Source organism: Bacillus sp. FSL E2-8887, from assembly GCF_038007205.1.
GTDB lineage: Bacteria > Bacillota > Bacilli > Bacillales > Bacillaceae_G > Bacillus_A > Bacillus_A mycoides.
This window is the reverse complement of record NZ_JBBOWS010000001.1, coordinates 3,855,183-3,910,714: the sequence shown is the minus strand read 5'-3', so window position 1 is coordinate 3,910,714 and position 55,532 is coordinate 3,855,183. Positions and strand designations below refer to the sequence as shown.

Genomic DNA, 55,532 nt, shown 5'->3' with positions numbered 1-55,532 from the left:
GGGGATTTATCCCGCATTAACGGGCAGTAAAACTCCCAACTCAAAACTCGGCTGGAACAAAGAAGTTAGTTGGGAGATCAACTGCCCATAAACGCCCGATTGGTGAGGGCTAATAATCAGTGGGGGATGAAAAACCCCCACACTGATTAAAGTTTCACTTTATATAAAATGGCACATAATATTGAGGGGGAAGAAATGATGGTAAGAGAACAGTTTCAATGTGATTTAAAAACGTTACAGCAAAAGGTGATCGAGCTTGGTGAGTTAGCAAGTGGAGCTTTATTGATTGCTATGGAAGGTCTTCACAACAGGGATGTAGAGAAAGCGTTAGAAGTCATTGATGGGGATTATCGCATGGATAATTTAGAAGAGGAAATAAATGACCTTGCGCTTATGCTTATTACAAAGCAGCAGCCTGTAGCAAGTGATTTAAGAAGAATTTTCATTTCAATTAAAACAGCGACAGATTTAGAACGTATTGCAGACCATGCTGTTAATATTGCGAAATCAACAATTCGTCTTGGTGAAAAAGAAGTGGTTGTTAGTTTACATAATATTGAGGAAATGTTTGAGATTGCTCATAAGATGTTAAATTTAGCATTAGAAGCATATGAGCAAGAAAATTTAACTTTTGCTAAACAAATTGCTGAAATGGATGATTCCGTTGATGAAATTTATGGGAAGGCGATTCGTGAATTTATTTCATCTATCCCTGGACAACCAGAAGCGATTACACAAATTACACAACTATCCTTTGTTGCAAGATATATTGAGCGTGTAGCAGACCATGTTACAAATATTGCCGAGAATGTATTTTATGTAGTAAAAGGAAAGCATTATTTATTGAATGAGTAGGGGGAAAAGTAGGTGATGAGAAATCACCTGCTTTTTTTAGTCAAAACATGACAAAAAAAGCTCATTGTTTCCTTTAGTCTATGATGATAAGATGTATCATAATTAATGGAAAAATAAGTACATATATGTTAGTTACGTCTTATTAATTATTTTACCAAGTTAATGGTAAGCGCTTTCTTTTTTGGTGGGAGTTAAAAGGTACATTTATTTATAAAGTGAGGCTTTAATTAGTGGGGCTGTCTCTCGCTGATTGTTAGATCGTACCAAACCGGACTTTTACTGCAGTTAATGTGGGGTAAATGATATACGGAGTTCTTGAACATTATATAAGTGGAGGCTGAAGTATATGAAGGGGGTTATTTTAGCTGGAGGAAAAGGGAGACGCCTTAGACCATTAACATGTAATACTCCAAAACCGATGTTACCATTGTTAGAAAAACCAGTTCTTGAATATAATATTGAATTATTACGTCAGCATGGTATTCGTGAAATTGCAATTACAGTTCAATATATGAGTACCGCTATTAAGCAATACTTTGGTGATGGTAGTAAGTGGGGAGTTAACTTGTATTATTTTGAAGATTCTCCTCCGCTTGGAACAGCAGGGAGTATTAAGCAAGCGGAAAGTTTTTTAGATGAAACATTTGTTGTGATTAGTGGGGATGCACTAACTGACTTTCAATTATCAGAAGGAATTGCATTTCATGAACAGAAGAAGAGAATGGTAACGATGTTTGTGAAAGAAGTAGAAAACCCACTCTCATTTGGCTTAGTTGTAATGAATAAAGAACAAGAAATTATACGATATATAGAAAAGCCGAGCTGGAATGAGGTAGTTTCTAATATTGTGAATACAGGTATTTATATAATGGAGCCAGAAATCTTTTCTTACATACCATCCATGGAATTTTCGGATTTCAGTCATGATGTGTTTCCTTTATTGGCAAATAAAAATGCTTTATTTGCATATTTATCAGAAGACTATTGGCTAGATATTGGTACATTTGATCAATATCGGCAAGCTCAATTCGATTTATTGACGAAAAAATTGAAGGTGCCTATTCCATATACAGAAGTATTACCGATGGTGTGGATGGGAGAAGGTGTAACGATAGGAAAAGGGACGAAAATTCATGGCCCTTCTTTTATTGGAGAAGGAGCAATGATTGGTGCAGGGGCTGTAATTGAACCGTACTCTATTATCGGGAAAAATAGTATCGTTTCAAGTTATTCTCATCTTCAAAAAAGCATCATTTTTGCAAACTCTCATATAGGAAAAAATTGTGAGTTGTTAGAAACAACAATAGGAGATCATACAATGGTCGAAGATGATGTTACACTTTTTCAAAAAAGTATTGTAGCGGATCATTGTCATATAGGGAAAAGTACAGTAATTAAGCAAAAAGGAAAAATATGGCCATATAAGGAGATAGATAGTCATTCGATAGTAGGTTCTGCCGGTGTTAAAGAGAGTGAAAAGAGTGCAGGATGGTTACAAAAAAGCCGGATTGTAGGAAGGGGTAATGTTGAAATTACTCCTCAATTTATTGTGAAAGTTGCAATGGCTTATGGATCTCTTTTTGCCAAAGGGGAGAGTATATTGATTGGAAGTCAGGAAAATATAGAAACAACTTCCTTTAAAAATTTATTCCTCCATGCCATTCATGGCAGCGGGATTCATACGATGGAATGTAAAGAAATGAATGAGTCGCTTTTTCAGTATGCCATTCATAATTTGCAATGTGCAGGTGGAGTTTTCGTTCAAGTGGAAAGCGAAAGAGGGATTGTTATACAACTGTATGGCAAGGAGGGCTCGTTTTTAACGTATAAGCAGCAAAAAGCGATAGAACAAGTATATATGTCTGAGTCTTTTTATTACGCTTCTGAGAAAGAAATGGGGCGAAATAAGCTAGTTCACGTTTCTGTAAATAATTATGTAGAAGCTGTGTTAGAGCGTATTGATATTGAAACGATACAAAAACAGAAGTTTCATCTTCTTATTAATAAGAGAAATGATATGTTACAACATTTACTTATGATCTTTCTACAAAGGCTTGGATGCACAGTTACATGGATTTACGCGAGTGAACAAAAAGATCATGTGAAAGCTCTGATGAAATCGAGTAAAGCAAATATGGCGCTTATGTTTTCTGAACACGGAAATCGCTTCGAATTATATGACACTCACAGTAATATTTACCAAGGAACTGATTTTGAAGAAGTAGATATTCCAGATTTATTACTCGAATCAGCAGATAATGTTTACCCAATGTCTTTGAAATTAGGGGAATGTTATCTCCTCTTTTATATGCATAACGAAAAAAACTCTTTTCAATTAAGATGGAAACGAGATATTTTATATCGAATTGGAAAATTATTCGAATTAATAGCGTTGCAAGGAAAAGCATTACTTAGCATAGCAGAGCAATCACCGCCACTGTATCTACTTTATGATGAAGTTGTATGTTCATGGAAGGAAAAAGGGAAAGTAATGAGGAAATTATTGGCCGATATGGAAAGAAAAGAAGAAGGTATATTTGAAGGGATACAGTTCAAATATACCGAAAAAGAGTGGTCTTATATCGTTTCTGATACAAAACAACCGAAATTTTTAGTGTATTCGCATGCTAGAAACCCAGTAATAGCAAGGGAAAACATGAAAAATCTTATAGAAAAAATTAGACAATATCAAAAGGTGTAGAATTTTTATTTTAAAAGTGGTATTATAGTATAGTCTGATTTAAGTTATTAGTACTGGAGGGAAATAAGAATGCGTGTGAATATTACTCTAGCATGTACAGAATGCGGAGATCGTAACTATATCTCAAAGAAAAACAAACGTAACAACGCTGAGCGTATCGAGCTTAAAAAGTATTGCAAGCGTGACAAGAAGTCTACGTTACACCGTGAAACAAAGTAAGCAGTAGGAATATTTTCCTACTGTTTCTTTTTTTATTCGGTTCCTCTGTTAAAAGTGATACACTATCATCGTAGAGCAAAGTGTCACTGTGAGGGGGAAAATGTGTGAGAGAAGAGAAACTACGTTTACGTAAACAAATAATAGAACACATGAATTCTTTATCAGAAGAACGGTATACAACTTTATCAGAGCAAATTGCAGCTTCGTTGTATGCGCAAAAAGAGTGGGTTGAAGCTAAAACAATTGGAATCACCCTCTCAATGGAAAATGAAGTGAATACATATCCTATTATCGAAAAAGCTTGGGAAGAAGGAAAGAAAATTGTTGTTCCGAAGTGTAATAAAGGGACAAGAACGATGTCTTTTCGACAAATTAGTAATTTAAATCAATTAGAAACAGTATATATGAATTTACGTGAACCGATTCCAGCGCTTACGGAAGAAGTGAATGCGTGTGAAATTGATCTTCTTATCGTGCCGGGAGTAGCTTATACACGCCGAGGAGAACGGATTGGATATGGCGGTGGCTACTATGATCGTTATCTCGTGCACTATAAAGGGAAAACGCTATCATTAGCTTATGATTTTCAAATTGTAAAACATATTCCGGTAGAGCCATTTGATAAAAATGTAGAAAAAATTATTACAGAAAAAGGAACAATGGTTATAAATGGGCTTGTATAGACAAATAAAAATTGACGAGACTTTTTCTTCTTGATTATAATAAAATATGTGAACGTTTTCTTATTATAATTTTTTATAGTAAGTGAGCATAAAGGGTGATGAAATGATATCCATTTATGATATTCAGCAATTGCTAAAGAAATTTGGCACGATTATTTATACGGGTGATCGAATCGCTGATTTACAATTAATGCAAGATGAATTGCGTGAATTAAATCAATCACAGCTAATCGATCCACAAGACTATCAAACAGCTTTATTTTTGTTGAAGCAAGAAATTCAAAAAGAGCTAAATAAGAATTAGATAAAGGTAGGTAAGTAACATGGAAGAGAAATGGTTAGTTGGTGTTGACCTTGGTGGTACAACGATTAAATTAGCATTTATTAATGTGTATGGTGAAATTTTACATAAGTGGGAAATCCCTACGAATACAAATGAACAAGGAAAACATATTACACTTGATGTAGCGAAAGCTATTGATAAAAAGTTAGAAGAATTAGGTGAATTAAAAAGCAAGCTAATTGGTATTGGTATGGGAGCTCCTGGTCCTGTACATGTGGCATCTGGAATGATTTATGAAGCGGTTAATTTAGGATGGAAAAACTATCCGTTAAAAGACTTGCTAGAAGTAGAAACAGGATTACCTGTTGTTATTGATAATGATGCAAACTTAGCGGCGCTTGGTGAAATGTGGAAAGGTGCTGGCGAAGGAGCAAAAGATTTAATTTGTATGACACTTGGCACTGGTGTTGGTGGTGGTGTTATCGCCAATGGTGAGATTGTACATGGTATAAGCGGTGCTGCTGGTGAGATTGGACATATTACAGTTGTTACAGAGAACGCTTTTCCATGTAATTGCGGGAAGTCAGGTTGTTTAGAAACGGTAGCCTCTGCAACAGGTATTGTACGTGTTGCTATGCAACAAATACAAGAGACAGATAAAGAAAGTGTTTTACGTTCTATGTTAGCAGAAGAAGGGCTTATTACATCAAAAGATGTGTTTGAAGCGCTTGGACAAGGTGATGAACTAGCAGGTGAAGTAGTGGAAAAAGTAGCTTCTTATTTAGGATTAGCTGTAGCGAACCTTGCTAGTACGTTGAACCCAGAGAAAATCGTAATTGGTGGTGGCGTATCTAAAGCTGGAGACGCACTATTAGAGCCAATTCAACGTTATTTCGAGCAATATGCTTTCTCTCGTGCTGTAAAGAGCACAAAGTTAGCAATTGCAATACTTGGTAATGATGCAGGTGTAATTGGAGGAGCGTGGCTTGTAAAAAAGCACAAATACGAGGCGAAGATGATATAAGTTGTGAATAATGAAAAGAGGAAGGGGCCCCCTTCCTCTTTTTATGCAAGATCTTGTTGGAGAATAAAAATGTAAATGGATTAAGCTGGTGGGTACCCATTATATAGAACAGTCATGATTGTAAACCATCCGAAAACAAGTACGGTTGCAATAGCGAAGCCACCCGCGAATAAGTTTTTTTCGCGAAGTGTTCTAAGCGTAGCAAATACAGCTAACAGAGTGACTAGCGTAAAAATAATAACAAGGCCCATACAATATCCTCCTCTGTCTACTCATTCCTTAGAATGAGTTTTTAGAATATTTACTCTTTTATATTGTACATGTTTTAAAAATGATTGTCGAGATAACACGCCTTCTTTTCCTAAGAGAAAGAAATGTTGTATCATTAAAAGTAAATTAAATAACTGGAGGAGATTTTCATATGAAATGGATACAAATGCCTTTAGGCCCATTACAAACAAATGCTTATATTTTAACGAATGATCAAAATGAGTGTATTATTTTTGATCCTGGTCATGAAGGAGAGAAACTTGTTACATATTTACAGGAAGCACAGTTAAAGCCACTTGCGGTTTTATTAACACATGCTCATTTCGATCATATTGGTGCTGTTGATGCCGTGAGAGACGCTTTTCATATTCCGGTATACGTACATAAAGAAGAAGCGAATTGGTTAGGCGATGCAACTGTGAATGGCTCGCAAATTTTTATGATGAACCGCAGTATTACAGCAAAACCAGCAGATCATATTATCGACGAAGAGGGTACATTAACGATCAGTTCTTTTAGTTTTGAAATTTTTGAGACACCAGGACATTCTCCAGGAAGTATCTCTTATTATAGTAAAGCAGCGAATGCTGTATTTTCTGGAGATGTATTGTTCCAAATGAGTATTGGAAGAACGGATTTACCTGGTGGAAGTTTTGCTGAATTAATTGGAAGTATTGAAGAGAAATTATTTGTATTACCAGATGAAACAGCGGTGCTATGTGGACACGGTCCAGAAACAAGCATTGGTTTTGAAAAAGAAAATAATCCATTTTTACAATAAGGAGTCATTATGGGGATGGAGCTCAATTTAAGAGAATGGATGGGAAAAGAAAAGGATCATTCGATTTCATATAGTACGTATATGAACCTCGTATTATATGCAGAGGAACATGGGTATTATATGAGAGAACGTGAAAAAATTGGAAGACAGGGAGATTTTTTTACGAGTAGCAATGTATCTTCTGTATTTGCGAAGACTTTTGCTAAGTTTTTTATTCGGCTTGTTGAAAAGGGAGAAATTTTTCCAAATATTTGTGAGATTGGTGGGGGAACAGGAAAGTTTGCCTATGATGTTTTACAAGAATGGAAACAATTATCTCCGGAAACCTTTATCAATTTAAACTATTCAATTATTGAAGTGAGCCCTTTTCATAGAAGGCTACAACAGGAGAGGCTTTGCTTATTTGATAATGTGTCGTATTATACATCTTATATTGAAATGGGAGAGTCTTTCGAAGGAATTATTTTTTCGAATGAATTATTTGATGCGTTTCCTGTTGAGATAGTTGAGAAAAGAAATGGAATTTTGTATGAAGTACGTATCACGTATACAGATGAGGGAAACCTTACAGAAGTATTTAGACCGATAGAGAAAAGAGTCGGTCGTTACTTATTGAAATATAACATTCATATTGCTGAGGGACAGCGCTTTGAAGTGCCTATTGCAATGGAAGAGTATATAGAAGAGATTGCGAAATGGTTTAAGAAAGGTATATGTATTACAGTTGATTATGGATATACAAAAGAAGAATGGATGCATCCTGCACATCGTGAAGGAAGTTTAAGAGGATATTATAAGCACAAGCTAATTCGTAATCCTCTTGCATATCCAGGAGAAATGGACCTTACTACGCATGTTCATTGGGATGAGTTGAAGATGAATTTTGAGCTACAAGGAATTAATACGATATGGCATAGGAAGCAATCAGAGTTTTTGTTAGCGGCAGGAATATTAGATCAGCTTGCTAGCCATCAAGATACCAACCCTTTTTCTGAAACTCAAAAACTAAATAGAGCTATTCGCTCTATGATTTTGAACGGAGGATTAGGTAATGCTTTCGATGTTGTTATACACACAAAAGATATGAAGAATTTACTTTTGAATCAATATTTAACAATATGAAAAAAACAAGACACAGTATTTTCTGTGTCTTGTTTTTTAATACGACTTTTAATTATGTAGCATTATATATTTTCTCTCATGATATATATTTATATTAAAGATATGAGATGAAAAATATAGAATACACTCTTTTTCTCTGTCTATAGGTCCCTAACCTAATAATACGCGAACGAGTTGAATGATTGTTTCGTTTTCTACTTTGTAGTAAATTTCCAATCCTTTTCTTTCACTAGAAACGATTTTAGCACTTTTTAACTTTGCTAAATGCTGTGAAATTGTAGATTGTGGCATGTTTAAGCCTGTGTACATTGTAGAAACGTTGCTTGGGCCACGTTCAATTAATCCCTTTACAATACATAAGCGAACAGGATGAGCAAGCACTTTCAATAATTCCGCATTGCTTTCATATAGTTCTATTTCTTTTTGAAAGGTTTCTAACATGTTCTTTTCCACCTCCGTGTGAGCTGTTATACCATACTATACATACCAAAAAATCAAAGAAAAGAAAACAGTTGTTGCAGAAAAAAAGTCCTAAAGTAAAGAAATTGTAAGAAAAGAGACCCTGATGTAAATAAAATAGATAAATTTGCACAGTTTTGTAAAATGACATTTTTGAGTGAAAATTTTGATGCGTTTCAAAAATTGAAAGATATAGATATATTCGTAACACAATTTTATCATGATTTTCTTATTCTTTCAAATGAATATACAAAATTTTTAAAATAATATGACAAAGGAATTATAATGTTATATATAGAATATATAACAGGTTAAAAGAAAAGAAGCTGATTATGATCAGCTTCTTTATGATGATAATGAAATGTTTGGATGTAACTGATACATCTTAGAATAATCAAGTCATCAGTCATTTATTCTAGAGTTCATCTTTTTAAACAACTATTTTATTTCTTGAAGAGTTTTATTATTCGTACACAGCTTCGTTTCTTCCCTTTATGCATTTACAGGTTCTTCTACATAAGAAAGGGCATTTTCAAAATCGGATATTAAATCGTCAACATTTTCAAGGCCAACGGATAAACGAAGTAATGAATTAGAAATACCTCTTTCATCACGAGCTTCTTGCGACAATGCTGCATGTGACATTTTAGCTGGGTAGGAAAGAATCGATTCGACAGCTCCTAAACTAACTGCGAAGACAGGTAATTTTACTTTTGATAAAAATTGGCGGAGTGCGTCTTCTGATTGTAAAGTGAAAGATAGGACAGCTCCGGCTGATGTAGCTTGAGATTGTTGAATGTCAAATCCAAGATGTGTTTGTAAGCCAGGATAATAGACATTTTGAACTTTAGTGTGCTCTTGTAAAAAATGTGCGATTTTGTTGGCACCTGCAGCTGAATGTTCGAGACGTACATGCAATGTTTTAATGCCGCGAAGCACGAGAGAACAATCTTGCGGTCCTAAAATAGCACCAAAAGCGTTTTGTAGAAAGCCGAGCTTTTGAGCGAGTTCTTCATCTTTTACGACAGCTAATCCGGCGGTGACATCGCTATGACCAGCAATAAACTTTGTAGCGCTATGAAGAACGACATCAGCGCCAAGATCAAGCGGTTTTTGAAATAGTGGTGTCAAAAATGTATTATCAACAAAAGTAAGAGCACCAATAGATTTTGCAAGATTAGAAACAGCACGAATATCTGTCACTTTTAAAAGTGGGTTAGAAGGTGTTTCTACATAAAAGAGCTTCGTATTTGGTTTAATGTTTTCTTTTACTTCTTCCACATTGGTCATATCAACAAATGTATGTGAAACACCATAACGGGAGAGAACTTCAGTAACAATTCGATAAGTACCTCCATATACATCTTCTGAAATAAGAACATGGTCACCTTGTGAAAGAAGGAGAAATGCAGTAGAAATGGCTGCAATGCCTGATGCAAAGGCAAATCCTTTTGTCCCGCCTTCTAATAAAGCAATGATATCTTCAAGAGCTTCACGTGTTGGATTTCCAGATCTACTATAGTCATACTTTCCGAAAGCATCTACATCAAACTGATGGAATGTTGATGTGTTATAGATGGGAACGTTAACAGCTCCTGTGTGTGTGTCATGCTTGTATTGATTATGCAGTAAAAGCGTATCTATGGAATAACTCATATTCTTACACCTTCTTTTACAAGTTTAATTGCTTGCTTTAAGTCTTGAATTAAGTCGTTGCTATTTTCGATGCCGACTGAAAAACGGAGAAGACGATTACAAACACCACGTGCTGTTCGAACATCTTCTGGAATGTCGGCATGAGTTTGCGTTGCTGGATAAGTCATTAAACTTTCGACACCGCCAAGACTTTCAGCAAATGTAATTAAGGATAAAGATTGTAAGAAAGGATTAATCCAAGTTTCATCTTGAAGGCGAAATGAAATCATACCACCTCTTCCTGGATAAAATACATCTGTCACACCATCTTCATCATTTAAATAAGCAACAATTGCATGAGCGTTTTCTTCATGCTGTTTCATGCGAAGTGCTAAAGTCTTCATGCCTCGAATTAATAGCCATGAATCAAACGGGCTTAAGACAGCACCAGAGGCATTATGATAATGAGCAAGCTCCTCGCAAAGAGATTTCCCTTTCGCAACGACAAGTCCGCTTAGTACATCGTTATGACCGCCTAAATATTTAGTTGCGCTATGAAGGACGATGTTTGCACCTTCTGTTAATGGTTGCTGTATATAAGGTGTATAGAACGTGTTATCTACAATAAGAAGTAGTCCGTGCCTTTTCGCTACACTTGCTACACTTACGATATCAGTTACTTGCATTAATGGATTAGTCGGTGTTTCTATGAAAATAGCCTTCGTTTGAGATGTGATTGCTTGCTCAATTTGTTTAATAGATTGTGTATCTACGTATCTACATCGAATATTCCACTTGTCTTCATGTTCGGAAAATAGACGATATGTTCCCCCGTATAAGTCTTCAGATACGATAAGCTCATCTCCGGAACGGAATAGTGAAAGGACAAGGAGAACAGCCGCCATTCCTGAACTACAGGCATACCCTTGCTCACCGCTTTCTAAGTCTGCAATTGCCTGTTCTAAAAGGCCACGAGTCGGATTTCCAGTTCTTGAATAGTCAAATCCAGTAGATTTACCAATTCCTTCGTGACGATAAGCAGTTGAGAAATAAACAGGTGGATTAACCGTTCCTGTTGTAGCTTCGCTACGGTTCCCGATTTGTGCTAGTTTTGTTTCGATTGTTGACATGTGAAAATTCCCCCTTTTTAAAGTGAACGACTAAGTGAAAATAAAAAAAGCCTTCTAAGAAGAAGGCTTTCGGATTGAATAGAGTCTTCTTCTCATCTGTCAAATCTTTCACAATTTGCTGGAATTAGCACCTTATTAACGAATGAATGTTAATGGTTGCTGAGGCGTCAAAGGGCCAGTCCCTCTACCTCTCTAGATAAGAATGTTCGTATGAAATTTTATTATGGTTTTAACTTTACAACAAAAGATAATTGAATTGCAACTTTATTTTAAATAATTTTTATTTTTCCGCAAGTGTCATTGACTTTTATTTTAGTGCGTGCTAAATTTATAAAAAATTAACAAACATTGTTAAAAGGGGAACGTATTTCCTTTTAGCTACATAAATAAAATAATAAAGACAAACTCTTATTGAGAGCGGTGGAGGGAAAGGCCCTGTGAAACCCGGCAACCTTCAAACTAAATGTTTGAAACGGTGCTAAAACCTGCAAAACGTGTGTTTTGCATAATAAGAGGAGGAACAATTATGTCCCCCTCTTCAAAGTGAAGAGGGGGTTTTTATATTGATAGAAATGAGGGAGATTCGTGAAATTACTAGATTTATTATCAAAAGGAATTGTAATAGGTGATGGTGCGGTTGGAACGTTATTACATTCGCATGGTTTACAAAGTAGTTTTGAAGAATTGAATTTGTCTGATCCGGACTTAATTATATCGATTCATAAACAATATGTAGCTGCTGGAGCGGATGTTATTCAAACGAATACGTATGGTGCGAATGAAGCGAAACTCCGCATGTATGGTCTAGAAAATCAAGTTGTCCAAATTAATAAAGCGGCAGTGAATATTGCGAAAGCATCAGTAACAGATCGGAATGCAATTTTAGGGACAATTGGAGGTATGAAACATATTGGTGCTGTTACAACGACTGATATAGAGCGAGAATTTATGTTACTTGAGCAGGCAGGTGCTTTACTAGAAGAACAGGTTGATGGATTACTATTAGAAACTTTTTATGATGAATTTGAATTATTGCATGCGGTTAAAGTATTGCGTAAACAAACGAATATTCCGATTGTTGCTCAGTTAGCGTTACATGAGGCAGGTACGACTCAAAATGGGAATGATGTCAATGAAATATTAAAACTGCTTTTAGATTACGGTGCCAATGTTGTTGGGTTGAACTGTCAACTAGGCCCGCTTCACATGACGGAAGCTTTCAAAATGATATCGATTCCTCAAAATGGCTATTTATCAGCATATCCGAATGCAGGTCTCCCGAATTATGTGGAAGGGCGTTACGTATATGAGGGAAGTCCAGCGTATTTTGAAGAAATGACACCGAAATTTATTGAACAAGGTATTCGTTTATTAGGTGGTTGTTGTGGTACTACCCCGGAACATATTGAAGGAATGAAACGTGCTATTGCAAATGTTGCACCTGTAATAGCAAAGGAGACGATTCAAAGGCCTAAAGTGGTCCATACACATGAGAAGCGTTCGAGAGCTCATGTTACTCTAGCAGAAAAGGCAAAGAAACAAACGACAGTTGTAGTGGAATTAGATCCACCGAAAACGTTAGACACGCAGCGTTTTTTTGAAGGGGCAAGAGCACTGAAAAGGGCTGGAGCGGATGCTATTACTCTAGCAGATAATTCATTAGCATCTCCTCGTGTTTCGAATATGGCTATGGGTGCATTATTAACGAAGCATGATATTCCAGTATTGACGCATTTAACGTGTAGAGACCATAACGTCATTGGACTACAGTCTCACTTACTTGGATTATCAGCATTAGGTATGGAGGAAGTGCTAGCTTTAACTGGTGATCCAGCGCGCGTTGGTGATTTCCCAGGTGCAACTTCTGTATATGATTTGTCATCGATAGAGCTCATTAAAATGATTAAAGAGATGAACGACGGACGCTCTATTTTAGGGAAATCAATTGGTCCGGCAACAAGATTTTCTATTGGAGGTGCATTCAATCCTCATGTAAGGCATTTAAAAGCAGCGGTCAAGCGAATGGAACGAAAAATTGATGCTGGTGCTGAATATTTCTTAACGCAGCCGATATATGATGTTGCTTTAATAGAAGAAGTATATGAAGCGACAAAGCATTTGGAACAACCTATCTTTATTGGAATTATGCCGTTAGTAAGTAAGCGGAACGCAGATTTTCTTCATTTTGAAGTGCCGGGTATTACTCTCCCTGAAGAGATAAGACAAAGAATGGATGGACATGAAACGAAAGAGGCAGCCATAGAGGAAGGGATTCGTATTTCACAAGAGTTGATCGATGCGGCGATGAAATACTTTAACGGTATTTATCTTATTACACCGTTTTTAAAATATGAAATTACAGAACATCTCGTGAAATATGTGAGAGAAAAGCAAGAAGTGAAAGAAGGTATTAATTGATGAAACGAATAGAAGAGAGATTACAACATGAAATTTTAATATTAGATGGTGCAATGGGAACGATGATCCAGCAAGAAGACTTAACAGCGGAAGATTTTGGAGGAGAAGAATACGAAGGTTGTAATGAATATTTAGTAAAAACAAGACCGGATGTTATTTTAAATATTCATAAAGTCTACATTGAAGCTGGAGCAGATATTATTGAAACGAATACGTTTGGTGCAACAAATATTGTATTAAGTGATTATGCATTGTCTCATTTAGATGAAGAGTTAAACGAAAGGGCAGCGCTTTTGGCAAAGCAAGCGGTTAAAGAAAGTGGGAAAGAAGTGTATGTTGCGGGAGCGATGGGACCAACGACGAAAGCGATTAGTGTTACAGGTGGTGTGACTTTTGAAGAGTTAATTGAAGCCTATACAAGGCAAGCGAGAGGACTATTAAGAGGAGAAGTTGATGTATTACTCGTTGAAACGAGTCAAGATATGCGTAATGTGAAAGCTGCGTACATTGGAATTCAATCGGCGTTTGAAGAACTAAACAAAATAGTACCTATTATGATTTCTGGAACAATTGAACCGATGGGAACGACTTTAGCGGGTCAAACGATCGAAGCCTTTTATTTATCGGTAGAGCATATGAAGCCATTATCGGTTGGATTAAACTGTGCTACTGGTCCAGAATTTATGAGGGAACATATACGTTCCCTATCTGATTTATCGGAGTGTTATATTTCGTGTTATCCAAACGCTGGTCTTCCTGATGAAGATGGGCATTATCACGAATCTCCAGCGTCACTTGCTGAAAAAGTAAAACGTTTTGCTGAAGAAGGATGGATTAATATTATTGGTGGTTGTTGTGGCACAACACCAGAACATATACGTGTAATGAAATCGGCGCTTGCCTCGATTAATCCTCGTGAGCATCATGAAAGGGTTGGACATGGAATTAGTGGACTAGAAGCGTTGCAATACGATGATTCTATGAGGCCTTTATTTGTTGGAGAAAGGACGAATGTAATTGGATCGCGTAAGTTTAAAAGATTAGTAGCAGAAGGGAAATTTGAAGAGGCTGCTGAAGTGGCAAGAGCGCAAGTGAAGAAAAATGCTCATATTATTGATATTTGTATGGCAGACCCTGATCGTGATGAAATAGAAGATATGGAAAGATTCTTGGCAGAAGTTACGAAAGTGTTAAAAGTACCGATTATGATTGATTCAACAGATGAAAATGTTATGGCGAAAGCTCTTACTTATATTCAAGGAAAAGGTGTTATCAATTCTATTAATTTAGAGGATGGAGAAGAACGTTTTGAAAAAGTGACCCCCCTTCTTCGGAAATACGGTGCTGCGATAGTTGTAGGGACAATTGATGAAGATGGTATGGCAGTTAGTGCAGAAAGAAAGATAGAGATTGCTAAAAGAAGCTATGAATTACTAACGAAAAAGTATGGTATACGCCCATCTGATATTATTTTTGATGCGCTTGTGTTTCCTGTAGGAACAGGTGATGAAGAATATATAGGTTCAGCGGCAGCGACTATAGAAGGAATTCGTCTTATTAAAGAAGCGTTACCAGAATGTTTAACGATTCTAGGTGTGAGTAATATATCTTTTGGTTTACCACCAGCTGGACGTGAAGTATTAAACTCTGTCTTTCTATATCATGCAACGAAAGCAGGATTAGATTATGCGATTGTTAATACGGAAAAATTAGAACGCTATGCGTTAATTCCAGAGGAAGAAAAACGTCTTGCGGATGCATTATTATTTGAAACGACGAAAGAGACGTTAGAAAAATTTACAAACTTCTATCGTGTTGCCAAAAAGAAAGATGTCGTTATACAAGAAACGCTAACACTTGATGAACGACTGGCAAATTATATTGTAGAAGGTACGAAGCAAGGACTACAAGAAGATCTAAGTCTCGCGCTTACAGAAGGACGAAAACCTCTGGATATTATTAACGGGCCGCTTATGACAGGAATGGATGAGGTGGGGCGATTATTTAACGGTAATGAGCTTATCGTTGCTGAAGTATTGCAAAGTGCTGAAAGTATGAAAGCTGCCGTAAGTTATTTAGAGCCACATATGGAATCTAGTGAGAGTGCAAAAAAAGGGAAAGTATTATTAGCGACTGTTAAAGGAGACGTACATGATATTGGGAAAAACCTTGTTGAAATTATTTTATCAAATAACGGATATGAAATTATTAATTTAGGAATTAATGTTCGTTCGGATCGAATTGTTCAAGAAGTACAAGAAAAGAAACCTGATATTATTGGCCTTTCTGGTTTGTTAGTAAAATCAGCGCAACAAATGGTAACGACTGCTGAAGATTTAAAAGCAGCGAATATTGATATTCCAATTGTTGTAGGTGGTGCAGCACTAACGAGGAAATTTACAGATAATCGTATTTCTCCATCTTATAAAGGGCTCGTATGTTATGCAAGTGATGCAATGACAGGTCTTGATATTATTAACAAATTACAAAAAGAAGAAGAACGTGAAAAGATGAAGCGAGATAAAAAGGAACGCCATCTTCATATTGTGAAACAAGAGGAGAAAAAAATAGAAATTCCCGCAGTTATTGAGCCGTTGCCAAAAGCAACTGTTATGATACCAGATTCGACGAAACGAGTTGTACTACGGGATATTCCTGCCCTTCATCTTGCACCGTTTTTAAATAGACAAATGTTAATTGGACACCATCTTGGGTTAAAAGGAAACGTAAAAAAACTCTTGCAAGAAGGGGATAAAAGAGCACATGAGCTAAATGATTTAATTGATGAATTATTACAAGAAGGACAATCTTGGTTACGCCCAAAAGCGGTGTATCAATTTTTCCCGGCGCAAAGTGATGGACAAAATATAATTATATACGATCCGGAAGATCACACACGTATTATAGAGCGATTTGAATTTCCGAGACAAGGGAAAGCACCATACCGTACTTTAGGAGATTATATACGCCCGATTGGAGATGAGATGGATTATGTCGCTTTCTTATCTGTTACCGTTGGAGAAGGGGTTCGAGATATTGCAGAGGAATGGAAGGCGAAGGGAGATTATTTACGCAGTCATGCGATTCAGTCGTTAGCACTTGAATTAGCAGAAGGACTTGCTGAAAAAACACATATGCTCATTCGTGATCGTTGGGGAATTCCAGATTCACCTGAACTGACGATGGAAGAGAGATTCCGTACAAAATATAGAGGAATACGCGTATCATTTGGTTATCCAGCATGCCCAGAACTTGCTGATCAAGAAAAATTATTTCGCTTAATTCATCCAGAAGAAATAGGTATTTCATTAACAGAAGGATTTATGATGGAGCCAGAAGCGTCTGTAACCGCTATGGTATTTTCTCACCCTGAGGCAAGGTATTTTAGTGTACTATAGTGTAGAAGGGGGAGACGTATGAAAAAAATAGTCTTTACAGGTGGCGGTTCGGCCGGGCATGTAACACCTAATTTAGCAATTATTCCACATTTACAAAAGCAGAACTGGGATATCTCTTATATTGGTTCTCATCAAGGGATTGAGAAAACGATTATAGAAAAAGAAGGAATCCCATACCATAGTATTGCAAGCGGGAAGCTACGTCGTTATTTTGATTTGAAAAATATAAAAGATCCTTTTCTCGTGATGAAGGGTGTTATGGATGCGTACGTAACAATTCGTAAACTAAAACCGGATGTTATTTTTTCAAAAGGTGGTTTCGTATCCGTACCAGTCGTAATAGGAGGGTGGCTAAATAGGGTGCCAGTTTTATTACATGAATCTGATATGACACCTGGACTAGCAAATAAAATTGCGCTCCGTTTTGCCTCGAAAATATTTGTTACATTTGAAGAAGCAGCGAAACATTTACCGAAAGAAAAAGTAATATATACAGGATCGCCTGTACGTGAAGACGTACTAAGAGGAAATCTTGAAAAAGGTTTAAAGTTTCTAGGGTTTTCCCGGAAGAAATCAGTTATTACTGTTATGGGAGGAAGTTTAGGCGCAAAGAAAATTAATGAAACGGTTCGATCGGCACTTCCAGATCTTCTGAAAAATTATCAAATTGTGCATCTTTGCGGAAAAGGAAATCTTGATGAATCCTTACAAAATAAAGAAGGATATAGACAATTTGAATATGTACATGAAGAGTTGCCGGATATATTAGCAGCAACAGATTTTGTTATTTCGCGTGCGGGATCCAACGCGATTTTTGAATTTTTAACAATGCAAAAGCCGATGGTTTTAATTCCGTTATCGAAATTTGCAAGCCGTGGAGATCAAATTTTAAATGCTGAATCCTTTAAAAGACAAGGGTATGCATCGGTATTATATGAAGAGGATGTAACGGTGAACTCACTTATAAAGCATATAGAAGAGCTATCTCATAATAATGAGACGTATAAAATAGCATTAAAAAAATATAATGGAAAAGAAGCGATTAAAACTATCATTCAACATATTTCAGAGGCATGATTAAACAATCATGTCTTTTTTAGTAGGATGAAAGATTCCAAGAATTGATATTTTTATGTTACAATAAAGTGAAACTTTAATCAGTGGGGGGGGCATCCCCACTGATTATTAGTTGAACCAATCGGGCTTTTACGGGCAGTTAATCCCACACCTAACTTCTTTGTTTTCGTTGAATTTTGAGGTGGGGGTCTTACTGCCCGTTAATGCGGGGTAACAAATGGTTAATAGGGAAATTCCAATTGATTAAGCGTGAAAATACGAATGGATTAGGAGTGACTGTGTTGGAGCTAAGTCTCTATGAAAATACTGCACTTATTATATGCTTTGTGTTGTACGTTGGTAGTGTTATTGTTTATATTTCACGGAAATTTTCACAAGAACGAGAGCTTGAAAAATCAGAAATAACAGCTGAACTAGAAATGTTAGCTGATGAAAGTTATAAAAAACAAAAAATAAAAGAAGATCATGAGGCACCCCATCATTGAAACGCAAATAAGTTCTAAGGATGGGGATTTTTTTTGAAAAAATCCCATTAACGCTAAAAAAGGAGTTTCCCCATACATATTTAAGGAGTGAATATAAATGAAATTTTATATTGCTTCAGGATTTCAAAATAAACATCTTGTTCGTTTCGTATCAAGCCAGTTGAAAGAAGTGGGATGGCAGCATACATATGATTGGACGAAAAATGAAAGAGCAACCAATAGAGAACAATTGCAAAAGATTGGTGAAGAAGAACGAGAAGCGATACGAGAAGCTGATGTTTTCTTACTCATACTAGAGGGTGGGAATGGAAGTCATACAGAATTAGGGATGGCAATTGCTTTAGAAAAGAAAATTTATATATATCACAAGGGCAATGAGTTGCAAACGACATTCTACCATTTACGAGAAGTTGATATTTTCGAAGGAGAAATTGAGGGGCTTGTCTCATATATATTGAATAAAGTGGAATGTTAGACGTGGGAATGCAGCGAGAAATATTTCTTGCAAAAAAAGAGTGAAGGTTACCATTAGGCTATTTTGGGCACAGTTATTATAAGTAAAGCATATAAAGGAGTTATAAATATGAAATTAGAAAATGGATGGGAAACAAGTTTTTTAGAGGTTGTACAAAACAGTGAATTTAAGAAAGATGCAATTCTTAGTCAATTGCTTTTTGCGGATAGTGAAGAAGTAGAAGAGCTTGTTGATGATTACGGTTATGAAGAGATTATTGAACGCGAACATGATGATGAGTTAGCAGGAATTTTAGGAGAAGAACTTTTCAGTGAGCTGGAGCGAAACGTATTCTTATCTCCACAGCCAGAAGAAAAACTTATTTCATTCGTAAATGGATTAGGTTTTCATGTGTTAGATTGGATTGTGCTTCTTGAAACAGAATTTGGCATTGATAGCGCAAACTTCACATCGGATGCAGTGAAAATGTTAGAAAAGCGCTTTAGACAGTTTCCCTATATAGAAGAGAAGACAATTTTTGATATGACGTTTGAAGAAGCGATGGATGTATTAGAATCTGTTACAGGATTACAGCTGAAGGGGAAAATGAACGTATAATGAAAAAGAACGTGATAGCTTCACGTTCTTTTTTTTTACATAATAATAATTTTATCATCTAGCTTTGTTTGTCCAGTAAGAAGTGCATTTAAATACTCTACTTTTCGTATGCAAGCTTGTATATGTCTTTCAACCTCTTGTAACTCTGCTTGGTGATGCGTTTCAATTGGATGAATTTGTACGTTAAATTTTTCGAATTGACTACTATATGTTATTTCTGCATAGCCGCTCATAATATCGGTTTCGTTATGAAATAAAAATTGCTTCGTTTCTTCACAGAATGATACATCCTGAAAGCCATATACTTTTAATGCTTCAATTACTTTGTTAATCATGTTTATATTCATTTTTTAACCCTCTTTACGAAGTTCTACTTTTATATTATAACATAAAAAATTGCGTAGAAAGCGCTTCCAAGTGTATTTTATTATAAACTTTACGTTTCAATCATAAAAATGAAACAAAGAAAAAATAATTGTAAAGAAGGAAGGACTCTTTTATTGTTTCGTCATATATATAGAGAAATAGTGCAATGAAAGGAAATTTTCCGAGGTGGAGATTGTATTTCCAATTTGAGCGCAGTAAAAGAGGTGAGAATCTTGAACTTTGATATTGTAGGACAAAAAGCATATATAAAAAATGGGCCGCATCGGAACCGAATTGGAACTGTAAAGAAAAATGAAAAACAATTAGAATCCCATTTTGCTATTGTAATTGGAGAACAAAGTATTGATGTAGAGCTAAAGGATATCGTGTTAGTTGGAGTAGATGTAGGACAATTTCATACATGGTGCGAGCAAAATGGTTATTTGTGAAAGGGACGGGCTGTGAGATAATGAAATATATTTGAGAAAAGAGAATATGTTATTGTATTCTCTTTTTCTATGTGTGTGGAGACGGAAATGAAGTATAAAGAACAAGAGTTTACATTGGAGTTGAAAGAGAACATTAAATGTATGGAAAAGGAAATAGAGCGAATATCACTTGGATTTTTTAAAGCGTATTCGCATTTATACATAGGGAAAAATATGAAATTAGATATGGGATTTGAAAGAGAAAAAGAGAATCCCTTTGAAATAGGATATTATTCATCAGTTTCTATAGCGGTATTAGATGAAGAAGGAGAGATGATTGAATTTTACATTATTCCAATTTGGAGATGCGAAAATGCTTTTTTAGGGATGCCAACTCAGTCGAGAGTTTGGGGGAGTAAGAAAGTAGGGGAACTTGTTGATGAATCTTGTTATGAGATTGAGGAAGAGTTAAAAGAGCAACTAGAAGAATACTTGGAGTGATAACTTTCAAGAGAAGATGTATAGAGATGGAACATAATAAAAAAGACGCTAACAGTATAAATTGTTAGCGTCCTTTTTTATTATGAAGCAATCTCACCAGTTTTTACATCATCCTGATTGTACGTATCCTGATCTAATTCACCAAGCCATTTACTAGAAATAAGACCAGCTGTCATAGAACCACTTACGTTAAGAGCTGTACGACCCATATCGATTAATGGTTCAACTGAGATAACAAGAGCGACAATGCCGATTGGTAAGTTCATTGTAGATAGTACGATTAACGCTGCGAATGTTGCACCGCCACCAACACCGGCAACACCGAATGAGCTAATAGCAACGACAGCGATTAAAGTTAAAATGAATTGTGGTTGTAATGGATCAATTCCTACAGTTGGAGCGACCATCATAGCAAGCATTGCTGGATAAATACCTGCGCAACCGTTTTGACCGATAGATACCCCAAAGGATGCAGCGAAGTTAGCGATTCCTTCAGAAATACCAAGCTTTTCTTTTTGAGCTTCAATATTTAATGGCATTGCACCAGCACTAGAGCGAGATGTGAATGCAAATGTTAATACAGGGAACACTTTTTTCAAATATTGAATTGGATTTAAACCAGATAATGCGATTAATAATAAGTGAATGATAAACATTACGATAAGAGCTACGTAAGATGCTAACACGAAGTTACCAAGTTTTAAAATAGCATTTATATCGCTACCAGCAACTGTCTTTGCCATAAGAGCTAATACGCCGTATGGAGTAAGAAGTAAAATTAATGTTACCATACGCATTACGATTGCATATACAGCATCAAGCATTTTCTTAAATAGCTCTGCTTGTTCTGGATATTTTCGTTTTACACCTATAAAGGCAATCCCGATAAAGGCTGCAAATATTACAACAGAAATTGTTGATGTTGGACGAGCACCTGTTAAATCAAGAAAAGGATTCGTAGGCAACAGTTCTAACAATTTGTCTGGAATTGTTGTCTTTTCAATAGAAGTAAATCTTTCTTCTACTAATTTCAGACGAGCAGATTCTGCATCACCTTGTTGTAATCCTGTTGCTGATACATCAAATCCTGCGCTTGCAGCTATACCGACAGCTGCGGCAATTCCTGTAGTAAGAATTAAAATTCCGATAATAAGACCACTGATTTTACCAAGGTTTTTCGTTAATTGTAATTTTGTAAATGCTGAAATAATAGATACTAAAATAAGTGGCATAACGATCATTTGAAGTAATTTCACATAACCGTTACCAATTAAACTAAACCAGGTATTTGATTCGATAATTACTTTAGAAGTAGGTTCATAAATAAATTGTAATATAAGACCAAAGATAATTCCGACTCCTAAAGCAGTAAATACACGTTTATTAAAAGATACATGCTTACGTTGCATATAATACAATACGCCAACTAAAATGAGCATGACTGTGATGTTAATCCCGACAAGCAGTGTATTCATGTTGATTCCCCCTAATTCCAATGTGTTATATAGAATATAAGGTAATAAAACCTATAAGTCAACTAGGGAATTGCGGAATTAAAAAAAAGATGGCAATTTGCCATCTCTTAATGCCCAGCTCCAGGGACAAGTAAAAATGTTGTGTACCATGTAAATCCGATGAAGAAAACGGTTAAATATGCCCCGAATACGTATATATACATACGCTCTGTTAATTTTAAATAACTTAAAAGTACGAAGAATCCTGTTTGTCCTAAAAATAGTAGTGCGGTCGAATGCATATCCCCTACGTAAAACATAACCGAGAAAATTCCAGTCCAAAAGCCGAGAACGCGAAACATGCGCTCCATGCCATCTCCCTCCTTTTCTAAAAAAAGTAAAACCTCTTTTCATTATAGTTTATTTTTCTAACTATTGTAAATATTCATTCATATAAAAAAAGAAGCCAATTATAATATTGACTTCTTCTTAGTTGAAAAACTAAATTTGAACTTTATCCCGCTATTTGTGGGCAGTAAAACTCCCACCTCAAAATTCGGCTTGAGCAAAGAAGTTAGGTGGGAGATCAACCGCCCGTAAACGCCCGATTGGTGAGGGCTAATAATCAGTGGGGGAAGAACACCCCCCACTGATTAAAGTTTCACTTTATAGTTACAAGATTTGCAGCCATCTAGTAGACTATCGTTTCGTGTTAATTCCACGTTCGGGAATAGGATTTCAAAAATCCCCTTCATCATATCTCCGTGCATATTACAAATTTCAGTCGGATGATGCGCAGCAACTTCTTTAAATGGGCAATTGTGTACATCATAGAAAATTTTTGTGCCATCTGTACTTAATTCAAAAGCAGGGGATAAGCCAGCAGTTGAGAATGCTTCTTTTGCGATTAGCATTTTTTGTTCTATCGTCAATGCTTCTGCACTTACATTTAAGCGATGCATATGTTGTTGCATTAATTCTTTGCCGAATTGTTTCCCTGTTTCATATAGCGCTTTTTCACCAGCACTACCTAAGCTTAGCAGTGAATTAAATGCTATCTGCGCTAATAATTGATAATCGCGAAATGGGAATTGTAACTGGATGACATCTTGAGACAAGACGTATAGTCTGCTTGGTCTGCCGCCTTTCCCAGTTTTTTTTGTTTCTGATTTGAGCATATTAACATCTTCTAATTTAGATAAATGTAAACGCGCTACGTTTGGATGAATATTAAACTCATCTGCAATTTCTTGTACAGTTACGTAATTATGTTTTTGCGAAATATATTTATAAATATAATAACGAGTAGGGTCAGATAATACACCTGTAATTTTTAAAGCTTGTTCCATGAGGATCTCCACCTTTATCACTTTATCCAAGATATTAACATTATAATACAGATAAACTTCTATATAGGTAATTTCAGACAATAATTCGGAAATTGTTCATAATTTCACAAACATATTTTTCCTTTTTCTCTTAGTGAAAATACAAAATCTCTAATTTTTCTTGTGCATTTTTTTATGATATATACATAGTGAGGAGGGAAACTTGATGAATAGTGTCGAGCTTTTTGCAAATATGATTATGAAAGAAGCTTGTAGGGTGCAAGCATCGGACTTACATATTGTGCCCAGGCAGAAGGATGTGGCGATTCAATTACGTATTGGAAAAGATTTAATTACGAAACGGTGTATTGAGAAAGAATTTGGAGAAAAGCTTGTTTCACACTTTAAATTTTTAGCATCAATGGATATAGGAGAGAGGAGAAAACCTCAAAATGGTTCGTTGTACTTACAAATTGATGGACAAGAAGTGTATTTACGCCTTTCAACACTTCCAACAGTATATCAAGAAAGTCTCGTTATTCGCCTCCATTTACAAGCATCTGTACAGCCACTGTCTCATCTTTCGTTATTTCCAAGTTCAGCGGAAAAATTACTCTCTTTTTTAAAGCATTCTCATGGGTTACTCGTATTTACTGGGCCAACTGGTTCTGGAAAAACAACAACAATGTATGCGTTATTAGAAGTAGCTAGAAAATGGCAAACACGTCGCATCATTACACTGGAAGATCCAGTTGAGAAAAGAAAAGACGGTTTATTACAAATTCAAATAAATGAAAAAGCTGGTATCACATATAAAACGGGATTAAAGGCTATTTTGCGTCATGATCCAGATATTATTTTAGTTGGCGAAATTCGTGATGAAGAAACAGCAAAAGTAGCTGTAAGGGCCAGTTTGACGGGACATTTAGTAATGACAACCTTGCATACAAATGATGCGAAAGGAGCGATACTACGATTTATGGATTATGGTATTACAAGGCAAGAAATTGAACAATCATTATTAGCAGTAGCTGCTCAGCGGCTCGTCGAATTAAAATGTCCATTTTGCAGAGGGAAGTGTGCAACTTTATGTAAATCAATGAGGAAAGTGAGACAGGCAAGCATTTATGAACTGTTATATGGATATGAATTAAAACAAGCGATTAAAGAAGCAAGTGGAGAACATGTTACGTATCACTATAAAACGTTGGAATCGTCGGTTCGAAAAGGGTATGCTTTAGGCTTTTTAGAAGAAGATGTATATGTTTAAGAGAAAATGGAGTTTAAGTGATCAAGCATTATTATGTAAAAGATTAAGTGATTTATTAGAGAAAGGTTACTCACTTTTGCAGGCGTTAGAATTTTTGCAGTTGCAACTACCATTAGAGAAGAAATTACAGTTACAGCGTATGATCGAGGGATTGAAAAATGGACAAAGTTTGCACGCTTCTTTTCACCAATTAATGTTTCACTCTGAGATGTTAAGTTATTTGTTTTATGCAGAGCGACATGGTGACATTTCTTTTGCTTTGCAACAAGGGAGCGTACTTCTTTACAAGAAAGATAAATATAGGAAAGATATGATGAAAGTAATGCGATATCCTATGTTTTTATCATTTTTTTTAATGATTATGCTTTCTGTTTTTAACCTCATTTTATTGCCTCAGTTTGAAATGATGTATAGTTCTTTACGTTCTACAGCACCACCACTTACGGAGCAAATTTTAGTTGCAATTAAATTATTACCCTACTTCATTTATATGATTGTTCTTATCGTTATAATGGGATTTAGTTTATATATATTTTATTTCCGAAAACTTCCGCCTACTCAAAAGGTAAAGATTATGATCCGTATTCCCCTTATGAAAACATTTCTTATTTTAAATCATTCGCATTATTTTTCCACTCAATTAAGTGGTTTATTACACGGTGGATTGTCGGTACACGAAGCATTAACAATAATGATGAAGCAAAAGTATCATCCGTTCTTTCAGTATGAAGCAGACCGAATTGAGCGGCAATTAATTGCAGGAGAACCGTTACAATCTATTATTGATAAAAGCGGTTATTACGAGAAAGAACTTTCTTATATCATTACGCATGGACAAGCAAACGGTAATTTAGCAAATGAGCTTGGTGATTACAGTGAGCTCATTATTGAAAAGGTAGAACAAAAAATTAAACGTATGTTATTTGTGATTCAACCCATTTTATTTACATGTCTTGGGGTTATAGTCATTTTGATGTACTTAGCGATGATTATGCCGATGTTTCAAATGATGAATTCTATATAGGGGGCATTTACATGCAGAATGAGGAGGGTTTTACTCTTTTAGAAATGTTATTAGTTATGGTTGTCATAACTGTATTATTACTATTAATTATTCCAAATGTAGTTACACAGCGCTCATCCGTCCAAGGAAAAGGATGTGCAGCCTATGTGAAATCTATAGAAGCACAAATACAAGCATATCACTTGCAACATAATAAGATTCCATCAATAGAGGAACTTGAAACAGGAAAGTATATTACTTCAAAAACTTGCCCGAAAGGTGAACCAATCCATATTTCCGATGATGGTACGGTATCAGCTGGGAAATCGTGAAGCAAAAAGGTTTTACTCTTTTAGAAATGCTACTTGTCTTATTTGCTATTTCTGTACTGAGTGTTGTTACGCATTTTAACGTTACTTCATTACATGAAAAACAAAAAGTTGAGCAGTTTTTGAAACAGTTTTCAAATGATATTTTGTATATGCAGCAGTTGGCGATTAAGCGTCAACAACATTATACGTTACGCTGGTTTAAAGGGAAACAGATGTATTATATTTCGGAATCGGAGACAGACCTTTTAATTGTTAAGAGAGAATATGATAAAGATGTCCAAATGGATTTGCATACCTTTCCAAATCCAATGACATATAATCCGAGCGGGAATATTAATAGGGGTGGTACGATTTTACTTTCCTATCGAGGGTATAAATATGAGATTGTATTTCAGCTTGGAAGAGGGAGATTTACGTATCGTGAAGTGTCAAAAAGGATCAGTAATGGTTGAAATGGTTGTAGCGTTAAGTTTAATAATGATGGCGGCATCGTTATTGCTCCCGCAAACATTATTAATTATGCAAGAAAGAAAAAATATAAAAATGAGCTATAAAGCATTAATATTATTAAAAAAAGAAGCGGCCTTATTTAAGTATGAGAATGAGGAAAAGCGAGTAAAAGAGCAAGTCATAAAAGGAATTGTATATTACACATATTGGAGAGGAGATGAAGTTTGTACGATGTGGAAAGATAGGAGAGGAAAAGCGATGGAGCAATGCCTTTATGCAAAGGAAAAATAAAAACGAAGCGGGATTTACATTAATAGAAATGATTGCATGTTTGTTGCTTTTATCAATGTTCTTTTTACTTTTACCGCGTCTTCATATTATGGGGATAGAAAATACACATTCAAAAGGATTAAATGACTGGGAGTGGGATGTGTTTTTAGGACAAATGCAATTAGAGTTTCGTGAAGTATCAAGTGGGAGGAAGATAGAGCTAGAAAACGGTGGGAATATTTTACGCTTCCAACTTCGTAATGGTGATCAGGTGACGTATGAAAAGTTGAATAGTAATTTAATAAGAAAAGTAAATATGCGCGGAAGGGAATTTATATTACAAAGGATTGAAGCGATTTCGTATAAATTAACACCTCATTTGTTATATATATATGTGAAAGATATAAGTGGTGAAATATATGAAGGCGTGGCTGTGCGCTATAGTGAAATTGAGATAGAAACATGAGAAAACAAGATGGATTTGCAATGCCAGGAACAATTATTTTTCTTATTTTATTCATTTCTTTTTTGATGTACGAAACGAATATGTTACTTTCGGATAAAAAATTTTATTCTGAAATAGAACAAAGTTTTTTCATGGAGGAACTTGTTGATCGCGCTATTTCAGATATAAAAAGAGAGTTACAGCAAAAAGAAAAAGAGGATGTTTTTTTATTTCAGTATGAAAGAGGAGAAGTGAGTGGAAAGTACGTCTTTGAAAATGATGTTATTATCATTTCGTTGCAATGTGTTACAAAACAGAGAGTTTTCTATACAGTGAGCTTTCGGTATAGGGAAAAGGATAATAAAATATTTGATTGGGTAGAAGGATAATATGTAAAATATATGGAGAAGAACCATGAGTTTCTATTGTGGAGGGAGTCAATTTCTTTGAGGAAAGGGATAAGAATAATGGTCAAAAGTTTAAATTTTCTCAAAAAAGAGAAAGGTAGAAAGAATATGATATATTCATGCTATCCAATCATTTTTTTCTAGGGAGATAAGGAAATGACAAATAACAATCAAATAGGTGAAAATAAGGAACAAACTATTTTTGATCATAAAGGAAATACGATTATGACAGAGGATAGGGAAATACAAATTATTTCAAAATTCGAAGAACCTCTTATTGTCGTATTAGCAAATGTATTAAGTGATGAAGAGTGCGATGAATTAATTGAATTGTCTAAAAGTAAGATGGAACGTTCTAAAGTTGGTTCATCACGTGATGTAAATGATATTCGAACGAGTAGTGGTGCATTTTTGGAAGAGAATGAACTAACTTCGAAGATTGAAAAACGAATTTCATCTATCACGAATGTTCCTGTAGCGCATGGAGAAGGATTGCACATTTTAAATTATGAAGTAGATCAAGAATATAAAGCGCACTATGATTATTTTGCGGAACATAGTAGATCAGCTGCTAATAATCGTATAAGTACTCTTGTGATGTACTTAAATGATGTAGAAGAAGGCGGAGAAACATTCTTTCCGAAATTAAATCTTTCTGTACACCCTAGAAAGGGAATGGCAGTATACTTTGAGTACTTTTATCAAGATCAATCACTAAATGAGCTTACGTTACATGGAGGGGCACCTGTTACGAAGGGCGAGAAATGGATTGCAACGCAGTGGGTGAGAAGAGGTACTTATAAGTAAAAGTGAGCCAGCTTGTTTGATTACGAGAAAATAGTGAGTATGTTACGTTTTGTTCTTCATAGCATAAGAAGAACAAAACGTTTTTTTATTAAATAAAGTAACATCTTTCGTTATAATAACAAATAATAACGGATGATTGAGAGGAACGAAAATGAAATCTATATACATAACTGGCTATATGGGAGCCGGGAAAACAACAATTGGAAAAGTGTTAAGTAAAGAACTTCATATGGATGTTGTAGATACAGACCAAAAAATTGAAGAGAAGCAAGAGAAGGCAATTCGTGATATTTTTGCCGAAGAAGGCGAAATGGCTTTTCGGGAATATGAAAGTGAAATGTTACGTTCACTACCGGTTCAGAATGTAATTATTACAACGGGTGGAGGGATTATTGAACGAGCGGAAAATCGAAAGTGGATGAAGGAAAATGGAACTGTTGTGTATTTATATTGCGATCCACATGTAATTGCAGAAAGGCTTCGTGAAGATACGACACGTCCACTATTTCAGAAGAAAGATATAGATGCATTTATAACGAAATTTGAATCGCGCCGAGCTTATTATGAAGAGGCTGATATTCATATCGATACGACAAATAAGTCGGTAAAGCAAATTATGAATGAATTAAAGCAAAAGATTAATGAATAAAAAAGTGGACATACTAATCAAGTAGAGGTGATGATAATATGTCTACTAATGATTATGTACGCTTTGTGACACAGCAATTTGTGTCATATATGGATGCTCCAAAAGAGGATCGAAAACAACAGAAACAACAACGTCGTGCGGAGAAAGAGCCATTCTTAAATAAATGGTTTGGTGTTATGCCACTGAGCGCTGCTTTGTTTTATCGAAATGTAAAAAATAAAAGAAAAAAATCAAGCTAACTTTTTCGTAATATGTCTGGCAAAATAAAGATCCCCTAGTGCAACAAGCTGCTAGGGGATCTTTATTTATTGTTGCACAGATTCTTTTTCTTCAGTAACCGCATGTATCTTATTATTTACCCATACAAACCCTATTCCGATGCAAATAGAAATACCCCAGCCAACAGCGGTCATAATAGCTCTCATTTCACCATATCCATCTACACCGAAAACAGAGATGAAATAGATTTTCAAGAAGCTTTTTAATATAAATTGAAGGCCGAAAAATAGTGTTAAATATTGCAGTGCTGGATATATACGACTATCACGATAAAGCTCACGACTTTTATCACGATCATGACCTTGCAGTGCTGAAATATCCGCTGCGAAATATAACATAAGTGGTTTTTTTATAAAGATTGTACATATAACGATGCAGCCAAGTACGATATGATAATATGCATCATTCCATAGCATTCGTTCCGCTGATCCAGATATTAAGTCTACCGTTGTATTAGAAATGAGTGTAATTAAAATAAAGAACCCTGTAACGTTAAACTGTTTTTCTTTTTTAAAGGTATACAGTGTATAAATAATCCCCGGAACAGAGGAAATTAACATTGCGTAATAAGGATCGATATAAGGTTTTGCAAATTTCCAAATGAGGAATGGGAATACGAGATAAAAGACAAGATCTAATATAGCTTTTTTATTTTGATTCATACAAATCCTCCTTAAGTCATACATATATTTTATAATATAATTTCTGAAAATTGTATAAGGTTTAATAAAAAAAAGAAAAGTAGATGATTAGTAGATTAAAAAAATTGTCCCTAGCGTAGTAAGTTTTTTTAGTATATAATAAAGGAAACGCTTTCATTTTTTGATTTGTTCACAAAATGGATGGAAAATCACATATTTACTATTGATATGTTACTTTATAATGAAACTAATTAAATATACATGCATACAATATTGTGAAATAAATAACATAAATAATCTATATAAATGTAAACGTTATCAAAAGAGAGGTGGAGACAATGAGTAAATTTTTCTTCAATCATAATCCAGCAACATTAGAGGATGGAAGACTGGTTAAGTATGCTGAAATTATTTATGGAGAAGGTGGCCGTTCTGTATTAGAAAATTTAATGGTGAAGGCATCTATCAGATTACGTGATCGTTATCCGAATAAATCTGACGAACAGATCTCGAACCTCGTAAATCAAGGCATCCATGATATGTTTCAAAAATACGTGAATGAGTAAGAGCAGCTACTGGCTGCTCTTATTTTTTTGTATAAGGATTGTGCCTCTAGCTGAAAATAAAGATGCATTTTGAAACATGCAAAAAGGAGGCGAAAAAGATGAGTAATGGAATTGGTCGTTCAAAAGAGAATCTTCCAACTGATGCAAACCATGTAAGTGCAAAGGATCGTGCATATCAGAAACGTATGACAGAGAAAAAACAGCAAGAGCGTAATGAAGATAGAGAATAGGCTGGGAACATATCTTAAAAGAAGCTCCTTCAATCTGAAGGAGCTTTCTTTAAGATAGAAAATGATTTGCGGTAACATAAAAGAGACCACCGTTTATAATTTGTATTGTAATGCGTGGTTCGTATTGTTCTTGTAATGCTTGCTTTTCAATTTCATAGCTTTCTGGAAGTTCATCGCTATCTTCGTAAAATCGATTTAAAAGGTCTAAATCGTGATTCCAACGCACTCTCGCTTCTTTTGCCCACGTGTGGTCATCTTCAGCGATTATACTTTTTAAAGCATCCTCTATACGCTGTAAGCCACTTTGTGGCTTAATGATAGGTGAGAGGGTAAAACAAAAGTCAGGTATTTTCGGTGTGAGTTTGATCTCTGCTAAAGTGTCATGAAAGTTTGCAATCATTGTCCCGGAAATAAGATGAATACCGATGGAATGAAGTATGTCTTTTTTTCGGTCGCATTGATAAGATACTTTTATATTTACACCAAGCCAAGGATGAAGGGGAGTATGAGTTGCCCCGCTATGTTTCACTTCCTCATATAAACGTATGTATGAACCTAGTTCTTTTGTTGTTTCAAATATTTGATGCAAACGGGGTGAACCGTAATGAATAAGTTCACCGTCGTTTTCTTCGTTTTCCGGATTTGTAATAAGAGTAAGGCGCATCGGGTTCGGAACGCCTCCTGTTTTTTCAAGATAGTGCCAATAGAAAGGGCGGTTCATTAATAATTTATCCATTTCAATTGTTAACTGCACGTCTAATAGGTGAGGGGAACGTTCTAAAATTTCGCAGTTATTCGCCTCAAAAAAGTTATATAAGTAATTATGAATTTCATTTTGCTGCATAGTCCTGCACCTCTGCTTCATTGCGCTTCGCAAAATCGATAATAGATGTTAAATTTTCCATCTTGATTCGAATTTCACCTTCGCTTTTTGACTGCGCGAAAATTTCTTGAATATGCGCATCAATATTTTTCATGTTGATTCTCGTTAAAATTTCATCGAGTTCACCGATTACACGTTCAAATAAATTAATTTTTTCATATAGTAGTTTTAAAATGTGCTCTTCAACAGTGTGCTTTGTTGCTAAGTTATAAATGTGAACATCATTTTTTTGTCCAAGACGGTGAATACGTCCAATCCTTTGCTCGAGTCGCATTGGATTCCACGGTAAGTCGTAATTAATCATATGGCTACAAAATTGTAAGTTAATTCCTTCACCACCAGCTTCGGTCGCAATTAATACTTGGGCATGATTTTGGAAAAGCTCCTTCATCCAATCTTTCTTCCCGCGCTTAAATCCACCGCGAAATGGAACAGAGGAAATGCCATGTTGTTGTAAGAACCATTGTAAATACATTTGTGAAGCTCTATATTCAGTGAAGATAATGACTTTATCGTCAACTTCTTTTATAAGCTCTAGTGCTTTATTTGCTTTGGAGTTGAACGGAATATGATTAATTTTGTCCATCAGCACATCAATATGTGGGTCCTTTATGTAGTGCTCATTTTCTTTCTGTCTTTTTTCTACATGTTTTTTTAATGAATAGTAAACAGCTTCACGACTACTACATGCTTCCCGTTTTAAAGTTAAGGATGAGAAAGCAGATGTGACGGCATCTTGTCCACGCCAATTTTCAATTTCATTATACAAAGCTTGTTCTTCTTCATTGAATTCAACGAAGATTGTTCGTACATGCCTCTTCGGCCAATCAATGCCAGTGTTATTGCGTCTATTTCGAACCATTACTTTATTGATAAGAGCTTTTAAATCTTCATCGGATTCAGTGGAACGATTTTTGGAAGCGTAATATTCTTCAAAATTAGATTGATTGCCTAAATGACCTGGTTTTAATAAAGAAACGAGGTTGAAGATTTCATCGATTTTATTTTGAACAGGAGTTGCAGTTAGTAATAAACAAAACTTCTTTTTTAATCGCTGTGCAAATTCATAGTTTTTTGTTTTATTATTTTTTAGTTTATGTGCTTCATCGATAATAATAAGGTCATACTCTAGGTTTAAAACGATATCGCGATGCGGTGAACGTTTCGCAGTATCGATTGATGAAACGATGACATCAGCTTGTTCCCAAGAATAACTTTTCTTTTGAGCGACCGCAGGAATAAAAAATTTTGTGTTTAGTTCATACGCCCACTGAGATACGAGAGAAGCTGGAACGAGAATGAGTACCTTTTTTACAAGTCCTCGAACCATATATTCTTTCAAAATAAGTCCAGCTTCAATCGTTTTTCCAAGTCCAACTTCATCTGCTAGAATCGCTTTACCATTCATTTGTTCAATGACATTTTGAGCGACCTCTAATTGATGTGGAAGCGGCGTGAAATGTGATAAATGTTTCGGTGCTTGCAATCCATCAAAAGTAGGGACGAGTAACGATTTCTCTGTTTTATAAGCTAAATGATATAAATCCCAATTTGTCCAAGGACCATCTTCATCAATTCTTTTTAAAAAATTATTTTGCCACGTTCGATCTACGGAAATATCGACATTCATTAAGACTCTCCCACCTTTTATAAACTAAAGTGATTATTAAAAAAATCTTTATTATAAGCCTCGTAATAAGGCGCTATCACAATTACTAAAAGTTAAAGAATAGACAACGATAAAGGTCTAAATCTTAAAAGTTGTATTTAATAGGATTAAGAATAAAAAATTCTAAATTATTTTTTATGCTAGAATATTGATGAAATATAGCGAATAATGTTAGGATAATGGTGTGAAATGTGTGGAATCTTTCGTATTTTATCCAAGAAAGTAACTTTTTATTTACGCTTTCATAAAAAAATATACTGAGATTCCGTATAACCTTATCTTTTCAGAATGAAAATGTTTAGATATGGGAAGCAACTTTTATTGATTTGTCAGAGCATAAGGGGGAAAGAGCATGATTACATTACAACGTACACCGTTATTTGATGTATACGCGAAGTATGGTGGGAAAACAGTCGACTTCGGTGGTTGGGAATTACCAGTTCAATTTTCAAGCATTAAAGAGGAACATGAAGCTGTACGTACAGGAGCAGGTTTGTTCGATGTATCTCATATGGGAGAAGTAGAGGTAAAAGGTGTAGATAGTTTAGCATTTTTACAACGTGTTGTTACAAATGACGTATCTACCTTAAAGGTAGGGGGCGCACAATATACAGCTATGTGCTATGAAAATGGTGGCACAGTAGATGATTTATTAATCTACAAACGTGGTGAAGAAGACTATTTATTAGTAATCAATGCATCAAATATCGAGAAAGATTACGAATGGTTAGCTAGCCATGTAATTGGCGATGCGAAAGTAGTCAATGTTTCTAGTGAAGTTGCGCAGCTTGCAATTCAAGGACCAAAAGCAGAAGGCATTTTACAAAAAGTTGTGTCAGAAGATTTGAAAGAAATTAAGTTCTTTAAATTTAAAAATAATATTCTTGTAGATGGAATTCCTGCACTTGTATCTCGTACAGGTTACACAGGTGAAGATGGATTCGAAATTTACTGTAAGAGTGAAGATGCAGCAAAACTTTGGGAGAAACTTCTTGAAGTGGGAGCAGAAGAGGGCTTAAAACCATGTGGCTTAGGTGCTCGTGATACACTTCGCTTCGAAGCAACACTTCCGTTATACGGACAAGAGTTATCAAAAGATATTACACCGATTGAAGCGGGAATTGGCTTTGCGGTAAAACCAAATAAAGAAGCAGATTTCTTTGGAAAAGAAACGTTAAAAGAGCAAAAAGAAAACGGTGCATCTCGTAAATTAGTCGGCATCGAAGTAATCGAACGCGGTATTCCTCGTACGCATTACCCTGTATTTATAGGAGAAGAAAAAATCGGGGAAGTAACGAGTGGTACACAATCTCCAACGTTAAAGAAAAGCATTGGTTTAGCACTAATTGATGTAAAATACGCAGCAGTTGATACAGAAGTAGAAATTGAAATTCGTAATAAACGCGTCAAAGCAGTAGTTGTTCCAACACCATTTTATAAACGTTCAAAGTAACGGGGAGAGGGGTAGATTTCATGTTGCATCGTTATCTTCCAATGACAGAAGAAGACAAAAAAGAAATGTTACAAACAATCGGCGTTCAAACGATTGATGAGTTATTCTCTGATATTCCAGAGAGTGTTCGTTTTAAAGGGGATTTAAAAATTAAAGAAGCAAAATCAGAGCCAGAGCTTTTAAAAGAGCTATCTCAAATGGCTAGCAAAAATGCGAACTTAAAAGAATATGCTTCTTTCTTAGGAGCAGGTGTATACGATCATTACGCTCCAGTAATTGTTGATCATGTTATTTCTCGTTCAGAGTTTTATACAGCTTACACACCATACCAACCAGAAATTTCACAAGGGGAATTACAAGCAATTTTTGAATTCCAAACAATGATTTGTGAATTAACAGGAATGGATGTAGCAAACTCTTCTATGTATGACGGAGGTACAGCTTTAGCTGAAGCGGCAATGCTAGCAGCTGGTCATACTCGTAAAAAGAAAATTCTTGTATCTAAGGCAGTTCATCCAGAATCAAGAGCAGTACTTGAAACATATGCAAAAGGTCAAAATCTTGAAGTTGTTGAAATTGATCATAAAAACGGTGTAACAGATTTAGAAGTATTACAAAGTGAAGTAGATGATACAGTTGCTTGTGTAATCGTTCAATATCCAAACTTCTTCGGACAAGTGGAAAAGTTAGCTGATATCGAAAAAATCGTTCATCAACAAAAATCATTATTTATCGTTTCTTCAAATCCATTATCATTAGGCGCATTAACACCGCCAGGAAAATTCGGTGCTGATGTTGTAATCGGTGATGCACAACCATTCGGTATCCCAACGCAGTTTGGTGGACCGCACTGTGGTTACTTTGCAACAACGAAAGCATTTATGCGTAAAATTCCAGGGCGTCTTGTCGGACAAACTGTAGATTCAGATGGTAAACGTGGATTTGTATTAACGTTACAAGCACGTGAACAGCATATTCGTCGTGATAAAGCGACGTCTAACATTTGTTCAAACCAAGCGTTAAATGCATTAGCAGCTTCTGTTGCAATGACGGCACTTGGCAAACAAGGTGTAAAAGAAATGGCACGTCAAAACATTTCTAAAGCACAATATGCAAAACGTCAATTTGAAGCGAAAGGTTTCACAGTAACGTTCGCTGGACCATTCTTTAATGAATTTGTTGTAGATTGTAAACGTCCAGTTAAAGAAATAAATGATGTATTAATACAAAAGAATATTATCGGTGGTTACGACCTAGGCCGTGATTATAAAGAGCATGAAGACCATATGCTTGTAGCGGTAACAGAGCTTCGTACAAAAGAGGAAATTGACACACTTGTAAACGAAATGGGGGCTATCCAATGAAGAACCAAGACCAAGCACTTATTTTTGAAGTGACTAAAGAAGGACGCGTAGGATATAGCTTACCCAAATTAGATGTAGAAGAAGTAAAATTAGAAGATGTGTTTGAGAGTGATTATATTCGAGTAGAAGATGCAGAGCTTCCAGAAGTATCTGAACTTGATATTATGCGCCATTACACAGCGCTTTCAAACCGTAACCACGGTGTGGATTCTGGATTCTATCCACTTGGGTCTTGTACGATGAAATATAATCCGAAAATTAATGAAAACGTAGCTCGTTTCGCAGGCTTTGCAAATATTCATCCACTTCAAGATGAAAAAACAGTGCAAGGTGCAATGGAATTAATGTATGACTTACAAGAACATTTAATTGAAATTACAGGTATGGATACTGTTACGTTACAACCAGCAGCTGGTGCACACGGAGAATGGACAGGATTAATGTTGATTCGTGCATATCATGAAGCGAACGGTGACTTTAACCGTACGAAAGTAATTGTTCCTGACTCTGCTCACGGAACAAACCCGGCGTCTGCAACAGTAGCTGGTTTTGAAACAATTACGGTGAAATCAAATGAACATGGTCTTGTTGACTTAGATGATTTAAAACGTGTTGTAAACGAAGAAACAGCAGCACTTATGTTAACAAATCCAAATACATTAGGCCTATTCGAAGAAAATATTTTAGAAATGGCAGAAATCGTCCATAACGCAGGCGGTAAATTATACTATGATGGTGCAAACTTAAATGCGGTATTAAGCCAAGCACGCCCAGGAGATATGGGATTTGACGTTGTGCATTTAAATCTTCATAAAACATTTACAGGTCCGCATGGCGGCGGTGGCCCAGGTTCTGGTCCAGTAGGTGTGAAAGCTGATTTAATTCCGTACTTACCAAAACCGATTTTAGAGAAAACAGAAAATGGCTATCACTTCAACTATGATCGTCCAGAAGCAATTGGGCGTGTGAAACCATTCTATGGTAACTTCGGAATTAACGTTCGTGCATACACATATATTCGTTCTATGGGCCCAGATGGCTTGCGTGCAGTAACTGAGTATGCTGTATTAAATGCGAACTATATGATGAGAAGATTAGCACCAGTCTATGATCTTCCGTTCGATAGACATTGCAAGCATGAATTCGTATTGTCAGGTCGTCGTCAAAAGAAACTTGGTGTACGTACATTAGATATTGCAAAACGTCTGCTTGATTTCGGTTACCATCCACCAACAATTTACTTCCCATTAAATGTGGAAGAATGTATTATGATTGAGCCAACAGAAACAGAATCAAAAGAAACATTAGATGGTTTCATTGATAAGATGATTCAAATTGCTAAAGAGGTAGAAGAAAATCCAGAAGTTGTACAAGAAGCACCACATACAACAGTAATAAAACGTTTAGATGAAACATTGGCTGCTCGTAAACCAGTTTTACGTTATGAAAAGCTAGCACCTGTACAAGTGTGATTGGAAAAAAAAGAACTCGCTACATGCGGGTTCTTTTTTTTGCAAAATTGGTGTGGCTAGAATGAAAAAATGTTGAAAATTTATATTTTTTGTTTCATATTGCTGTAAAGATGCGGTTTTATAGGTGATTTTGTTGAAAAAGTCGGTTTGATAAAAGTATTTATTTTTGTTAGAATTTTATTGAAATTAAGAAGATGTGATGAGGTAGAAATTACTCATTTTTATGTATATGTGAAAAAACGAGCAAGACGGGGGTGGAAGCGTGGGATATCGATGTTATAGAATGGTATACCATTTAGAAAATGGAGAAACAATTAAAGATGTAAAAGAATTTTGTTACCGAGACCAAGGGAAAGTGTTAGAAAGAGTAGCGCACCGTGTAATGGATAATAGAGAAGTGACAGCGATTGATAAACAAGGAACAATCATTTCAATAGCGTGTGAGGACATTGTAAAGGTAGAACTTGATTACATAACAGAAAGTTAACCTTGAGTCATATCGAATTATTCGATACAATATACTGTTGAATGGTGAAGAGAGAAGAGAGGAGTTTATCATGGGTAATACACGACACTTTTATATGTTTATTTTAGCGTTTGTTCTTGTTGTGGCGTTAACGATTTATTTAATTGTTGATAGCAGCTGGTACAATACAGTTCATCCAGCATTCCTTCTTTTTATGTATGTAGGAATTGCGGTTGTTAGTTTCGGAATGAGAGACGAAATGTTAGATCGCTTTGAAAAGTGATACATATACGAAAGACCAACAGGAAAATGTTGGTCTTTTTTTCTTGCCAAAAATAGGATGGTGTGTATATACTGTGTATATAAGGTATATACAGTATATACACACTGGAGGAAAACATGAATATTATTATTTCGAATTCTTCCCAAGACCCTATTTATGTGCAAATAAGAAAACAATTAAGCCAGCTTATTTTAAATGGTGGTTTAAAGGGTGGAGACCAATTACCGTCTATTCGTAGCTTAGCGAAGGAATTACAAATTAGTGTAATTACAACGAAGCGTGCGTACGAGGAGCTTGAAAAAGAAGGATATATAGAAACTGTTGCTGGGAAAGGGACTTATGTTTCACGTAAAAATAATGAACTACTAAAAGAACAAAGGCTTCGTTTATTGGAAAGTAAAGTGGAAGAGGTTGTAAATGAAAGTAAAGCGTTGCAGCTTTCACTTGAAGATTTACAGCAGATGATTGCGTGTTTATATGAGGGGGAATAAGGGATGTTAGAGCTAAAAAACGTTTGTAAAAGTTATCAAGATTTCTCAGTGAAAAATGTAAGTTTTACATTACCACGAGGATATATTATGGGATTTGTTGGACCAAATGGAGCCGGGAAAAGTACGACAATCAAAATGATTATGAATTTAATTAGAAAAGATAGCGGCGATATAAAAGTTTTTGGCAAGGACAATAAGAAAGCCGAAAAGGAAATAAAACAAAATATCGGTTTTGTATATGATGAAAATCATTATTACGAAGATTTAACGTGTGAACAAATGAAGCGTATTATTGCACCGTTATATAAAAAGTGGGACGAAAAGCAGTATCAATCGTATATGCAGAGATTACAAGTTCCAACGTATAAAAAGATTAAAGAGTTATCCAAAGGGATGAAAATGAAATTTGCGATTGCCATTGCACTTTCACATCACGCGGAGTTTATCATTATGGATGAACCGACAGCAGGATTAGATCCAGTTGTTCGAAGTGAATTACTTGATATTTTGCAAGAAATTGTAATGGAAGATGAAGTATCCGTATTATTCTCAACGCACATTACAACAGACTTAGAGCGCATCGCAGATTATATTACGTTTATTAACGATGGAGAAATTATATTTACTGGTGAGAAAGATGAATTAATGGAGAATTACGTAATCGTAAAGGGGAGCAATGATTTATTGGATCGAGAAGGAAAAGAGTTATTCGTTGGCTTACGCAAAAATAAATTCGGATTTGAAGGACTCGCAAAGGAAAAACAAGCAATTATAGATTGGTTTGGAAATGAGGTTGTAATAGAAAAACCTACATTAGATGATATCATCGTTTACACTGCGAAAGGGAGAGGTGCCTATGCGTCAGCTCATATATAAAGATTTGTTCTTTTTTAGGGTAACGTGGTTAGTGAATCTAATTGTGCCTCTTGTATTATTTATGTTAGATCCAAGTGGTGAATTGTTATTTTCGATGAGTTGTCTATTTATAACTCTTTCTTCCGTTATGACGTTAACTTTTATGGATGAAAGGAATAACAGTGACATTATTATAAATAGTTTACCGGTAAGCCGAAAGGATATCATAATTGCTAGATATGTTTCCAGTGCAATATTTATTGTTGGTGGCATACTCTCTACGATGTTAGTTGTTTTTCTTGTAAGAGGCATTGTGGTCATTGGTGATATCGGTACCTATCATCCGAATCTATACATTGAAATTCCATGGTATGAAGTAATAAATGGAGCTGTTTACGCCGTATTTTTTGTTGTAACATTCTTTCCTAGTTATTATGTTACAAGGTCAAAGATAGCACGAAGTATAGTGTCAGGAGCATCAATGGTAGTTGGTGGAATTGCTTGGATATTCATAGGAGATGGATTGGATGAAACAACACCTTCATTCATTGAGTGGATTATGAATCCAGTGCATATCGGTGTATTTATAGTTGGAGGAATTATATTAGCTAGTGTCTATATCGCTTCTATGTTTCTTACAATTAAAATTTATGAAACGCGTGATTTATAGAGAGGGGAATTCATATGCAACAGTTGATTTTGAAGGAGTTTTTCTTACAGAAGAAGATGTTTCCTTTCTATTTTTTAATACCTATTTTATCTGTTTTTAGAAATTCCGTAGAACCGATGGGGATTGCAATAGGATTATTTATAACATGTAGTACGATTATATATATTTCTTTTTATTATGACGAGAAAAGTAAAATAGAAAAAGTATTAGTGAGTTTGCCGATAATGAGAAAAGAGATAGTTATAGCTAAATATATTTCAAGCACATTATTTATTATAGTCGGTTTGAGCATAACTTCTATAGTCGTAATATTAGGAAATATTTTGTTGAACAGAGATATAGTTATTCCTGGATATGCAATATTTTCAGCAATAGTAGCAACTTTGATTTATTGTGTAGTAACGATACCTACTAATTACATTGGAGGATATAAAGCTATTACTGTCTTGAATGTGATTATGATTTTTCCTTTAATGGGTATGATTGGCCTTATGTGCAATATTTTTGGTGATGAAATAATTATGTTAAAAGTACTCCACTCTCAAGAGGCTACACTAGCAATGAGTGTTCTTGGTATCGGAGTGTTAGTAAGTATAGTCATATCAATGTTTCTCTCAATGAAAATGTTTCAGGAGGCAGAGTTATAGAAGGGACATTTTCATATTAGGAGGGTAAAACATGATCAAGCAATTAGTCTTAAAAGATATAGTGTTGCAAAGAAAGTTAGGGTTTGCGTATCTTATATGTTTGTTTTTCCTTGCTATTGTTGATTTTCGTAGTGATAGCTTCCTTATGACGATTAGCTTATCTATACCTTTTCTTGGCATGGTACTGTCAATGAGTTATGAGGGGAAAAATAAAAGTGAAATAATAGTAAATAGTTTACCGTTACAACGTAAAGGAATTGTCATAGCAAAATACATATTTGTAAGTATTTTAGTTGCGTTAGGGGGGATTCTCTCACTTGTGGTTGGTTTGATTCAGTTACAAAATGAACATATAACTGGATTTATGCTGTGGGGAGAAATTCTCGGAGGTATAACAGGTGGGCTTGTTTGTAGCATAATTGTACTTCCGATTGAATTCTCAGTAGGATATAACAGTGCAAAACAAATTGCTCCTTTTATCGGAATAGCATTTGGGTATTTAAGTGGACTAATTGTAAGTAACGTATGGTTAGATGTAGAGAATGTTTGGAGCACGAGTCTAGTCGTAAATGTTTGTTTTATAGCTGGGCTGCTTCTTTTATATATCATGTCTATGTTATTCTCAATTCATTTGTATAGTGAGCGTGATTTGTAAGAGAGAGGAGAATAGTGTTGAAACAACTAATTTTAAAAGATTTCATCATTCAATGGAAATTTTTAATTTGGTACATATTGTATCCTGTTTTCTTTTATATGGCTTTAACAGATACGGAAAATCTGTTCATAATTATGTCAGTAATTATTACAATTGGGGCAACAGTAAAAACATTTGAAGCAGATAGTAAAAATGAGAGTGAAGTTATAGTAAGTAGTTTGCCAATATTCAGAAAACAAATCGTGTATGCGAAATATATAGTAGCAATTATTATTCTCTTTATAAGCGTAACGGTCGGTTGTTTCACGATGGGAATGAAGAATGGGGTTAACCTATTTGAATTTATTGAAACGACAATGGTTGCTAGTATTAGCTTTATTTTAGTGTATTTAAGCTTTGTTTTACCGATATCGTTTTGGCTAGGGTATAAAAAAACTATTTTTATTACGATAGTAATATTCATGGCGCCAATTGTTATTTTAGAAACTTTGTTTCAAATCAACCTGGAACAAATTCAACTATACAACAGCGTGTTATTCGTTAGTTCAATTTGCATGTTCATAGTATCTATCTTCGTTTCAGTGAAATTGTATGAGAAGAGAGAATTTTAAAAGGTGCCTCGTAAAAGGCACCTTCTTCAATAACGGCAATACGAGAGCAAAAGTTTATAAACAGAAAGGCTATTAGGCACATCTTTCGGAGTATGTAATATAAAGCTGAAAACGATAACGAAAATGAGAAAGAGGAAAAATAAAAATAGGATCTGCTTATGTATAGAATTTTGCATATAACCCACTCCTTTTTTAGGTAGTATGTCCAAAAGAAAGAAGGATATGAAAAATTTTAGGAGGGAGAATGATGAACAAAAGAAAGTGGTTATATAGAATTGGGGTACTTTTATTTTCAATTGGTCTCATAATAGCAAATTTTCACTCGGATATACCACCGCCATTTCCTAATTTGCATAAAGGGATTGGTATAAGTATTGTCATAGCTGGTCTGCTTTGTATGATCGCATCAAATTTCTATAGAAAATCAGAATGAATATAAAGTGAAACTTTAATCAGTGGGGGTCTTACTGCCCGTTAATGCGGGATAAAAAAGGACAGTTACTTCTTTTCAGAAGAACTGTCCTTTTTAAATAACTTGTTCCATAGCTTGGCGATACTCCATATAATCACGATTGTAATGGAGGCAATAATTGACCAAGCGATAGATGCAATTTCAAGTGCCATGTTAGGAAGGAATGTAAGAATGGATAATACTTTATGAAACAGCCATTCTATTATATGAAAACTTATTTGTAATAGAATGACGATCCCGAGTGTAATCCATGCTAACATTTGTTTTCCTTTTTCTTTCCACATGACATTCACCTCACGTTAGCCTAATAATTTTAAGCCAACAGCGCCGCACAGAATGCAGCTTAAGAAGGCAAGGCGACGCCAATCCGCTGACTCGCGGAAAATAAGAATACCGAGAAGTGCACTTCCGGCAGTTCCGATTCCAGTCCAAATTGCGTAAGCAGTTCCCATCGGTAATGTATTCATTGCAAGAGATAAGAAGAAGAAACTTACGCCAAAGTTAGCGATTAAAATAACTTTTGGTGCCCAGCCTTTCTTTTCAGTGGCTACTTTCATAAAGAGTACACCAACAATTTCACAAATACCAGCTAGAATTAAAAATACCCAAGCCATTTTATGCGGCCTCCTTCGCTTCTTTTTCTTCTGTTACTCGTTTTAAACCAATTACTCCGAAGAAGATTAAACCGATTAATAATACTTTTACGATAGAGAAAGGTTCTCCGAAGATGAAAATCTCTGTAAGAACGATTCCACCAGCTCCAATTCCTGTAAAGACTGCGTATACAGTGCCGACAGGTAAATCTTTATATGCTCTAAATAATAAGACGAAACTAATTGTAATTAATAGAGCAACACCAGCCCATTCAAGTGGTGCCTCCGCTTTTTTAAGTCCAATAACCCAAAAGATTTCAATAATACCAGCTATGATTACATAAATCCATGCCATATGTCATTTCTCCTTCCTACCAGTCGTTAGGTAAAGGGCTTAAAAACGACGCATTGCAAAGGAGCAATCCGTCAGTTTGAAAGTCCGCGCCAAAATACTTTCCAAGAAGCTTCTAAACGTGTCTCAAAACGATTTAAACCTGCGTATAGTAGTTCAACCATAAGGCCGTCAAGTAAGCATAAAAAAGCCTCCAAAGCATCTTTTACTTCAATGTTATGCAGTTCATCTTGTTCGCTTGCTCTTTTAAACACAGGGAATAAAAGTTTTCCGACATTTTCAATGTGTACATTCGCTTTATCAATAATTTGTTCGCGAAATGCATCCGGCGGAAAATAAGAAGTTCGTAACCAAAACATTGATTCTTCACTTTCACCAAATCGTTTTGCATAACCTTTTAACAGATTTACTAGCAATTCTTCAGTAGACGATTTTGAAAAATTTTCGATATCGTCAGTGAAGCTTTGTAAATCTTTTTGAAGAGCGGATTCTAAGCATGTAAAATATAGCTCTTCTTTTCCTTTAAAGTGTGCGTAAATCGATGGTTTTTTAATCCCAACTTCTTGAGCAATATTTGCTAATGAAGTTCCTTCGTAGCCGTAGCGCGCGAAATGAGAAAGTGCTACAGCTTTAATGCGGTTTGCTGTCATTTTCATCCCCTACCTACCGTTCGTTAGGTCCATTATATGAGATAAAAAATATAAAGTCAATAGGTGAAGAACTGAAAAAAGAGTGCTATGGTTGGCACTCTTTTCTAGACTGTTTTTCGCTCAATTAAATGGAATGAAAGTTCTTCTGAGTTTCCAATAATGTGTTCGTTTTGTATCTGTTTATGAAATAAAGAAAAAGCACGTGATCCCATTGTGAGCCCGGGATGCTCAATAGTTGTAATTTCTAATGCTTTTGAAATTTCATGGTTATCAAATCCCAGGATAGCGAGGTCTTCAGGTATGCGAATGCCATGTTTTTTTGCCTCTGTTAATAAACCAGCAGCTACTTGATCGTTCGCTGTGAAAATAGCGGTTGGACGATTTTTCATGTTTAAAATACGATGAAGTATTTTTGCCCCGTCCTGCATCGTATAACATTGATGGAAAATCCAATCAGGGTGTACTGTTTTTCCTTCGTGACGGAGAGTGTCGGCGAAAGCTTTTTCACGCTCGATTGAATTAACACTTGTTTTTCTTGCTAAACAAATGCCGATTTTTTCATGACCTTTACTGAGTAAATAGGAAGTACCAAGGCGGAATCCTTCGTAATGATCTACATAGACAGATGAAATGAGGGGATGGTTCATTTTTTCACATGAAATAATAGGGGCAAATTTTGCGAACGGTTCAATTTGTTCCCATGAACTCGTGCGAGAGCAAATAATCATCCCGTCAAATTGTTTCATTTTCATCATTTCAAGAACGCGAATTTCTTCAATACTATCGTAATTCGTTTGGCATAAATTAATATGATATCCAGCTGCTAACGCTTCGTTTCCGATTCCTTCAATGATCGTGCTAAAGTACGGAAGATTAATAAAAGGTAGCATAACGCCAATTGTATATGTTTTACCCTTTATTAAATGGATAGCATTTATATTTTTTGCATAGTTCAATTCTTCAACTGCATCTAAAACACGCTTACGTTTTTCCTCTTTTACGTAAGGATGATTATTAAGGACACGAGAAACAGTTGATATAGATACACCAGCAGTTTTTGCAATTTGTTTTATATTGGCCATATGTATCACCTCTTTCCTTAATTATAAGGGGAAAATAATAAGAATGAAAAAAATCTTGACCTGAAAAGCTTTTCACAATCTATGTTATAAGCATGACTTCTGTTGTTCGCGTAACCTTTTTATTTGGGCGTAAGAATAGTGGGGTCTTTTTTGTATGTCTGCAAATAATTTTTGTCAGAATGTGTGAGAATAACGTGGAAAGTTTTCGGAGGAGGCGTTTGATAACGAAGCGAATAGTAGAGAGTATAAACGCTTCACTCGTTAAGAGAGCGGTATGAAAGGGCGGAAACAAATTGAAAAAAGGAATCATTTGTTTCGTGTTTTCTAGTGTAATACTTAGCTCATGTTCATTTCAGCAAACGATGCAAGAAGAAAAAACATTTGTAGGAACAACAGGAGGGGCTAAGGACCGTGTTACTGATCCGATTCCGCTAAAGGAACTTCCAAAATATTTTCCGGCAAAGTTTAAAGTTCCAACGTTTTTACCTTATGACATTACGAGTGATGTGCAGGGAGAGGTAAGAACGATGGGAAAGAAGAATGCTGTCTTAACGATTAAATATAAGCAACAAGAGAAAGGAAGGCACGATTATATAGAATTAACAGTGGCCAACTTTTCTTACAGTTTTCCATACCTCGTAGAAGAGAATCGATTTCAAGAACAAATGAAATTGAATAATGGAGCACCTGCTTATTTTAAAAATAAGGATGATTACGAGCGAGGGGACGAATTTGCTACGCTTATATGGAAAGAGAAGGGGATTGAATATCAGCTATTATATCGTAATGTAGATGAGAAAGATGAAGATGTGATTAAACAAAATCTACTGTACATTGCGAACAATATGGAATAAAAAACTAGCTGTATCGTGCAGCTAGTTTTTGTATGTTATTTCTTTTTAATTTTGCCTGACCAAGATTTAAATCCACCTTTTAATTGGTAGAAATCTGTGTAGCCTTGTTTTTTTAAGTATTGAGCTGCACGACCTGTACGGAATCCGCTTTGGCAATATAAATAAACCGGTTGATCTTGGCGAAGTTCTTTGTGGCGAAGGCGAATTTGTGATAATGGAATGTTACGCGCACCTAAAATATGTCCCGCGTTAAATTCATCTGCTTCGCGAATATCGATAAGCTGTGCTTTACGGTAGCCAGCGCGAAATTCTTCTTCTGAAAGTGTTTTAATTAATTTTTTCTGATAGAAATACATCCATACAGTGTAGCCGATGAATGCTGCAATTGCGGCTAGTATAATAATCAAGTTTGTTGACACGATTCTATCGCTCCTTTTTTCTTATCCTACTTTCAATATTATAATGCCCGTATGTATTTATGCAACAGATTCATTTGTATATAAGAAGAAATTTCGTATTCTTTCACAAATTTTGTCGAATTTGGTAGACTAGAGAATGTGAAAAATAATTGGTTATATGAGGTGCAGGATGGGAAAAGAAAAATGGTGTTATATTAACTCTGGTCAATGTTCACCAGCATTTAATATGGCGTTAGATGAATGTTTATTAAATTGGCAAAGTGAAAAGAAAATGCCACCAACAATTCGTTTTTATGAATGGGAAGTACCAACATTAACAGTCGGGTATTTCCAGCGTGTTGAAAAAGATATAAATATGGATGTAGTTAACGAAAAAAAATATGGATTCGTTCGTCGTCAAACAGGCGGCAGGGGTGTACTACATGACAAAGAATTAACGTACAGTGTTATTGTGTCTGAAGATCATCCGAATATGCCAAAAACAGTTACAGAAGCATACCGAATTATTTCGCAAGGCTTATTGGACGGTTTTAAGGCATTAGGATTAGAAGCGTATTATGCAGTTCCGAAAACAGAAGCGGATCGTGAGAATTTAAAAAATCCGCGTTCAGGAGTATGTTTTGATGCGCCATCTTGGTATGAGATTGTAGTTGAAGGAAGAAAAATCGCGGGTAGTGCCCAAACACGTCAAAAAGGTGTTATCTTACAACACGGTTCTATTCCGTTAGAAATAGATTTAGATGAGTTATACGACCTATTTTTATTCCCAAATGAGCGAGTAAAAGAGCGTATGAAAAACATGTTTTCTTCTAAAGCGGTAGCGATTAATGAATTAACAGACCGCACATTTACGATTGAACAGTTAATTAAAGCGTTTGAAACTGGATTTGAAAAAGGTTTAGATATAGAGCTTGTGCCGTATGAACTAACAGAAGAACAGCTTCATGAAGTTCAAACTTTAGCAAAAGAGAAGTATGAAAGTAATGAATGGAATTATAAAAAATAAGGAGATGGCGACCGCCATCTCCTTATTTTTATAGTAAATTAAGTACTTTTTCTACTTTGATTCCTTTATCTTGTAAAGAACGAAGGCGATTTACAACGTCCATAATTTCTTTGTCGAATGTAACGCTAATACCTTGGCTTTGTAGCTCTTTTTTTAATCCTTCAATAGAATCATCTATGTCGATGCCAAGCTCGTAATCTTGACAAACTTCAATTGTCTTTTTCACAAGTTTAACATAATTTTCTTGTAGTTTTGTATTTGTTTCAGTCAAAGCAGGTTGCTTCGGTTTTATAGGAGTAACCGGTGCTGTCTCTTGCTTTGTAACTGGAGTAGGTACTGCTTTTTTCACAGGTGCTGGAGTAGATAGTTCTATAGCTGCTTCAACACTTACTGACTTCGGCGTTGGTACCGGAGTAGGTTTAGGTGCAGCAGGTGTTTCTACTCGCGTAATAGGCTTTGGAGCAGGTGTAACTGCTTTTGGAGCTTCTACAACTACTTCTTTTTTCGGAGTAGCTTCTACAACTGTTTCTTCTTGCTCAGCAGCTTCTTTATTTTCTTTGCTCCACATAACGCGTTCAACTTCTAGAGAAACATTATTTTTGTTCATCGCTGTTAATGTAACTTTACCAACCTCAGCGTTCCCAGTGAAATCAACAATTTTATAAATAACACTCTTGTTCCAATCCACGTTTCCGCTCAAAAATAATTCTTCGTTACATTTCGGCGTTAAGCCCTCGATTTTAATTTCTGCGTTTACACCGTTTTCACTATATACCATAATTAGCGAAGCATTTACATCTTCGTCTGCTAACATTAGTTCACGTACCATTTTGCCGGTGCGTACTTGCGTTTTCTTCTTAACTGACATCAAATTTCTCCTCTCAAAAATTCAGTAATAATAAAAAAATCGTATAACGAAAAATAATTGCTCACGAAGATTTATGATACCGATAATAAAAGCATCACGTCAACAATTAACTTTAATTATTTTGCATTTTTCTTATTTTCTTTATGAAATTTTTCAATTTGTAAAATTATACAGAAGAAAAACAGCCGTTTGAAGGGCTGTTAAAAATTTGATTTTTTGTATAGTAATTTATATAAAATAAAAAATAGGATAGCGAGTAAGGCGTTTTGCCAAAAGGTTAGATGATAAATGAAATAAGGTTGTTTTTTAAAATAGATATTTAAAAATACAGCTGAACAAAATGGAGTAGCAAATGCGAATCCAGATAGAATCCTTCTTTTCCAATTCATTGTTTGATCAAAAGAGTAGCGTTTTAATAAATATAAAATGAAAAGTATACCTAGTACGATAAGTGAAATAGACAAAGTAGTCCCAGGAATACTAAAAGGTGGACTTAATCTTTCTGTATTCTTTTCAAAAAGAAAAATGAAAAGAGAAGCAACGGTATCCATTCCAAACTGTATAGCAAGAAGTAGGCTAATAATAAAGCTAATTAAAGAAAATTTTTCAAACTTAGTTGGAGTTGGCAAAGCCGCTATAAGTTCATCGCAATAAGGTTGTAGGTCATCACCAAAGATGTCATAAGCATTTTTATTTTCTGCTTGTGCTTCGATGAGGTGATCTAATATTTCTAATAATAGTTCTTCTACTTGATGTTCAGGTACGTTAGATAACCGAAGATATACTAGCATATCGCCATAAGCAGCTTCGTTTTCAGGTGTTAGAAGTTTGCGTTTTCTGTTGTTTAGTTCTATCATATCTTGAGCTTTCATCCCCATCACTCCCCTTGTAATAAGTTGTTTACCGTCGTTGAAACCATTCCCCAACTTTTTTTAAATTCTTCAAGTTGTTCTAATCCCTTATCAGTTACGTGATAATATTTTCGCTTCGGTCCAAGAGAGGAAGCCTTTAATGTACCTTCAATAAGTTTCTCTTTTTGCATGCGTAACAATAAAGGATAGATGCTTCCTTCACTTACGAATGTAAAGCCGTGTTTATTTAATTTTGTACTTAGTTCATATCCGTACACTTCTTCTTGTGAAATGATATATAGAATGCAACCTTCTAGTACACCTTTTAACATTTGGCTGTGCATGATTTCACCACCTTTTATCCAGGTAACTTGCGTTGCAAGGTAGCTGTTATCCAAATTATAACATTCAGTAACTTGCAAAGCAAGTTACTGAAGTGGAAAACTTTAATCTGTGTTAATTTTCATGTGCTTCCCATACTAATGAGAGGAGGGAAGCACATGAAACCATTTATGCCAAAACTCGTTTACTTTGAACCGAGGGCACTCGAATATCCGCTTGGAAAAGAGCTTTATGAGAAGTTTACGAAGATGGGATTAGAAATCCGTGAAACGACATCACACAATCAAATTAGAAATTTTCCAGGGGAAAATGAATTGCAAAAGTATCGTAATGCAAAAGCAACACTTGTCGTTGGGGTGAGGAAGACGTTAAAGTTCGATACATCAAAACCTTCAGCTGAATATGCAATTCCGCTTGCAACAGGGTGTATGGGACATTGTCATTATTGCTATTTGCAAACGACACTTGGGAGTAAACCTTACGTAAGGGTGTATGTGAATCTAGATGAAATCTTTGAGAAGGCAAAGCAATATATGGATGAAAGGGCCCCTGAAATAACAAGATTTGAAGCGGCGTGTACATCAGACATCGTTGGAATTGATCATTTGACACATGCATTAAAGCGGGCGATAGAGTTTATCGGAGAAAGTGAACATGGACGTTTACGCTTCGTTACCAAATATTCGCATGTTGATCATTTATTAGATGCAAAGCATAATGGGAAAACGCGTTTTCGATTTAGTATTAATTCACGTTATGTTATTAAAAATTTTGAACCAGGGACATCGCCATTTGAAGAGCGAATTGAGGCTGCTCGTAAAGTAGCGGGGGCTAATTATCCTCTTGGTTTTATTGTTGCGCCAATTTATATGCATGAAGGGTGGGAAGAAGGGTACCGTGAATTGTTTGAACGATTGTACAATGCGTTAAAAGACATGACGATACCAAATTTAACGTTCGAATTAATTCAACATCGTTTTACGAAACCAGCCAAAAAAGTCATTCAAGAACGTTATCCGAATACGAAACTTGAAATGGATGAAGAGAAGCGGAAATATAAATGGGGACGATACGGTATTGGGAAATATGTATATCAAAAGGATGATGTGGAAGTATTAGAAGAAACAATACGAGGTTATATATATGAGTATTTTCCCGATGCAGAAATTCAATATTTTACATAAGGGGAATCTGGATTCTTTTTTTGTTTTATATATTTAGGCTCGTTTCCACCTTGTCACGTTATTCTTTCTGGTGTATCATTTTATTGATTGCTTCGTACGGAATAAGCAAAATGAAATTGGATGGAGGAAACCGATGCCTACCCCTAGTATGGAAGATTATATTGAACAAATTTATTTGTTGATTGATGAAAAGGGTTATGCCCGTGTATCTGATATTGCTGAAGCGCTTAGTGTACATCCATCCTCTGTAACAAAAATGGTACAAAAATTAGACAAAGACGAATATCTAATTTATGAAAAATATAGAGGGCTTGTATTAACATCAAAAGGTAAAAAAATCGGAGAACGTCTCGTATATCGTCATGAATTGTTAGAACAGTTTATGCGCATTATCGGTGTGGATGAAAGCAAAATTTATAATGATGTAGAAGGAATTGAACATCATTTAAGTTGGGAATCAATTGACCGTATCGGTGATTTAGTACAATACTTTGAACAAGATGAAGTTCGAGTAAAAACACTTCGTGGTGTTCAAAAAGCAAATGAAGAGAAAAGTAATTAAGGGGAACGTGTGGCGTTTCCTTTTTTATTTCAATCGAAAAGGACGGGAGAATAATGAAAGCAATTATTTTTGATTTTGATGGATTAATTGTGGACACAGAAACAATATGGTTTCACTCTTTCAGAGATGCTGTTCGTGAATACGGCGGCGAGTTACCTTTAGGGGAATTTGCAAAATGTATTGGAACGACAGATGAAGTGCTTTATGCATATTTAAAAGAGCAATTAAAAGAAAAATTTAACGAGCATGCATTAAAGGGAAAAGTAACAACTTTACATAAAGAGAAAATGAAAATACCAAAAGCGCGTGACGGGGTAAAAGAATATTTAGAAGAAGCGAAAGAACTTGGATTGAAAATCGCATTAGCCTCTAGTTCATCTAGGGAGTGGGTCGTTCGTTTTTTAGAAGAGCTACAAATTAGAGATTATTTTGAAGTGATTAAAACGCGAGAAGATGTAGAGAAGGTAAAACCAGATCCAGCTCTTTATAAAGTTACGATAGAAGAATTAGAAATTGAACCATCAGAAGCTGTTGTATTTGAAGATTCATTGAATGGATTGAAAGCAGCGGTGGCAGCAGGATTAAAGTGTGTCGTCGTACCTAATGATGTGACAAGAAATTTGCAATTTGAAAACCATCACCTTCGTATCGAAAGTATGAAAGAGAAAAGTTTGAAAGAAGTGCTTCAACATATAAAGTGAAACTTTAATCAGTAGGGTTTTTCGCATCTTCCACTGATTATTAGCCCCGCACCAACCGGGATAAAAAAAGACCGTATTTCCTAAAAGGAAGCACGGTCTTTCTTTTTGTTTTTTTTACCTTCAATGACAGTTAAATGAGATTGTTTTCTTTTTCTTTTCAACGATGGAGAATTACCCTTTTTCCCCTTGTCATCAGAAGCATTTCGTTTCAAGAAAGAATTGCTTAGGGGTGCTACATTTTGTTTCCCGTGTTTGCGGTTCGATTGTTTCGCTGCACGCTTATATGAGCTTTGCGAATTTGCAGAACCACTAGAGTTTGTAAACATTTTGTAGAGTAAGTAAAAGATACCGACGACAGCTAACATGATACCAATGTTTTTCAATACTTCCATTGGATTTGTAATAACAGATGAAACGAGGCCGAATATTGCCAATCCGATAATAAGCACAAATATAGCGAATGTAAACGAACGACCGTTCATAAGGGACACCTCCTAAAAACATATATTAAAATTAGTATATTAACGATGAGGAAAGGAGTTGAACACCATTTTTAAATAATTATTGTTTGTTTTCTAAACGTAATAATTCTTCAAACGATGCGATTGCAACTTCCGCTTGATCATCTGTTGGTTCTTTCGTTGTTAATAGTTGCAGCCATAATCCTGGATATCCAAGTACTCGTAAAACAGGGACATCTCGTAATCGATTGGTAAATTGTAATACTTCAAAAGAAATACCGAGAACAACTGGAATTAATAAAATTCGGTTTACTACCCTTGCCCAAAGCGGATCTGTAGGGACGAGGAAATAGACAAACATTCCAATAATGACTGTAAATATAATAAAGCTACTCCCACAGCGATAATGGAGGCGAGTTTGCTTTTGAACATTTTCTACAGTCAGTGGAAGATTATTCTCATAAGCATTGATTACTTTATGTTCCGCACCGTGGTACTGAAATACCCGCTTAATAAGTGGGGTTAAAGAAATGAAGTATATATAGCTCAATAATAGCATGAGCTTAATGACACTTTCGACAATGATTTGCCCTGTATGAGATGGGAAAATCGGTCTCGTTAATTCAGCTAAAAGTGCAGGAACTGCTGTGAAAATTACTTTACCAAATATGAACGATAAAACGCCAACTGCTGCAACTCCTAATACCATCGTTAATTTTGATTGTTCTTCTTTTTTATTTGCAAGTTGTTCATCTTCTTCTGGGTGGACATCAAATCGTTCTGAAGCAAAGTTTAAATGTTTCGCTCCATTCGCACTTGCATCCACAATAGCGGCAATACCTCGTAAAAATGGAATTTTTTTTAGTAGAGATAATGCTTTATTACGAACGCGTGGTAAACGATAAAATTCAATCGATTTATCTTTACGACGAACCGCTGTAACAGTATATTCTCTACCGCCAAACATAACTCCTTCTATGACTGCCTGCCCGCCATATATTTGTTTTGACTCTTCTGCCATGTTAACACCAACCTGTATTTGTTTCTCTCTTATGTAGAAAAAGAGGCAATTGTCATACTTGGTTTTGTCATCTTGAAATAAGACAATCACCGAGTTTCCTTTATTTTATCGACAAATACAGGCAGATGACAAGGGAAAATGTTACGAGAGTCGGACATTTCTTATTCTTTTTATAGACAAATTTTGCAGGATTTAAACATGCCTCAAAATAGTTTCGGGCATACTAGTGAGCGGAGGTGTCAATGTGAATCAAGAACAATCAACAATAAGAAACTTTGTACAAATTGGTTTATTTGGTGGCTTATTTTGGGGAGGTATATGGTATTTCCTTCATATATTCTCATTTACAGAAGCTGGACCTAACTATTTACTTTTACCGTTTGCATTTGGAGATTGGAAAGAAGGGGTTTGGGGAAATGTACTAGGTATCGTTTGTATGGGACTTCTTTCAATTTTAGTGGCATTTCTCTATAAAGCCCTTTTTAAAAAGTTTGAAGGAGTATTCCCTGGCGTACTATACGGTTTGTTTTGGTGGGCATTATTATTTTTGGGGATGGGGCTAATGGCACCTGTTATTAAAAGTGCACTCCATTTACCGAAAGAAACAATTGTAACGACAATATGTATCTTTATATTATATGGTGTTTTTATTTCGTATTCTGTAGCATTCGAATCGAATAATACAAATAGAGGAGAAGGGGTCGAGAAGACAAACTATTCAAATAAGTGATTCCTATGTTAAAATGTCGTATAGACATTTTTTAATATTAAGGAGTTTTAAGAAAATGAAAAAGTTACTCCTCGTAAATGGTCCTAACCTAAATCGCCTTGGCGTTAGGGAAGTAAATGTATACGGAAAAGGAACGTTAGCGACGCTTGAAACAGATATGAAACACGAAGCAGAGAAAATGGGAGTGGAGTTAGAATGTTTCCAATCGAATCATGAAGGTGCTATTATCGATCGTCTTCATGAGGCTGAAGATATATATGAAGGGATCATTTTAAATCCTGGAGCATTTACGCATTATAGCTATGCGATTCGAGATGCAATTGCGAGCATTTCGATTCCTGTTATTGAAGTACATATTTCTAACATTCACCAGCGTGAATCGTTCCGTCACGAATCTGTGACGGCGGCTGTTTGTGCGGGACAAATTGTTGGATTTGGTTTTTATGGCTATAAGTTAGCGTTATTTGCATTAATGGAGAAATTGAGGGAGGCATAAAGTAATGGAAAAGATCGAGAGATTAAGAAGTGCGTTTGATGAGGCTGGTATTGACGGTATCGTATTAACGAATGAACATAGCCGTAGATATATGGCGAATTTCACAGGAACAGCTGGTGTTGTACTAATTTCAAAAGAGCGTGCTCTATTTATTACAGATTTCCGTTATGTAGAGCAAGCTAGTAAGCAAGCGGTTGGATACGAAATAGTGCAGCATCCAGGATTAATTCTTGATGAAGTTGCGAAACAAGTTAAAGAACTTGGAATTCAAAAGCTAGGCTTTGAGCAAGATAATCTTACATATAGCTCTTACGTAACGCATAATGAAGCG

70 protein-coding genes, 1 pseudogene and 2 riboswitches (1 of these 73 only partly in view) are annotated in these 55,532 nt (G+C 35.5%); of the genes and pseudogenes, 48 read left to right on the top strand and 23 right to left on the bottom strand.

The annotated features are described in order from the left end of the window. The first annotated feature begins 198 nt into the window (after positions 1-198). From phoU to glcK, 6 genes are all read left to right on the top strand, one after another. Positions 199-855, top strand: a complete 657-nt coding sequence (phoU, locus tag NSQ08_RS20060) for a phosphate signaling complex protein PhoU (protein WP_033728155.1) — start codon at positions 199-201, stop codon at positions 853-855. Between the two features lie 346 nt (positions 856-1,201). Beyond that, entirely contained in the window at positions 1,202-3,556 is a 2,355-nt protein-coding gene (locus NSQ08_RS20055) for a sugar phosphate nucleotidyltransferase (protein ID WP_340778297.1), read from the top strand. A 69-nt stretch (positions 3,557-3,625) separates the two neighbouring features. Continuing rightward, entirely contained in the window at positions 3,626-3,775 is a 150-nt protein-coding gene (gene rpmG / locus NSQ08_RS20050; RefSeq protein WP_001265616.1) for a 50S ribosomal protein L33, read from the top strand. A gap of 104 nt (positions 3,776-3,879) precedes the next feature. Beyond that, a complete protein-coding gene (locus NSQ08_RS20045) occupies positions 3,880-4,458 on the top strand; it encodes a 5-formyltetrahydrofolate cyclo-ligase (protein WP_340778294.1) in 579 nt (192 codons plus the stop codon). A gap of 103 nt (positions 4,459-4,561) precedes the next feature. Then, the gene (locus NSQ08_RS20040; protein ID WP_000623706.1) at positions 4,562-4,762 is read left to right on the top strand and encodes a YqgQ family protein; all 201 of its coding nucleotides are present in this window, start codon (positions 4,562-4,564) and stop codon (positions 4,760-4,762) included. 19 nt (positions 4,763-4,781) lie between these two features. Continuing rightward, the gene (gene glcK / locus NSQ08_RS20035) at positions 4,782-5,765 is read left to right on the top strand and encodes a glucokinase (RefSeq protein WP_002034037.1); all 984 of its coding nucleotides are present in this window, start codon (positions 4,782-4,784) and stop codon (positions 5,763-5,765) included. A gap of 80 nt (positions 5,766-5,845) precedes the next feature. Here glcK and NSQ08_RS20030 read toward each other — a convergent pair whose 3' ends face one another. Continuing rightward, complete coding sequence (locus NSQ08_RS20030; RefSeq protein ID WP_002034036.1) at positions 5,846-6,016, bottom strand: DUF2759 domain-containing protein; 171 nt, start codon at positions 6,014-6,016, stop codon at positions 5,846-5,848. Positions 6,017-6,186: 170 nt separating this feature from the next. Between NSQ08_RS20030 and NSQ08_RS20025 the strand changes: the two genes are divergently transcribed. Beyond that, positions 6,187-6,816 carry an MBL fold metallo-hydrolase gene (locus NSQ08_RS20025; protein ID WP_340778288.1) on the top strand — a complete coding sequence of 210 codons (630 nt, stop codon included), beginning with the start codon at positions 6,187-6,189 and terminating at the stop codon, positions 6,814-6,816. Between the two features lie 9 nt (positions 6,817-6,825). Beyond that, positions 6,826-7,938: a class I SAM-dependent methyltransferase gene (locus NSQ08_RS20020; protein ID WP_340778285.1), complete on the top strand. Its 1,113-nt coding sequence runs from the start codon at positions 6,826-6,828 to the stop codon at positions 7,936-7,938. A 150-nt stretch (positions 7,939-8,088) separates the two neighbouring features. Here NSQ08_RS20020 and NSQ08_RS20015 read toward each other — a convergent pair whose 3' ends face one another. The 3 genes from NSQ08_RS20015 to metI all read right to left on the bottom strand — a co-directional run bounded on the left by NSQ08_RS20015 (position 8,089) and on the right by metI (position 11,162). Next, complete coding sequence (locus NSQ08_RS20015; RefSeq protein ID WP_000894375.1) at positions 8,089-8,379, bottom strand: ArsR/SmtB family transcription factor; 291 nt, start codon at positions 8,377-8,379, stop codon at positions 8,089-8,091. A gap of 510 nt (positions 8,380-8,889) precedes the next feature. Then, positions 8,890-10,053, bottom strand: coding sequence for a cystathionine beta-lyase (gene metC / locus NSQ08_RS20010; RefSeq protein ID WP_002143144.1), 1,164 nt, complete (start codon positions 10,051-10,053; stop codon positions 8,890-8,892). After that, complete coding sequence (gene metI / locus NSQ08_RS20005; protein WP_002143142.1) at positions 10,050-11,162, bottom strand: cystathionine gamma-synthase/O-acetylhomoserine thiolyase; 1,113 nt, start codon at positions 11,160-11,162, stop codon at positions 10,050-10,052. The genes metC and metI overlap by 4 nt, the downstream gene beginning before the upstream one ends. An 89-nt stretch (positions 11,163-11,251) precedes the next feature. Continuing rightward, positions 11,252-11,365, bottom strand: a riboswitch (SAM riboswitch). 202 nt (positions 11,366-11,567) lie between these two features. Then, positions 11,568-11,677, top strand: a riboswitch (SAM riboswitch). Between the two features lie 70 nt (positions 11,678-11,747). Between metI and NSQ08_RS20000 the strand changes: the two genes are divergently transcribed. From NSQ08_RS20000 to NSQ08_RS19975, 6 genes are all read left to right on the top strand, one after another. Next, a complete protein-coding gene (locus NSQ08_RS20000) occupies positions 11,748-13,580 on the top strand; it encodes a bifunctional homocysteine S-methyltransferase/methylenetetrahydrofolate reductase (protein ID WP_340778279.1) in 1,833 nt (610 codons plus the stop codon). Then, a complete protein-coding gene (gene metH / locus NSQ08_RS19995) occupies positions 13,580-16,978 on the top strand; it encodes a methionine synthase (RefSeq protein WP_002034031.1) in 3,399 nt (1,132 codons plus the stop codon). Before NSQ08_RS20000 ends, metH begins: the two co-directional genes overlap by 1 nt. An 18-nt stretch (positions 16,979-16,996) precedes the next feature. Beyond that, the gene (locus tag NSQ08_RS19990; protein WP_002190676.1) at positions 16,997-18,055 is read left to right on the top strand and encodes an undecaprenyldiphospho-muramoylpentapeptide beta-N-acetylglucosaminyltransferase; all 1,059 of its coding nucleotides are present in this window, start codon (positions 16,997-16,999) and stop codon (positions 18,053-18,055) included. 242 nt (positions 18,056-18,297) lie between these two features. After that, complete coding sequence (locus tag NSQ08_RS19985) at positions 18,298-18,540, top strand: DUF3966 domain-containing protein (RefSeq protein WP_085960924.1); 243 nt, start codon at positions 18,298-18,300, stop codon at positions 18,538-18,540. Between the two features lie 97 nt (positions 18,541-18,637). Continuing rightward, the gene (locus NSQ08_RS19980; protein ID WP_340778271.1) at positions 18,638-19,015 is read left to right on the top strand and encodes a nucleoside 2-deoxyribosyltransferase; all 378 of its coding nucleotides are present in this window, start codon (positions 18,638-18,640) and stop codon (positions 19,013-19,015) included. Between the two features lie 108 nt (positions 19,016-19,123). Next, positions 19,124-19,612 carry a hypothetical protein gene (locus NSQ08_RS19975; RefSeq protein WP_002015119.1) on the top strand — a complete coding sequence of 163 codons (489 nt, stop codon included), beginning with the start codon at positions 19,124-19,126 and terminating at the stop codon, positions 19,610-19,612. 35 nt (positions 19,613-19,647) lie between these two features. Here NSQ08_RS19975 and NSQ08_RS19970 read toward each other — a convergent pair whose 3' ends face one another. Beyond that, positions 19,648-19,959, bottom strand: coding sequence for a hypothetical protein (locus NSQ08_RS19970; protein ID WP_002165070.1), 312 nt, complete (start codon positions 19,957-19,959; stop codon positions 19,648-19,650). Positions 19,960-20,211: 252 nt separating this feature from the next. On the opposite strand from NSQ08_RS19970, the gene NSQ08_RS19965 reads away from it, so the two are divergent. Both NSQ08_RS19965 and NSQ08_RS19960 read left to right on the top strand, forming a co-directional pair. After that, positions 20,212-20,427, top strand: a complete 216-nt coding sequence (locus NSQ08_RS19965) for a DUF3912 family protein (protein WP_002034026.1) — start codon at positions 20,212-20,214, stop codon at positions 20,425-20,427. An 87-nt stretch (positions 20,428-20,514) separates the two neighbouring features. Beyond that, positions 20,515-20,907: a hypothetical protein gene (locus NSQ08_RS19960; protein ID WP_340778266.1), complete on the top strand. Its 393-nt coding sequence runs from the start codon at positions 20,515-20,517 to the stop codon at positions 20,905-20,907. A gap of 80 nt (positions 20,908-20,987) precedes the next feature. Here the strand turns inward: NSQ08_RS19960 and NSQ08_RS19955 are convergent, their stop codons facing one another. The 3 genes from NSQ08_RS19955 to NSQ08_RS19945 form a co-directional block, all read right to left on the bottom strand. Further along, positions 20,988-22,382, bottom strand: coding sequence for an L-cystine transporter (locus NSQ08_RS19955; protein ID WP_340778262.1), 1,395 nt, complete (start codon positions 22,380-22,382; stop codon positions 20,988-20,990). Between the two features lie 107 nt (positions 22,383-22,489). Further along, the gene (locus tag NSQ08_RS19950) at positions 22,490-22,732 is read right to left on the bottom strand and encodes a DUF2626 domain-containing protein (RefSeq protein WP_002015110.1); all 243 of its coding nucleotides are present in this window, start codon (positions 22,730-22,732) and stop codon (positions 22,490-22,492) included. Between the two features lie 282 nt (positions 22,733-23,014). Continuing rightward, positions 23,015-23,710, bottom strand: coding sequence for a helix-turn-helix transcriptional regulator (locus NSQ08_RS19945; RefSeq protein WP_002014995.1), 696 nt, complete (start codon positions 23,708-23,710; stop codon positions 23,015-23,017). 205 nt (positions 23,711-23,915) lie between these two features. Between NSQ08_RS19945 and comGA the strand changes: the two genes are divergently transcribed. The 10 genes from comGA (at position 23,916) to NSQ08_RS19895 (ending at position 29,561) form a co-directional block, all read left to right on the top strand. After that, positions 23,916-24,959, top strand: a complete 1,044-nt coding sequence (comGA, locus tag NSQ08_RS19940) for a competence type IV pilus ATPase ComGA (RefSeq protein WP_340778254.1) — start codon at positions 23,916-23,918, stop codon at positions 24,957-24,959. Further along, entirely contained in the window at positions 24,946-25,983 is a 1,038-nt protein-coding gene (comGB, locus tag NSQ08_RS19935) for a competence type IV pilus assembly protein ComGB (protein ID WP_340778251.1), read from the top strand. Before comGA ends, comGB begins: the two co-directional genes overlap by 14 nt. 11 nt (positions 25,984-25,994) lie before the next feature. Next, on the top strand, positions 25,995-26,294 hold the full coding sequence (comGC, locus tag NSQ08_RS19930; RefSeq protein ID WP_002088623.1) for a competence type IV pilus major pilin ComGC: 300 nt from the start codon (positions 25,995-25,997) through the stop codon (positions 26,292-26,294). Further along, positions 26,291-26,746 carry a competence type IV pilus minor pilin ComGD gene (gene comGD / locus NSQ08_RS19925; protein WP_002129089.1) on the top strand — a complete coding sequence of 152 codons (456 nt, stop codon included), beginning with the start codon at positions 26,291-26,293 and terminating at the stop codon, positions 26,744-26,746. The genes comGC and comGD overlap by 4 nt, the downstream gene beginning before the upstream one ends. Next, on the top strand, positions 26,739-27,035 hold the full coding sequence (locus tag NSQ08_RS19920) for a hypothetical protein (protein WP_016100615.1): 297 nt from the start codon (positions 26,739-26,741) through the stop codon (positions 27,033-27,035). Before comGD ends, NSQ08_RS19920 begins: the two co-directional genes overlap by 8 nt. Then, positions 27,019-27,480 (top strand): competence type IV pilus minor pilin ComGF, encoded by a 462-nt coding sequence (gene comGF / locus NSQ08_RS19915; RefSeq protein WP_016100616.1) that lies wholly within the window; start codon positions 27,019-27,021, stop codon positions 27,478-27,480. The genes NSQ08_RS19920 and comGF overlap by 17 nt, the downstream gene beginning before the upstream one ends. Beyond that, positions 27,477-27,848 carry a competence type IV pilus minor pilin ComGG gene (gene comGG / locus NSQ08_RS19910; RefSeq protein ID WP_002167676.1) on the top strand — a complete coding sequence of 124 codons (372 nt, stop codon included), beginning with the start codon at positions 27,477-27,479 and terminating at the stop codon, positions 27,846-27,848. Before comGF ends, comGG begins: the two co-directional genes overlap by 4 nt. 174 nt (positions 27,849-28,022) lie before the next feature. Beyond that, entirely contained in the window at positions 28,023-28,673 is a 651-nt protein-coding gene (locus NSQ08_RS19905; RefSeq protein WP_002131210.1) for a 2OG-Fe(II) oxygenase, read from the top strand. A gap of 151 nt (positions 28,674-28,824) precedes the next feature. After that, a complete protein-coding gene (locus NSQ08_RS19900) occupies positions 28,825-29,322 on the top strand; it encodes a shikimate kinase (RefSeq protein ID WP_002129082.1) in 498 nt (165 codons plus the stop codon). A 38-nt stretch (positions 29,323-29,360) separates the two neighbouring features. Then, on the top strand, positions 29,361-29,561 hold the full coding sequence (locus NSQ08_RS19895; protein ID WP_002015009.1) for a YqzE family protein: 201 nt from the start codon (positions 29,361-29,363) through the stop codon (positions 29,559-29,561). A 66-nt stretch (positions 29,562-29,627) separates the two neighbouring features. Here NSQ08_RS19895 and NSQ08_RS19890 read toward each other — a convergent pair whose 3' ends face one another. Then, positions 29,628-30,263, bottom strand: a complete 636-nt coding sequence (locus NSQ08_RS19890; RefSeq protein WP_002015010.1) for a VC0807 family protein — start codon at positions 30,261-30,263, stop codon at positions 29,628-29,630. 128 nt (positions 30,264-30,391) lie between these two features. Next, positions 30,392-30,509 (bottom strand): annotated as a pseudogene (locus tag NSQ08_RS19885) (GTP pyrophosphokinase). A 71-nt stretch (positions 30,510-30,580) separates the two neighbouring features. Here NSQ08_RS19885 and NSQ08_RS19880 point away from each other — a divergent pair. Further along, on the top strand, positions 30,581-30,808 hold the full coding sequence (locus NSQ08_RS19880; RefSeq protein ID WP_000032698.1) for a hypothetical protein: 228 nt from the start codon (positions 30,581-30,583) through the stop codon (positions 30,806-30,808). A 98-nt stretch (positions 30,809-30,906) separates the two neighbouring features. Next, positions 30,907-31,038, top strand: a complete 132-nt coding sequence (locus NSQ08_RS19875) for a hypothetical protein (RefSeq protein ID WP_002088613.1) — start codon at positions 30,907-30,909, stop codon at positions 31,036-31,038. A 49-nt stretch (positions 31,039-31,087) separates the two neighbouring features. Here the strand turns inward: NSQ08_RS19875 and NSQ08_RS19870 are convergent, their stop codons facing one another. After that, positions 31,088-31,882: a YqhG family protein gene (locus tag NSQ08_RS19870; RefSeq protein ID WP_002088611.1), complete on the bottom strand. Its 795-nt coding sequence runs from the start codon at positions 31,880-31,882 to the stop codon at positions 31,088-31,090. Continuing rightward, complete coding sequence (locus NSQ08_RS19865) at positions 31,869-33,551, bottom strand: DEAD/DEAH box helicase (RefSeq protein WP_002015016.1); 1,683 nt, start codon at positions 33,549-33,551, stop codon at positions 31,869-31,871. Before NSQ08_RS19865 ends, NSQ08_RS19870 begins: the two co-directional genes overlap by 14 nt. 391 nt (positions 33,552-33,942) lie before the next feature. Here NSQ08_RS19865 and gcvT point away from each other — a divergent pair, with 391 nt between their 5' ends. From gcvT to NSQ08_RS19805, 12 genes are all read left to right on the top strand, one after another. Beyond that, positions 33,943-35,043 carry a glycine cleavage system aminomethyltransferase GcvT gene (gcvT, locus tag NSQ08_RS19860; RefSeq protein ID WP_002034013.1) on the top strand — a complete coding sequence of 367 codons (1,101 nt, stop codon included), beginning with the start codon at positions 33,943-33,945 and terminating at the stop codon, positions 35,041-35,043. Positions 35,044-35,063: 20 nt separating this feature from the next. After that, positions 35,064-36,407, top strand: a complete 1,344-nt coding sequence (gene gcvPA, locus NSQ08_RS19855) for an aminomethyl-transferring glycine dehydrogenase subunit 1 (RefSeq protein WP_002034012.1) — start codon at positions 35,064-35,066, stop codon at positions 36,405-36,407. Then, positions 36,404-37,879: an aminomethyl-transferring glycine dehydrogenase subunit 2 gene (gene gcvPB, locus NSQ08_RS19850; protein WP_340778226.1), complete on the top strand. Its 1,476-nt coding sequence runs from the start codon at positions 36,404-36,406 to the stop codon at positions 37,877-37,879. The genes gcvPA and gcvPB overlap by 4 nt, the downstream gene beginning before the upstream one ends. 283 nt (positions 37,880-38,162) lie before the next feature. Further along, positions 38,163-38,366: a DUF3929 family protein gene (locus NSQ08_RS19845; RefSeq protein ID WP_000262495.1), complete on the top strand. Its 204-nt coding sequence runs from the start codon at positions 38,163-38,165 to the stop codon at positions 38,364-38,366. A 70-nt stretch (positions 38,367-38,436) separates the two neighbouring features. Beyond that, positions 38,437-38,628, top strand: coding sequence for a hypothetical protein (locus NSQ08_RS19840; RefSeq protein WP_002088608.1), 192 nt, complete (start codon positions 38,437-38,439; stop codon positions 38,626-38,628). A gap of 116 nt (positions 38,629-38,744) precedes the next feature. Further along, positions 38,745-39,119 carry a GntR family transcriptional regulator gene (locus NSQ08_RS19835; RefSeq protein ID WP_002015024.1) on the top strand — a complete coding sequence of 125 codons (375 nt, stop codon included), beginning with the start codon at positions 38,745-38,747 and terminating at the stop codon, positions 39,117-39,119. 3 nt (positions 39,120-39,122) lie between these two features. After that, complete coding sequence (locus NSQ08_RS19830; protein WP_002034009.1) at positions 39,123-39,995, top strand: ABC transporter ATP-binding protein; 873 nt, start codon at positions 39,123-39,125, stop codon at positions 39,993-39,995. Further along, on the top strand, positions 39,976-40,644 hold the full coding sequence (locus NSQ08_RS19825) for an ABC-2 transporter permease (protein ID WP_002143120.1): 669 nt from the start codon (positions 39,976-39,978) through the stop codon (positions 40,642-40,644). The genes NSQ08_RS19830 and NSQ08_RS19825 overlap by 20 nt, the downstream gene beginning before the upstream one ends. A gap of 14 nt (positions 40,645-40,658) precedes the next feature. Beyond that, positions 40,659-41,291: an ABC-2 transporter permease gene (locus NSQ08_RS19820; protein WP_002034007.1), complete on the top strand. Its 633-nt coding sequence runs from the start codon at positions 40,659-40,661 to the stop codon at positions 41,289-41,291. 31 nt (positions 41,292-41,322) lie between these two features. Beyond that, the gene (locus tag NSQ08_RS19815) at positions 41,323-41,946 is read left to right on the top strand and encodes an ABC-2 transporter permease (protein ID WP_088034287.1); all 624 of its coding nucleotides are present in this window, start codon (positions 41,323-41,325) and stop codon (positions 41,944-41,946) included. Positions 41,947-41,960: 14 nt separating this feature from the next. Then, positions 41,961-42,557, top strand: coding sequence for an ABC-2 transporter permease (locus NSQ08_RS19810; RefSeq protein WP_033728154.1), 597 nt, complete (start codon positions 41,961-41,963; stop codon positions 42,555-42,557). Between the two features lie 247 nt (positions 42,558-42,804). Next, positions 42,805-42,990 (top strand): hypothetical protein, encoded by a 186-nt coding sequence (locus tag NSQ08_RS19805; RefSeq protein ID WP_340778213.1) that lies wholly within the window; start codon positions 42,805-42,807, stop codon positions 42,988-42,990. 65 nt (positions 42,991-43,055) lie between these two features. Here the strand turns inward: NSQ08_RS19805 and NSQ08_RS19800 are convergent, their stop codons facing one another. From NSQ08_RS19800 to NSQ08_RS19780, 5 genes are all read right to left on the bottom strand, one after another. Next, positions 43,056-43,313: a DUF3975 family protein gene (locus NSQ08_RS19800; protein ID WP_002034004.1), complete on the bottom strand. Its 258-nt coding sequence runs from the start codon at positions 43,311-43,313 to the stop codon at positions 43,056-43,058. Positions 43,314-43,328: 15 nt separating this feature from the next. Continuing rightward, the gene (locus NSQ08_RS19795; protein WP_002015033.1) at positions 43,329-43,643 is read right to left on the bottom strand and encodes a DMT family transporter; all 315 of its coding nucleotides are present in this window, start codon (positions 43,641-43,643) and stop codon (positions 43,329-43,331) included. Position 43,644: 1 nt separating this feature from the next. Next, positions 43,645-43,977 carry a DMT family transporter gene (locus NSQ08_RS19790; protein ID WP_000312339.1) on the bottom strand — a complete coding sequence of 111 codons (333 nt, stop codon included), beginning with the start codon at positions 43,975-43,977 and terminating at the stop codon, positions 43,645-43,647. A gap of 71 nt (positions 43,978-44,048) precedes the next feature. Then, complete coding sequence (locus tag NSQ08_RS19785; protein ID WP_002034003.1) at positions 44,049-44,630, bottom strand: TetR/AcrR family transcriptional regulator; 582 nt, start codon at positions 44,628-44,630, stop codon at positions 44,049-44,051. A 98-nt stretch (positions 44,631-44,728) separates the two neighbouring features. Further along, positions 44,729-45,706 (bottom strand): LacI family DNA-binding transcriptional regulator, encoded by a 978-nt coding sequence (locus NSQ08_RS19780; RefSeq protein WP_002034002.1) that lies wholly within the window; start codon positions 45,704-45,706, stop codon positions 44,729-44,731. 317 nt (positions 45,707-46,023) lie between these two features. Here NSQ08_RS19780 and NSQ08_RS19775 point away from each other — a divergent pair, with 317 nt between their 5' ends. Further along, positions 46,024-46,560: a hypothetical protein gene (locus NSQ08_RS19775; RefSeq protein WP_016100627.1), complete on the top strand. Its 537-nt coding sequence runs from the start codon at positions 46,024-46,026 to the stop codon at positions 46,558-46,560. A 35-nt stretch (positions 46,561-46,595) separates the two neighbouring features. Here the strand turns inward: NSQ08_RS19775 and NSQ08_RS19770 are convergent, their stop codons facing one another. After that, positions 46,596-46,979: a rhodanese-like domain-containing protein gene (locus tag NSQ08_RS19770; RefSeq protein ID WP_002034000.1), complete on the bottom strand. Its 384-nt coding sequence runs from the start codon at positions 46,977-46,979 to the stop codon at positions 46,596-46,598. Positions 46,980-47,148: 169 nt separating this feature from the next. Between NSQ08_RS19770 and NSQ08_RS19765 the strand changes: the two genes are divergently transcribed. Beyond that, on the top strand, positions 47,149-47,985 hold the full coding sequence (locus NSQ08_RS19765) for a lipoate--protein ligase family protein (protein WP_002033999.1): 837 nt from the start codon (positions 47,149-47,151) through the stop codon (positions 47,983-47,985). A 28-nt stretch (positions 47,986-48,013) separates the two neighbouring features. Here the strand turns inward: NSQ08_RS19765 and NSQ08_RS19760 are convergent, their stop codons facing one another. The 3 genes from NSQ08_RS19760 to NSQ08_RS19750 all read right to left on the bottom strand — a co-directional run bounded on the left by NSQ08_RS19760 (position 48,014) and on the right by NSQ08_RS19750 (position 50,048). Then, on the bottom strand, positions 48,014-48,853 hold the full coding sequence (locus NSQ08_RS19760; protein ID WP_105589692.1) for a hypothetical protein: 840 nt from the start codon (positions 48,851-48,853) through the stop codon (positions 48,014-48,016). A 200-nt stretch (positions 48,854-49,053) separates the two neighbouring features. Continuing rightward, positions 49,054-49,725, bottom strand: coding sequence for a hypothetical protein (locus NSQ08_RS19755; protein WP_256484357.1), 672 nt, complete (start codon positions 49,723-49,725; stop codon positions 49,054-49,056). A 5-nt stretch (positions 49,726-49,730) separates the two neighbouring features. Further along, positions 49,731-50,048 (bottom strand): PadR family transcriptional regulator, encoded by a 318-nt coding sequence (locus NSQ08_RS19750; RefSeq protein ID WP_000556081.1) that lies wholly within the window; start codon positions 50,046-50,048, stop codon positions 49,731-49,733. A gap of 156 nt (positions 50,049-50,204) precedes the next feature. Between NSQ08_RS19750 and splB the strand changes: the two genes are divergently transcribed. The 3 genes from splB to NSQ08_RS19735 all read left to right on the top strand — a co-directional run bounded on the left by splB (position 50,205) and on the right by NSQ08_RS19735 (position 52,493). Beyond that, entirely contained in the window at positions 50,205-51,230 is a 1,026-nt protein-coding gene (splB, locus tag NSQ08_RS19745) for a spore photoproduct lyase (RefSeq protein WP_002015042.1), read from the top strand. 133 nt (positions 51,231-51,363) lie between these two features. Next, a complete protein-coding gene (mntR, locus tag NSQ08_RS19740) occupies positions 51,364-51,792 on the top strand; it encodes a transcriptional regulator MntR (protein WP_002143106.1) in 429 nt (142 codons plus the stop codon). 53 nt (positions 51,793-51,845) lie between these two features. Further along, positions 51,846-52,493, top strand: a complete 648-nt coding sequence (locus NSQ08_RS19735) for an HAD family hydrolase (protein ID WP_002033993.1) — start codon at positions 51,846-51,848, stop codon at positions 52,491-52,493. A gap of 80 nt (positions 52,494-52,573) precedes the next feature. On the opposite strand, the gene NSQ08_RS19730 is transcribed toward NSQ08_RS19735, so the two are convergent. Both NSQ08_RS19730 and NSQ08_RS19725 read right to left on the bottom strand, forming a co-directional pair. After that, positions 52,574-52,975: an SA1362 family protein gene (locus tag NSQ08_RS19730; protein ID WP_002015046.1), complete on the bottom strand. Its 402-nt coding sequence runs from the start codon at positions 52,973-52,975 to the stop codon at positions 52,574-52,576. 79 nt (positions 52,976-53,054) lie between these two features. Beyond that, positions 53,055-53,975, bottom strand: a complete 921-nt coding sequence (locus NSQ08_RS19725; protein ID WP_002015047.1) for a DUF1385 domain-containing protein — start codon at positions 53,973-53,975, stop codon at positions 53,055-53,057. Positions 53,976-54,219: 244 nt separating this feature from the next. Between NSQ08_RS19725 and NSQ08_RS19720 the strand changes: the two genes are divergently transcribed. The 3 genes in view from NSQ08_RS19720 to pepQ are tightly spaced (at most 55 nt apart) and all read left to right on the top strand, a layout consistent with a single transcriptional unit that may run on beyond the window. Next, positions 54,220-54,705: a YqhR family membrane protein gene (locus tag NSQ08_RS19720; protein ID WP_002015048.1), complete on the top strand. Its 486-nt coding sequence runs from the start codon at positions 54,220-54,222 to the stop codon at positions 54,703-54,705. A gap of 55 nt (positions 54,706-54,760) precedes the next feature. After that, complete coding sequence (aroQ, locus tag NSQ08_RS19715) at positions 54,761-55,201, top strand: type II 3-dehydroquinate dehydratase (protein WP_002015049.1); 441 nt, start codon at positions 54,761-54,763, stop codon at positions 55,199-55,201. A 4-nt stretch (positions 55,202-55,205) separates the two neighbouring features. Next, a protein-coding gene (pepQ, locus tag NSQ08_RS19710; RefSeq protein ID WP_340778185.1) for a Xaa-Pro dipeptidase crosses the window boundary here: on the top strand, positions 55,206-55,532 show its beginning. It continues 735 nt past the right edge of the window; only the first 327 of its 1,062 coding nucleotides appear in the window; it begins with the start codon at positions 55,206-55,208; the stop codon falls past the right edge of the window.

Coding starts and splice junctions, on each gene's coding strand:
- phoU (WP_033728155.1), top strand. CDS start 199: ATGGTAAGAGAACAGTTTCAATGTGATTTAAAAACGTTACAGCAAAAG.
- NSQ08_RS20055 (WP_340778297.1), top strand. CDS start 1,202: ATGAAGGGGGTTATTTTAGCTGGAGGAAAAGGGAGACGCCTTAGACCA.
- rpmG (WP_001265616.1), top strand. CDS start 3,626: ATGCGTGTGAATATTACTCTAGCATGTACAGAATGCGGAGATCGTAAC.
- NSQ08_RS20040 (WP_000623706.1), top strand. CDS start 4,562: ATGATATCCATTTATGATATTCAGCAATTGCTAAAGAAATTTGGCACG.
- glcK (WP_002034037.1), top strand. CDS start 4,782: ATGGAAGAGAAATGGTTAGTTGGTGTTGACCTTGGTGGTACAACGATT.
- NSQ08_RS20030 (WP_002034036.1), bottom strand. CDS start 6,016: ATGGGCCTTGTTATTATTTTTACGCTAGTCACTCTGTTAGCTGTATTT.
- NSQ08_RS20025 (WP_340778288.1), top strand. CDS start 6,187: ATGAAATGGATACAAATGCCTTTAGGCCCATTACAAACAAATGCTTAT.
- NSQ08_RS20020 (WP_340778285.1), top strand. CDS start 6,826: ATGGGGATGGAGCTCAATTTAAGAGAATGGATGGGAAAAGAAAAGGAT.
- NSQ08_RS20015 (WP_000894375.1), bottom strand. CDS start 8,379: ATGTTAGAAACCTTTCAAAAAGAAATAGAACTATATGAAAGCAATGCG.
- metC (WP_002143144.1), bottom strand. CDS start 10,053: ATGAGTTATTCCATAGATACGCTTTTACTGCATAATCAATACAAGCAT.
- metI (WP_002143142.1), bottom strand. CDS start 11,162: ATGTCAACAATCGAAACAAAACTAGCACAAATCGGGAACCGTAGCGAA.
- metH (WP_002034031.1), top strand. CDS start 13,580: ATGAAACGAATAGAAGAGAGATTACAACATGAAATTTTAATATTAGAT.
- NSQ08_RS19990 (WP_002190676.1), top strand. CDS start 16,997: ATGAAAAAAATAGTCTTTACAGGTGGCGGTTCGGCCGGGCATGTAACA.
- NSQ08_RS19980 (WP_340778271.1), top strand. CDS start 18,638: ATGAAATTTTATATTGCTTCAGGATTTCAAAATAAACATCTTGTTCGT.
- NSQ08_RS19975 (WP_002015119.1), top strand. CDS start 19,124: ATGAAATTAGAAAATGGATGGGAAACAAGTTTTTTAGAGGTTGTACAA.
- NSQ08_RS19970 (WP_002165070.1), bottom strand. CDS start 19,959: ATGAATATAAACATGATTAACAAAGTAATTGAAGCATTAAAAGTATAT.
- NSQ08_RS19960 (WP_340778266.1), top strand. CDS start 20,515: ATGAAGTATAAAGAACAAGAGTTTACATTGGAGTTGAAAGAGAACATT.
- NSQ08_RS19955 (WP_340778262.1), bottom strand. CDS start 22,382: ATGAATACACTGCTTGTCGGGATTAACATCACAGTCATGCTCATTTTA.
- NSQ08_RS19950 (WP_002015110.1), bottom strand. CDS start 22,732: ATGGAGCGCATGTTTCGCGTTCTCGGCTTTTGGACTGGAATTTTCTCG.
- NSQ08_RS19945 (WP_002014995.1), bottom strand. CDS start 23,710: ATGGAACAAGCTTTAAAAATTACAGGTGTATTATCTGACCCTACTCGT.
- comGA (WP_340778254.1), top strand. CDS start 23,916: ATGAATAGTGTCGAGCTTTTTGCAAATATGATTATGAAAGAAGCTTGT.
- comGB (WP_340778251.1), top strand. CDS start 24,946: ATGTATATGTTTAAGAGAAAATGGAGTTTAAGTGATCAAGCATTATTA.
- comGC (WP_002088623.1), top strand. CDS start 25,995: ATGCAGAATGAGGAGGGTTTTACTCTTTTAGAAATGTTATTAGTTATG.
- NSQ08_RS19920 (WP_016100615.1), top strand. CDS start 26,739: ATGGTTGAAATGGTTGTAGCGTTAAGTTTAATAATGATGGCGGCATCG.
- comGF (WP_016100616.1), top strand. CDS start 27,019: ATGCAAAGGAAAAATAAAAACGAAGCGGGATTTACATTAATAGAAATG.
- comGG (WP_002167676.1), top strand. CDS start 27,477: ATGAGAAAACAAGATGGATTTGCAATGCCAGGAACAATTATTTTTCTT.
- NSQ08_RS19905 (WP_002131210.1), top strand. CDS start 28,023: ATGACAAATAACAATCAAATAGGTGAAAATAAGGAACAAACTATTTTT.
- NSQ08_RS19900 (WP_002129082.1), top strand. CDS start 28,825: ATGAAATCTATATACATAACTGGCTATATGGGAGCCGGGAAAACAACA.
- NSQ08_RS19895 (WP_002015009.1), top strand. CDS start 29,361: ATGTCTACTAATGATTATGTACGCTTTGTGACACAGCAATTTGTGTCA.
- NSQ08_RS19890 (WP_002015010.1), bottom strand. CDS start 30,263: ATGAATCAAAATAAAAAAGCTATATTAGATCTTGTCTTTTATCTCGTA.
- NSQ08_RS19880 (WP_000032698.1), top strand. CDS start 30,581: ATGAGTAAATTTTTCTTCAATCATAATCCAGCAACATTAGAGGATGGA.
- NSQ08_RS19875 (WP_002088613.1), top strand. CDS start 30,907: ATGAGTAATGGAATTGGTCGTTCAAAAGAGAATCTTCCAACTGATGCA.
- NSQ08_RS19870 (WP_002088611.1), bottom strand. CDS start 31,882: ATGCAGCAAAATGAAATTCATAATTACTTATATAACTTTTTTGAGGCG.
- NSQ08_RS19865 (WP_002015016.1), bottom strand. CDS start 33,551: ATGAATGTCGATATTTCCGTAGATCGAACGTGGCAAAATAATTTTTTA.
- gcvT (WP_002034013.1), top strand. CDS start 33,943: ATGATTACATTACAACGTACACCGTTATTTGATGTATACGCGAAGTAT.
- gcvPA (WP_002034012.1), top strand. CDS start 35,064: ATGTTGCATCGTTATCTTCCAATGACAGAAGAAGACAAAAAAGAAATG.
- gcvPB (WP_340778226.1), top strand. CDS start 36,404: ATGAAGAACCAAGACCAAGCACTTATTTTTGAAGTGACTAAAGAAGGA.
- NSQ08_RS19845 (WP_000262495.1), top strand. CDS start 38,163: ATGGTATACCATTTAGAAAATGGAGAAACAATTAAAGATGTAAAAGAA.
- NSQ08_RS19840 (WP_002088608.1), top strand. CDS start 38,437: ATGGGTAATACACGACACTTTTATATGTTTATTTTAGCGTTTGTTCTT.
- NSQ08_RS19835 (WP_002015024.1), top strand. CDS start 38,745: ATGAATATTATTATTTCGAATTCTTCCCAAGACCCTATTTATGTGCAA.
- NSQ08_RS19830 (WP_002034009.1), top strand. CDS start 39,123: ATGTTAGAGCTAAAAAACGTTTGTAAAAGTTATCAAGATTTCTCAGTG.
- NSQ08_RS19825 (WP_002143120.1), top strand. CDS start 39,976: ATGCGTCAGCTCATATATAAAGATTTGTTCTTTTTTAGGGTAACGTGG.
- NSQ08_RS19820 (WP_002034007.1), top strand. CDS start 40,659: ATGCAACAGTTGATTTTGAAGGAGTTTTTCTTACAGAAGAAGATGTTT.
- NSQ08_RS19815 (WP_088034287.1), top strand. CDS start 41,323: ATGATCAAGCAATTAGTCTTAAAAGATATAGTGTTGCAAAGAAAGTTA.
- NSQ08_RS19805 (WP_340778213.1), top strand. CDS start 42,805: ATGAACAAAAGAAAGTGGTTATATAGAATTGGGGTACTTTTATTTTCA.
- NSQ08_RS19800 (WP_002034004.1), bottom strand. CDS start 43,313: ATGTGGAAAGAAAAAGGAAAACAAATGTTAGCATGGATTACACTCGGG.
- NSQ08_RS19795 (WP_002015033.1), bottom strand. CDS start 43,643: ATGGCTTGGGTATTTTTAATTCTAGCTGGTATTTGTGAAATTGTTGGT.
- NSQ08_RS19790 (WP_000312339.1), bottom strand. CDS start 43,977: ATGGCATGGATTTATGTAATCATAGCTGGTATTATTGAAATCTTTTGG.
- NSQ08_RS19785 (WP_002034003.1), bottom strand. CDS start 44,630: ATGAAAATGACAGCAAACCGCATTAAAGCTGTAGCACTTTCTCATTTC.
- NSQ08_RS19780 (WP_002034002.1), bottom strand. CDS start 45,706: ATGGCCAATATAAAACAAATTGCAAAAACTGCTGGTGTATCTATATCA.
- NSQ08_RS19765 (WP_002033999.1), top strand. CDS start 47,149: ATGGGAAAAGAAAAATGGTGTTATATTAACTCTGGTCAATGTTCACCA.
- NSQ08_RS19760 (WP_105589692.1), bottom strand. CDS start 48,853: ATGTCAGTTAAGAAGAAAACGCAAGTACGCACCGGCAAAATGGTACGT.
- NSQ08_RS19755 (WP_256484357.1), bottom strand. CDS start 49,725: ATGAAAGCTCAAGATATGATAGAACTAAACAACAGAAAACGCAAACTT.
- NSQ08_RS19750 (WP_000556081.1), bottom strand. CDS start 50,048: ATGCACAGCCAAATGTTAAAAGGTGTACTAGAAGGTTGCATTCTATAT.
- splB (WP_002015042.1), top strand. CDS start 50,205: ATGAAACCATTTATGCCAAAACTCGTTTACTTTGAACCGAGGGCACTC.
- mntR (WP_002143106.1), top strand. CDS start 51,364: ATGCCTACCCCTAGTATGGAAGATTATATTGAACAAATTTATTTGTTG.
- NSQ08_RS19735 (WP_002033993.1), top strand. CDS start 51,846: ATGAAAGCAATTATTTTTGATTTTGATGGATTAATTGTGGACACAGAA.
- NSQ08_RS19730 (WP_002015046.1), bottom strand. CDS start 52,975: ATGAACGGTCGTTCGTTTACATTCGCTATATTTGTGCTTATTATCGGA.
- NSQ08_RS19725 (WP_002015047.1), bottom strand. CDS start 53,975: ATGGCAGAAGAGTCAAAACAAATATATGGCGGGCAGGCAGTCATAGAA.
- aroQ (WP_002015049.1), top strand. CDS start 54,761: ATGAAAAAGTTACTCCTCGTAAATGGTCCTAACCTAAATCGCCTTGGC.